Genomic DNA, 55,420 nt, shown 5'->3' on the forward strand with positions numbered 1-55,420 from the left:
GTCGACCGTGCGTACGGTGCGGGACTTGGCGTCGTAGTAGACGAAGTAGCCACCGCCGCCGATGCCCGCCGAGTACGGCTCGGTGACGCCGAGCGCCGCCGCCGTGGCGACCGCCGCGTCCACCGCGTTGCCGCCCCGCTTCAGGACCTCGATCCCGGCGGCGGAGGCGTCCGCGTCGACACTGGCGACCGCTCCCCCGTGCCCGACGGCGACCGGCGTCTTGGCGGGGGCGGGCGGTGATGCCGTGGGGGCGGCGGCGGGCGGCGCGGTCGCGCCCGCCGACACCACCGCCGCGGCGACGGCCCAGAATGACAGCACTCGTACCGTGGAACGGCGCATGCGTACCTCCAGTCAACACGTGTCCGCGCAGCGTAACTTCACCGTGCCCGCCCCGTCAGGACCCCTCGAACACCGGTGCGTCGAATCGTCGGCCTGCCGCCCCGTGACCGACGACGTACGCAGCACCGTGCCGGGCGTGATCGCGGCCGGGATCAGCGCTTCGATCGGCTGGCTCACCCGTACGCATCTGTGGCGGCGCAAGCTGCGTCACCGGCAGGCGTTCCTCGGGCTGCCGGGAACTCCGAGTCGCTGCCGTGGTGGACCGTGAGGCGGGCGGCGACGGCGCGGTGCACCGGTACGACGTCTTCGCGCTCCTGGAGTTCGCCGCCCGGATCAAGGGCTGCGGGGCGCACGCCCGGATCCTCTTCCACGACGTCGCGCGACAGGGCTTCGGCGAGCACACGGAATTCTGTCTCGGCGGCCCCGGATCGAACCGCCGGATGGCCGCCCACCTGCGTTCCCTGCTCCCAGGCGTCCGGATCGACACCGACGCCGAGCCGGGTCCGGACCGGGGCGCCTTCCGGATCGGCGGCGAGCACTGCCCCATGGATCCCGGGACGACCGGGTACGTCCTGCTGGCGCGCCTGACCGGTGGCCAGGAGGCGAGGCCGATGTTCCCCTTCCGCGGGCAGCGCGCGATCACCCACCAGGCCGCGACCCGCCGCCTCGCCCGCAACCACGAGAAGCCTGCCCGCGCCCACGGCAACAGCTCCTTCTGCCTGCTGCTGAAGGTGATCAATTCCCAGGCGTACGGGCCGGATGTGGTGGAAGTCATCGCCGATGTGACCCGCGCCGCCCGGACCCCGCTCCTGGACCAGGACCCGGCCCCGGCCCCGGTTCCACGCGCTTCTCGCGGAGCGGCTGGATGGCCGTCGCTCCTTCTGCGGCATTTGTCACAGGCGAATTGGGCGAAATTTTCACCATTCGCACGTCCACTCCCTGTTCAATCGGCTGTTCGGGACGACAGACATCGCACCGGAAGGTTTTCCGTTGAGCAGCTTGAGCCGCACGCACCGCCACGCCCGCACCCCCCACCGCAACCGCGATCTGCTGGTCGGCACGGCGGTGCTCACCGTCGCGCTCACCGCCTGCTCCGGCGGCGGGGCCGCTCAGGCAGAGGTGGCCGACCGGCCGGAAAGGCCCGCCGACGTCTCGGTGAACCTCCGGGGCGAGCACGCCAAGGCGGACGAGCCGGTGCGGGTGAAGGTCGCCGGTGACAGGCTGAAGGACGTCACGGTGAGTGACTCCAGGGGCGGGAAACTCGACGGAGAGGTGTCCTCGGACGGGAAGTCCTGGACGTCCGGCCACAAGACCGACCCCGGCACCGGCTACACCGTCGAGGCCGGGACGGAGAGCGGCGGCAGCGCGAAGTCCGGCTTCGCCACGGTCCCCTCCGGCAAGGTCAACACGCTCAACCTGGCCCCCGGCCACGACACCACGGTCGGCATCGCCCAGCCGCTGTCGGTCGTCTTCGACCACCCGGTCAAGAACAAGGCCGCCGTCGAGAAGCGCCTCCGGGTCAGCACCTCGAACAACACCGAGGGCTCCTGGGGCTGGATGCGGGACTACTCCGGCAAGGACCGCGTCGACTGGCGCCCCAAGGACTACTGGAAGCCGGGCACGAAGGTCTCCCTGAAGGCGAACCTGGGCGGTGTCGACTCGGGGGCCGGCCGCTGGTTCGTACGCGACTACGCCACGGACTTCACCGTCGGCAGGGACCAGGTCGTCAAGGTGGACCTCGACAACCACCGCCTCCGGCTGATGCGCGACGGGCAGCTGGTCAGGGACGTGCCGATGTCGGCCGGCACCCCCGGCGGCGACAGGGCGTCCTGGCGCGGGACGGCCGTGCTGATGGCCAAGGAGGGCACGATCAACATGCGCTCCGAGACCGTGGGCCTCGGCGACGCCTACGACAAGATGGTCGACTCCTCGATGCGCCTGACCTGGTCGGGGATGTACGCGCACGCCGCGCCCTGGAACACCGCCCACTTCGGCAAGACCAACAAGAGCTCGGGCTGCATCGGGATGAGCGACGACGACGCGTCGTGGGTCTACGACCAGGTCCAGGTCGGCGACCCGTTCGAGATGACGGGCAACGACGCCAAGGGCACGGTCGCGCTCAACAACGGCTACGGCGACTGGAACACCTCCTGGGCGGACTGGCAGGACCTGAGCGCCCTGCACTGACGCACCGGGCGGCCGCTCCGGACGGCCGCCGCCCACGCCGCAGGCGCTGTTGACACGCCGTACAACAATCGTTACCGCCACGTGACGCGCCGAGTGGTTACCAGCGGTAAGCACCGGACGTTACCGTCGGGTCACTTTTCCACTGACACACGTGAGGAAGTGACCCGTGAGACACCCCCACACGTCTCTGCGCGCCACTACGGCCGGTGCCGCCACCGCCGCCGTACTGCTGGCCGGAACCGCTGCCGGCCTGACGCCCGCCGCCCCGGCCGCTGCCGCCCCCGCACAGCCCGCGGCGGCGTCCTCGGCTCTCCCGGGCGTACGGTTCGTCGACATCCCCGGCGACGGCGGCACCGTGCTCAAAGCCAACGTCTTCACCCCGGCCGGCGCCGACGGCAGCCGCACCTACCCCGTGATCGTGCTGCCGACCAGCTGGGCCATGCCGCAGATCGAGTACGCCGCCCAGGCGAAGAAGCTCGCCGACTCCGGCTACGTGGTCGTCAGCTACAACTCGCGCGGCTTCTGGCAGTCCGGCGGCACCATCGAGGTCGCGGGGCCGCCGGACATCGCCGACGCCTCCAAGGTGATCGACTGGGCGCTCGCCCACACCCCGGCCGACCCCGGGAAGGTCGGCATGGCGGGTGTCTCGTACGGCGCCGGGATCAGCCTCCTCGCCGCCGGACACGACAAGCGGATCAAGGCGGTCGTCGCGCTGAGCGGTTGGGCCGACCTCATCGACTCGATCTACTCCGGCCGTACGCAGCACCTCCAGGCCGCCGCGCTGCTCACCGGCGCCGGTTCCCTCGCCGGCCGCCCGAGCGCCGAGCTCCAGCGGACGATGGAGGACTTCCTCGGCTCCAACCTGGCCAAGGAGCAGGACATGATCGCGTGGGGGAAGAAACGCTCCCCCGCCACCTACCTCGATCAGATCAACAGGAACGGCCCGGCGGTCATGCTGGGCAACGCCTGGGGCGACACCGTCTTCCCGCCCAACCAGTACGCCGGGTTCTACGAGAAGCTCACCGGCCCCAAGCGCCTGGAACTGCGCCCCGGCGATCACGCCACCGCCGAGGCCACCGGCCTGCTCGGGCTCCCGAACGACGTCTGGACCAATGCCCAGCGCTGGTTCGACCACCACCTGAACGGCGCGGCCAACGACATCGACCGCGAACAGCCGGTCCAGCTGAAACCCCGTTCCACCGGCGCGTACGAGGGCTACCCCGACTGGAAGTCGGTCGGCGCCGACCAGCGGAAGATCGCCATGGGGGGCAGCCGGACCATCCGTGCGAACGTCGACTCCGGCGCCAACGGCGGGATCGTTCTGCTGTCCAACGCCCTCGACCAGTTCCTGAAGCTGCCGCCGGTCGCGTCCATACCCCTGCTGCCGCGTACGTACGCCTCGGTCTGGGAGTCGGATCGGTACACCGACGCCCAGCGCGTCCGCGGCACCGCCAAAATCCACACGACGCTCTCCAGCACCAAGGAGAGCGGCACCCTCGTCGCCTACCTCTACGACGTGGGCCCGCTCGGCCTCGGCAAGCTGGTCAGCAACGCGCCGTACACCTTCCACGGCCGGACGCCCGGCACGCCGTTCACCGTCGACCTGGAGCTGTTCTCCACCGCCTACGACGTCCCGGCGGGCCACCGGCTGGCCCTGGTGATCGACACCGTCGACCCGCTCTACATCGAGCACAACCCGCCCGGCTCGCAGCTGACCTTCTCGTCGCCCGAGTCCGACCCGTCGTACGTGTCGGTCCCACTGCGCGACAAGTGATCTCCGGCTGCTGCCGGGCGGGCATGTGCCCCTTGCACTAACGAACGCCCGGCAGCAGCGCCCCCGGCTCGGCCGGGCCGACGTCCACCGCTTCGGTCTTGGGACTGCGTTTCTCCCGCTTGGCCACCCACTGGGCGAACCAGGAGAGCAGCATGCACATCCCGATGTAGATCGGCGAGATCACCATCACCACGGGGATGAACGGCAAATCGTAGTCGAGATTCGATGCGATGAGTTTGCCGGCGTGGAGGAACTCCTCATAGGTGATCAGGAAGCCGAGCGAGGTGTCCTTGAGAGCGACCACCAGCTGGCTGATGATGGTCGGCATCATCGCCCGGACCCCCTGCGGCACCAGGACGTACGTCATGACCTGCATCTTGCGCATGCCGAGTGAGTACGCCGCCTCCCGTTGCCCCCTTTCCACGGAGTTGACCCCCGTACGGAACACCTCGGCGAGCACCGAGCCGTTGTACAACGTCAGTCCGGCCACCAGAGCGGGCAGCGGCTGGACCTTCAGCGCCACGAAGATGAAGAAGATCATCACCAGTACGGGCATGGCGCGGAAGAACTCGACCAGCAGTGTCGCCAGCCAGCGCAGCGGACGGTGCTCGGAGAGCCTGCCGGTCGCGAGGAGCGCGCCGAGTGCGAGCGAGAGCACCGCGGCGTACGCGAAGGCCTTGAGGGTGTTGCCGAGTCCGCGCAGCAGCAGTTCCTGAATCCCCTCGTACACGAAGGGGTTCCACTTGGCGGCGGTGAACTGGTCGGTGTCGAACAGCAGATACACCACCCAGCCGGCCAGCGCGGCGATGAGCAGGGCCGACACCACGCCGTACAGGAAGTGCCGCTTGCGGGTGGCGGGGCCGGGGATGTCGTAGAGGGCGGTGGAAGCGGCGGTCATCGGGCGACTCCCCAGTACTTCTCCAGCGCGTTGAAGAGCGCGCTGACGGTCAGGGTGATGACCAGGTAGCCGACGGCGATCCAGATGAACGTCCAGATGATGCCGTAGCCCAGCTCGTTGAGGGTCTTGTACGTGCCGAGCAGTTCGGTGACGCTGAACGCGCCGGCGATCGCCGAGTTCTTCGCGAGCGCGATGAGGGTGGAGCCGATCGGCGGGATGACGGTGCGGAAGGCCTGCGGCAGCACGACGGCGCCGAGGGTCTGGCTGAACGTCATGCCGAGGCTGCGGGCCGCCTCGCCCTGCCCCAGCGGCACGGTGTTGATGCCGGAGCGCAGTGCCTCGCAGATGAACGCCGAGGTGTAGCAGCCGAGCGCGATCACCGCGAAGAGCTGGAACGGCAGGACGAGCCCGAAGCGCGGCAGGCCGAGCAGGACCGCGAAGAACAGCAGGGTCAGCGGGGTGTTGCGCAGCACCGTGACCCAGACGGTGCCCAGCGCCCGCAGCGAGCCGACGGGCGCGACGCGGAAGGAGGCCATGACGAAGCCGAGGGCGAGGGCGAGAAGGGAGGAGTAGACGGTGAGTTCGACGGTGCCGAGGAATCCCTTGCCGTAGAGGGAGAAGTTGTCGGTGAGTACGTCCATGGCTTACGGCTCCCTCAGCTCGCCGGGTAGCGGTCGATGGGCGGGGCCGGGGTGGCCTCTCTGCCGGAGAGGCCGAGGGTCGCGTCGTACGCCTTCTGCCAGTCGCCGTTCTTCTCGTGCGCGGCGAGGGCGTCGTTGATGGCGAAGCGCAGGACGTCGTCGCCGCGCGGGACGCCGATGCCGTAGGGCTCTTCCGAGAAGGGCCTGCCGACGACCTTGAACTCGTCGGGGGCCTTGGCGGCGTATCCCATCAGGATCGTGTCGTCGGTGGTGACGGCCTCGACCTGGAAGGTCAGCAGGTTGTCGACGCAGACGGAGTAGGTGTCGTACGCGACGAGAACGGCCTTCGGGTAGTCCGCCTCGATCCGCTGGAACGGGGTGGAGCCGGCGGCGGAGCACACGCGCTTGCCGTCGAGGTCCCGCGGCCCGTCGATGCCGTCCTCGTCGGCACGCACCAGCAGGGACTGGCCCGCCATGTAGTACGGGCCGGCGAAGCCGACGAGCTTCTTGCGGTTGTCGTTGATGGTGTAGGTGCCGACGTAGTAGTCGATCTGGCCGTTCTGCAGGGCGGTTTCGCGGTTGGCCGACGCGATCGTCCGGAACCGGATGGTCTTCGGGTCGAAGCCCAGCGACGCGGAGACCATCTTGGCGATCTCGATGTCGAAGCCCGAGTAGACGCCGGTGGCCGGGTCCTTCTCACCCATGTACGGCTGGTCCTCCTTGGCGCCGACGACGAGGGCGCCGCGTCGCTTCGCCTTCTGCCAGGTGCTGGAGCCGGGCAGCCGGAAGTCCTCCGCCACCCGGTACGCGGGCAGTTCGTCGGGTTGCGGGCCCTTCACCGGCGGGCTGCCCTCTTTGCCGCAGGCCCCGGTGGCGGCGAGCAGGAGCAGCGCGAGGGCGGCGACGGTGCGGGGGGCGCGGGAGGTGCGCTTCATGGAAAGTCGCCTCGCGAGGGCGGTCCGGATCTGCGGGCGGGCGGGCCTGTCCGACCGGGGGTCCGGGGGACACCCCCCGGGAGAGTGCAGCATCTGTCCGTACACCGCCCCGTCAGTGCTTGAGGATCTTGGAGAGGAAGTCCTTGGCGCGGTCGCTCTCCGGAGCGGTGAAGAATTCCTCGGGCGTGCGGTCCTCGATGACGCAGCCGTCGGACATGAAGACGACGCGGTTGGCCGCGGAGCGGGCGAAGCCCATCTCGTGGGTGACGACGACCATCGTCATGCCCTCGCGGGCGAGCTGCTGCATGACTTCGAGGACCTCGTTGATCATCTCCGGGTCGAGCGCGGAGGTCGGCTCGTCGAAGAGGAGGGCCTTGGGGTCCATCGCCAGGGCGCGGGCGATGGCCACGCGCTGCTGCTGGCCGCCGGAGAGCTGGGCGGGGTACTTGTCGGCCTGACTGGCGAGGCCCACGCGGTTCAGGAGTTCGCGGGAGCGCCTGTCGGCGTCCTCCCTCTTGCGCCCCCGGACCTTGATCTGGGCGAGGGAGACGTTCGCCAGCACGGTCTTGTGGGCGAAGAGGTTGAAGGACTGGAAGACCATCCCCACCTCGGCGCGCAGCTTGGCGAGCCCGCGGCCCTCCTCGGGGAGCGGCTGTCCGTCGATGAGGATCGTGCCCGACTCGACGGTCTCCAGCCGGTTCATCACACGGCAGAGCGTCGACTTGCCGGAGCCGGACGGGCCGATGACCACCACCACCTCCCCGCGGCCGACGGTGAGACTGACGTTCCACAGGACGTGCAACGTTCCGTAGTGCTTGTTGACGTCACGCAGCTCGATCAACGGATCGACGGCCATACGTGCCCTACCCACTCTCAGCTGTGTCGAGGTCAGCGCAAACTATCCATCCCGATAAGGGACTTCACACTCGACACGCCCAAATAGGACGTAAGGGGCACTAAAGAGTCGGGGCGGTCAGAACTCGGCGGCTTCCGCGTACACCTGGGAGAGCTCGGGCGCGCCGCCCACCGCCCAGTCCAGGCCGGCCTCCACCACATTGATCTCGCGGCCGGAGGCCAGCCGCACCACCGGCTGACCGCTCGGCCACAGGAGCCAGGCGGCGCCGGGGACCGTACGCACGATCACGGACCCGAGGTAGAGGCCCGCGTCGTTGCCCAGCCAGGGCAGCTCCTCGGGGTCGTCCCGCCAGAGCGGCGTCAGCTGGTCGAGGGCCTCCAACGAGGCCGGGGAGTCGTCGAGTTCGAGGCCGGCATCCCCTGCCCGGACACGCAACAGCTCGCACTCGGCGAGCAGTTCCGCCAGGCCTTCCAGGTCGCTGTCCGCGCCGGGGGCGAATACCGCCGCGCCTCGCGCCGCACCTCGGTGCTTGAGCCAGTTGTCCAGGAAAGGGATGCTCTTCATACCGCTCAGCCTCGCATTCGTCCCGGCATGTTCACCACAGGCGCGCCAAGATCCGTATCCGTCAGACGTCGAGGTCGACGACGACCGGGGCGTGGTCGGACGCTCCCTTGCCCTTGCGCTCCTCGCGGTCCACGTAGCTGTCCTTGACCGCGGCGGCGAACGGGACGTTGCCGTAGACCAGGTCGATGCGCATGCCCTTGTTCTTCGGGAAGCCCAGCTGGCGGTAGTCCCAGTAGGTGTAAGGGCGGTCGTACTTGAGCGGGCGCGGCACCACGTCCTGGAGCCCCGTGTCGCGCAGCGCGGCGAGCGCCGCCCGCTCGGCCGGGGTGACATGGGTGGATTCCGCGAAGAGCGCGGGGTCCCAGACGTCCTCGTCGGCCGGGGCGATGTTGTAGTCGCCGAGGACGGCGAACGGCCGCTCCCCGGCAGCGTCCTCGGCCACCGCCTTGTTGAGCGCCTCCAGCCAGCGCAGCTTGTACGCGTAGTGGTCGTGGCCGACCTCGCGGCCGTTCGGCACGTACACCGACCAGACGCGGACCGGGCCGCAGGTCGCGGAGACCGCCCGGGGCTCCTGGACGCCCTCGTACTCGGGCCCGCCGGGCAGGCCCGTGACGACGTCCTCCAGGCCGGCCCTGGAGATCACGGCCACGCCGTTCCACCGGCCCGTGGCGTTGACCGCGGACTCGTAGCCGAGCTCGCGCAGCTCGGCGGCGGGAAAGCCCTCGGCGGTGGTCTTGGTCTCCTGGATGCACAGCACATCGGTGCCGGTGCTCTCCAGCCAGGCCAGCAGCCGGGGCAGCCGGGCGGTGATCGAGTTGACGTTCCAGGTCGCGATACGCATGTACGACAGCCTATCCGCGGGGTCCGACACTCACAGTTCGGTCGAGTCCCCCGGCGCCAGCCGGCTGTGGCCGGCGCCGCCCAGGCCGCCGATCTGACGGTCGTAGATCGGCCGGGCGAGGTCGGTGAGCAACGCGTCGTGGATGTCGATGGCGCGCCGGGGCTTCACCTCACGCACGTAGTCGATCACCTCGGAGATCTTCGACCACGGGGCCATCACCGGGAGCATCAGCGTCTCGACGGGGTGCTCGGGGACGGTGAGCGCGTCGCCGGGATGGAACACCGAACCGTCCACCAGGTAGCCGACATTGGTGATCCGCGGGATGTCCGGGTGGATGACGGCGTGCAGCTCGCCGTGGACCTGGACGTCGAAGCCGGCGGCGGAGAAGGTGTCGCCGTGGCCGACGGTGTGCACGCGGCCGGGGAAGGCCGCCGAGAGCCGGTCCGCGACACTGCGCAGGGTCCAGAGCCCGGCGGCCGGGTTCGCCTCCAGACCGGCCCGCAGCCGGTGCTCGTCGAAGTGGTCGGGGTGCTCGTGCGTCACCAGGATGGCGTCGGCGCCGACCGCGGCGTCCTCCTCGCTGAAGCCGCCCGGGTCGATGACGAGCCTCCGCCCGTCCTTCTCCAAGCGGATGCAGGCGTGGGACTTCTTGGTCAGTTTCATACAGGGCATTCTCCTCGCGGGCAGCGGGCTACGCCTGCGGTGTCGTCTCCTCCTGGATGACCGCCTGGGCCACCCTGAAGGCCGAGTTCGCCGCCGGGACACCGCAGTAGACGGCCGTCTGGATCAGGACTTCCTTGATCTCGGCGGGCGTCAGGCCGTTGCGCAGGGCGGCGCGGGTGTGGAAGGCCAGCTCGTCCAGGTGGCCGCCGGCGACCAGCGCGGTGAGGGTGACGCAGCTGCGCGTACGCCGGTCGAGGCCCTCCCTGGTCCACACTTCACCCCAGGCGTAGCGGGTGATCAGCTCCTGGAACTCGTCGGTGAAGTCGTCGGCGGAGGCGAGGGCGCGGTCCACATGGGCGTCGCCCAGAACCTCCCTGCGGACCTTGAGCCCGGCTTCGTACGGGTCGGGGCGGCCGCCCTGCTCCGGTACGGCGGCGGGCTGCGCGGTCGGGCCGATCTCGGCGACCGGTCCGACGGACGCGGGGATCACCGGCATCACGGGCGGGGGCTGGATCGCCTGCATGCCCGTGGTCGAGGCGGGGGCGGCCTGCCAGGCGGTGGAGAAGTGGCGTACGAGCAGGTCCGTGACGGCGGCGGGCTGCTCGACGGGGGCCAGGTGGGACGCCCCGGGGACCAGCGCCAGCCGGGCGTCCGGGATGCCGGCGACCAGGGTGCGCGCCTCGGCGGGGCCGGTGACCTGGTCCTCGGAGCCGACCAGGACGAGGGTCGGGATGCCGATGCGGCCCAGTTCGGCGCGTACGTCGAAGGCGGCCAGCGCCTCGCAGGCGGCGATGTAGCAGCCGGGGTCGGTGGTGCGGACCATCTGGACGGCCCACTCCACGATCGCCGGCTGCGTGGCCGCGAAACCGTGCGTGAACCAGCGGGCGGGCGCGGTGGCCGCCATGGGCTCCAAGCCGTTCGTCCGTACGATCACACCGCGCTGGCGGAACTCGTCGGCGGTGCCGAACCTGGGCGATGCCGCGACGAGTCCCAGGGAGGCGACCCGGGCGGGGTGGCGCAGCGCCAGCTCCGCGCCGATCGCGCCGCCGATGGAGCAGCCCGCGTAACCGAAGTGCTGCACACCGAGACTGTCGAGGGTCGCCAGCAGGCGCTCCGCGAGCTCGGTGACGGAGCCGGCGGGGTGCGCGGGGGCGCCGCCGTGGCCCGGCAGGTCGAAGCGGAACACGCGCCAGTGGCGGGTCAGGTCCGGTATCTGCCGGTCCCACATGTGCCAGGTCGTGCCCAGCGAGGGGCCGAGGACCAGGACCGGGGCGTCCACCGGGCCGTCGAACCGGTACTGCAGGGGCTGCGGGGGATTCTTATCGGTCTCTGCGCTCACTCGCTCCAGGTTAGCGATCCGGTGGGGGTGCTCTCCCAGGGGGTCAGGGGGTGGCGGTGGAGACGACGCGGACGAAGGGGTGCGCGGGGTCGGTCTCGTCGACGGTGATGTCGACGGTGGGCTGCGGGTCCTTCTGGTCGATCGTGGTGCCGGCCCAGGAGCGGCCGGGGCCGAGGGTCCAGCCGACGACCCCGGCGTCACGCTCGCTGATCGTGATCCTGCCGTCCTCCAGGGCGGCCCGGTCGGTGCCCAGGCGGCCGAGGAACCAGTCGAGGCCCGCCGGTATGGTGCTGAACTGGACGTACAGTCTGCTGCTCTTCCAGTTGTTCGTCTCGTAGTAGGCGACGTCCAGGGCCCTGCCGGGGATCGGTACGTCGTAGATGCGGCGCGTCATGCGCGACGGGAAGCCCTCGGTGAGACCGGTGGCCGAGGCCACCTTCGCCTTGTCGCGGCCGCTGTCGCGGCTCTGTTCGGCGGAGATCAGCAGGTAGCCCGCGGGGATGCCGATGAGCAGCACGATGACGACCGCCGTCAGGCAGCGGCGGGCGATCGTGCGGCGGCGGCTCTCGGGAGGCTTTCCCGCGTCGTCCGCGGACGGGGGCTGCTGGGTCACGGGCGGGGTCATTACGGGGTTCCCTGAGTGGTGGAGCGGATGGCCTGGGCGTAGCGCTCGTAGCGTTCGTGGCGTTCCAGGCGGCGGCGGTTGGCGCGGCGGAAGCGGCGCGCGACCAGGCGCGCGAGGTCGGCGGCGCCGACCATGCCGGCCTCGGGGCCGAGCTGGGCCTTGGCGATGCGGGCCTCGGGGCGGTAGCCGCGGCCGGTGAGCTGGCGCTTGAAGGCGTCGCGGGCCGGTCCGATGAGCAGGTCGTCGGCGGCGCTGACGCCGCCGCCGATGACGAAGCAGGAGGGGTCGAGCGCGGCGGCGAGGTTGGCGATGCCGACGCCGAGCCACTGGCCGATGTCCTGGAGCAGCTCGACGCACATCGCGTCGCCCTCGCGGGCGAGCTCGGTGATGAGCGGTCCGGTGATCTCGGGAATGTTGCCGCCGACGCGTTCGATGAGGCCGTACGCGACCGGGGAGTCGGCGGCGGCGAGCTCCCGGGCCTCGCGCACCAGGGCGTTGCCGGAGCTGTACTGCTCCCAGCAGCCGCGGTTGCCGCACGGGCAGCGGTGGCCGCCGGGCACGACCTGCATGTGGCCGAACTCGCCGGCGACGCCGTACTTGCCACGCTTGACCTGGCCGTCCTCGAGGATCGCGCCGCCGATGCCGGTGCCGAGCGTGATCATGACGAGGTGGTCCTCGCCGCGTCCGGCGCCGAAGCGCCACTCCGCCCAGGCGGCGGTGTTGGCGTCGTTGTCGACCAGGACGGGGACCGCGAGGCGGGCCGCGATCGCGTCGCGCAGGGGCTCGTTGCGCCAGGCCAGGTGGGGGGCGAAGAGCACCGTGGCGCGGTCGGCGTCGACCCAGCCGGCCGCGCCGATGCCCACCGCGTGGACGTCGTGGCGGTCGGAGAGATCGAGGACCAGCTCGACGATGGTGTCCTCGACGACCTTGGGGCTCTTGGACTTGTCCGGTGTCTCGGTGCGGACCTTCTCGAGGATGACGCCGTCGGCGTCGACGACGCCGGCCATCACCTTCGTGCCGCCGATGTCGATCCCGACGGTGGGCACCCGGGGCGCGCTGAGGTGCGAGCGCCGCTCACGGGTCCCGACGGTCTTCAGGACGGTGGCGCGGGCGGAACCGCGGTGCGCGAAGTCTCGGTACGTGCTCATGTCCCCTGCGGGGTCTCGGGCCGGTGGCGGTCAGAGGCCGATTCTGCCATCCGGTGGGGCGGGGTGCGGGCCCCTCGGGCCCGGCCCCCGTCCCGGCCCTCCGGTCCGCGGACGCCGGGCGGGCCGGGAACCGGCGCACGCAGCGGCGTCAGGTCCGTCCCGCCTCCAGCTCGTGGCTGAGCTGGTCGAGCTCGCTGCCGCCCGCCATCTGGCGCGTCAGCTCGTCGAGGGTGATCTCGTCACGGGTGTGGCTGCCGGACATCGCGCCGCGCTTGAGGAGCACGAAACGGTCGCCGACGAGGTAGGCGTGATGCGGGTTGTGCGTGATGAGAACAACACCGAGACCCGCGTCGCGCGCCGCCGCGACGTACTTCAGCACGACACCGGACTGCTTGACGCCGAGTGCGGCGGTCGGCTCGTCGAGGACCAGGACCTTCGCCCCGAAGTGGACGGCGCGCGCGATGGCCACGCACTGGCGCTCGCCGCCCGAGAGCGTGCCGATGGGCTGGTCGACGTCGCGCAGGTCGATGCCCATGCGCAGCAGCGCGGAGCGGGTGGTCCCGCGCATGAGGCCGACGTCGAGCCGCCTGAAGGGGCCCGCGCCCTTCGTCGGCTCGGAGCCGAGGAAGAAGTTCCGCCAGACCGGCATCAGCGGTACGACGGCGAGGTCCTGGTAGACGGTCGCGATGCCCCGGTCCAGGGCGTCGCGGGGGTTCGCCAGCCGGGTCTCCTCGCCCCCGATCGAGAAGGTGCCCGCGTCGTGCTGGTGCAGACCCGCGATGATCTTGATGAGGGTGGACTTGCCGGCGCCGTTGTCGCCCAGTACGCAGCTGATCCGGCCCGCGTGGACTTCGAGGGAGACTCCCTCCAGGGCCTTGATGTTGCCGTAGAACTTGCTGACGTCGTGGAGCTCGACCAGGGGGGTCGTCGCGTGTTCGGTCACCGGGTCGCCTCCGCGCGCTTGCGTACCCATGCGTTGAGCAGGGTGGCCAGAAGGAGCATCGCTCCGAGGAAGAACTTGAACCAGTCGGGGTCCCACTCGGCGTACACGATGCCCTTGCTGGTCATGCCGAAGATGAAGGCACCGACCGCGGAGCCGATCGCCGAGCCGTAGCCGCCGGTGATCAGGCAGCCGCCGATGACGGCCGCGATGATGTAGATGAGCTCGTTGCCGACGCCTTCGCCGGACTGTACGACGTCGAAGGAGAAGAGCAGGTGCTGGCCGGAGATCCAGGCGCCGAGGGACACGCCCGTGTAGAGCCCGATCCTGGTCTTGTTGACCGGGACGCCGACAGCGCGGGCCGCTTCCGCCCCGCCGCCGACCGCGAAGATCCAGTTGCCGGCGCGGGTGCGCAGCAGGATCCAGGTCGCGACGGCCACCAGGACCAGCCACCACACCACGGTGACCTTGAGGTTCACGCCGCCGACGGTGACCTGCGACGCGAAGAGCGCCTTGGCGGAGTCGAAGCCCTCCATGTCGGCGATGCTCTTCGTCGACACCGTGCCGCTGATCAGCTTGGTCAGGCCCAGGTTCAGGCCGGTGAGCATCAGGAACGTACCGAGCGTGATGATGAAGCTCGGCAGTTTCGTGCGGGTGAGCATGACGCCGTTGAACACGCCGACGGCGAGCGTCACCAGGAGCGAGACGAGGACGCCGACCCAGATGTTGGCCGTCATCTGGTAGCTGAACATCGAGGAGACCAGCGCGGAGCTGGTCACCAGGACGCCGGCCGACAGGTCGAACTCGCCACCGATCATCAGCAGCGCGACCGGGACGGCCATGATGCCGATCACGGACGCGGCGTACAGGACGGTGCCGAAGCTGGACGGGCGCAGGAAGCTGTCCGCCACGACCGCGAAGAAGAGGAGGACGGCGACGGCGCCGACCACCGAGCCGAGCTCGGGGCGGCCGAGCAGTCTGCGCAGCAACGACGTCCTCAGCAGCCGTTCGTCGGCGGGCGCCTTCTGGCCGGGGACCGGCGCCTGGGCCGGTGCGGTCGCGGTCATCGGGTCCTCCGCTTCGTGTAGGCCTCCAGGTCGGCGGCGTCCTTCTTGGTGACGATCTGGGGCCCGGTGAGGACCGGCTTTCCGCCGCCGAGCACGTCGGCGTTGTACTTGTAGAGCCACAGCAGGTCGACCGCCTGGTAACCCTGGAGGTAGGGCTGCTGGTCGACGGCGAAGCCGAGCGCGTCGCTCCGGAGCCCGGCGACGACCTGGGAGTTGAGGTCGAAGGTGTCGACCTCGGCCTTGCTGCCCGCCTGCTCCTTCGCCTTGACGGCGGCGTCCGCGAAGGGCGCGCCGAGGGTCACGACGGCGTCGATGTCCCGGCCGGTCTGGAGCTTCGCCTCGATGGACGCCAGTACGTCGGGCATGTTCGTGCCGTCGACGTAGAGGTTCTGCATCTCACCGTCGAAGGTCTTCTTCGCGCCCGCGCAACGCTGCTCGTGGCCGACGTTGCCCTGCTCGTGCAGGACGCACAGCGCCTTCTTCCTCCCGCGCTTGCCGAGCTCCTCGCCGACGGCCTCACCGGCGATCGTCTCGTCCTGCCCGATGTGGGTGAGCGCGCCGAATTCCCTGGACTCGGCCGAGCCGGAGTTGACGGTGATCACCGGGATGCCGGCCTCGACGGCCTTGGCGACGACGGCCTTCATGGCGTCGGGCTTGGCGAGCGTGACGATCAGCCCGTCGACCTTCTTGTCGATGTACGAGTCGACCAGCTGGGCCTGCTGCTGGCCCTCGTCGCTGTGGGCGTACAGGAACTTGATGTTGTCCTTGGCGGCGGCCTGCTCGGCGCCGCTCCGCACGATGTCCCAGAACGTGTCGCCGTCGCCCGAGTGGGTGACCATGCCGACGGTCCATTCAGGTGTGCTCACCGCGGCCTTCCCCCGGGCGGCCGCCTGCTCGGCCCGCTCCTCGGCGCGCTTGCCGCCCGTACTGCTGCACCCGACCAGGGAAGCCCCGAGTACCGCCGCCAGCACCGCGCCCACCGCGCGTACCCCTGTCCGAACCCTTGCCACGACGCCGTGCCCTTCTCGTACTCCTCGGTGCGGCCGGGGATCATTCAGACCGTCCCCGGCCGACCAAGTATCGGTTACGGAGGTTCGCACCGTATTCACCGGGTTCCGCGGGCGGTGTACTTCTCCAGCGCCGGCACGTCCTTGTCCGTGACGAGGGCCGGTCCGGTGAGGACGGGCTTTCCGCCGCCGAGGACGTTTCCGTTGGTCTTGTGGAGCCACAGTCCGTCGACGGCGAGGTAGCCCTGGAGGTACGGCTGCTGGTCGACGGCGAAGCCGATCTCCTTGGCCTTGAGCCGCTCGACCACCTCGGCGTTGAGGTCGAACGTGTTGACCTCCGCCCCGCTCCCCGCGCCCGCCTTCGCCTTGACGGTGGCGGCCGCGAAGGGCGCGCCGAGGGTGACGACCGTGTCGATGTCCCGGCCGGTCTGGAGCTTCGCCTCGATGGAGGAGGTCGAGGCGGGCATGTTGGTGCCCTCGACATTGAGGTTCTCGACCGTTCCCCGGAACGCCTTCTTCACGCCCGCGCAGCGCGCTTCGAGGGAGACGTTCCCCTGTTCGTGAATGACACAGAGCGCCTTCTTCCTGCCGCGCTCGTTGAGCTCCTCGCCGACGGCCTCACCGGCGACGGACTCCTCCTGGCCGATGTGGCTGAGCGCGCCGACCGCCCCGGAGTGCTCGCCGCCCGCGTTGATGGTGACGACGGGTGTGCCGGCCGCCACGGCCTTCTCCACGGAGGCCCTGACCGCTTCCGGCTTCGCGAGGGTCACCACGATCCCGTCGACCTTCTTGGCGACGTAGGAGTCGATGAGCTGGGCCTGCCCCTTGCCCTCCTTGTCGGCGGCGTACAGGAACTCGACGTTGTCCTTGGCCGCGGCCTGTTCGGCGCCGTTCTTGACGATGTCCCAGAAGGTGTCGCCCTCCCCGGAGTGCGTCACCATGGCGATCTTCAGGCGCTCGGTGGCGACGGCCTTCCCCCCGCCGCCGTCGCCGTTCTTCTCCTCGGAGTCCTTGCCGCCCTCGGAGCTGCACCCGGCCGCGAGGACGAGCACGCATACGGCGAGGAGGGCTGCTGCCTTGCGGTGGGTACGCATCGTGGGTTCCGCCTTGTCTCCCGGCCGCCCGTTGCGGCTGGGGGAGTTCTAGCGGCGTACGCGATCCCCCGTCAATGCTTTGTCCGAACATTCTTACGCGGCAATGCTTTTCACGGCCTGACGAGCAGCTGGAACTCGAAGGCGTAGCGCGAGGCCCGGTAGATGTGCGAACCGAACTCGACCGCCCGCCCCGTGTCGTCGAACGTCGTCCGCTGCATCGTCAGCAGCGGCGCCCCCTCCGCCTCTCCCAGCTGCCGCGCCTCGTCGGCCCCGGCCGCGCGCGCCCCCACCGACTGGCGCGCGCTGTGCAGCGTGATGCCGACCGCGCGCATCATCCGGTAGAGGCCGGTCGCCTCGAGGTGCTCGGTGCCGAGGGCCAGCAGCCCGGTGGGCAGGTGGTTGCGCAGGAGGGCCACGGGCTCGTCGTGCGCGAGGCGCAGCCGCTCGACGAGGTGTACGTCGCTGCCCTCCGCCACACCGAGCGCCGCCGCGACCTCGGCGGTCGCCGGTTCGAGGGTGTTGCGCAGGACCGTGGTGGCGGGCAGCTGGCCCGCGGCTTCGAGGTCGTCGTAGAGGCTGCTGAGTTCGAGGGGGCGCTTGACCTGGCTGTGCACGACCTGGGTGCCGACACCGCGGCGGCGGACCAGCAGGCCCTTGTCGACGAGCGACTGGATGGCCTGGCGGACGGTGGGGCGGGACAGGCCGAGGCGTCCGGCCAGTTCGATCTCGTTGCCGAGGAGGCTCCCGGGGGCGAGCCGGCCCTTCTCGATCGCCGCCTCCAGCTGCTGCGACAGCTGGAAGTACAGCGGCACCGGGCTGTTCCGGTCCACGCCGAGTTGCAGGGAGATCGTGGGGTCAGCTGCGGGTTTCGACACGCAGTGAGCGTAACCCCAGGTAATGACCACAGGAAGTCCTGAGGTCCGGTCGTTCGGTTGTCCGGACAAACCCTTGACAGGGTGGCGGCAGGGCACCACTTTGGGGTCATGCGCATCGGACTCATCGGCACGGGACGTATCGGTTCATTCCATGCTGACGTGCTCAGCCGTCACCGGGAAGTGGGTGCTCTCCTCGTCACGGACACCGATACGGCGCGGGCCGCCGCGGTCGCCGGCCGGCTCGGCGCGACCGCCGCGTCCTCGGTCGACGAGATCTTCGCGCGGGGCGTGGACGCCGTGGTCATCGCCTCCGCCACCTCGGCGCACGCCGAGCTGATCGGCCGGGCCGCGCGGGCCGGGCTGCCGGCGTTCTGCGAGAAGCCGATCGCACTCGACCTGGCGGGGACGCTGGGCGCGCTGCGGGAGGTCGACGCGGCGGGGAGCGTGCTCCAGCTCGGCTTCATGCGCCGGTTCGACGCCGGGTACACCACGGCGCGCGAGCTCGTACGGTCCGGGAGCCTCGGCCGGCTGCACACCGTACGGGCGACGACCTCCGATCCGGCGCCGCCACCCGCCGCGTACCTGCCGCTGTCCGGCGGCCTCTACCGCGACTGCCTGGTGCACGACTTCGACATCCTGCGCTGGGTCACGGGGCGCGAGGTCGTCGAGGTGTACGCCACCGGGTCCGACGCGGGGCCCGCGATGTTCCGCGCGGCGGGCGACGTCGACACGGCCGCGGCGGTCCTCACCCTCGACGACGGCACGCTCGCCACCGCCACGGCCACCCGCTGCAACGGCGCCGGGTACGACGTACGGATGGAGCTGGCGGGCGAGCTCGACCAGGTGTCGGTCGGCCTCGACGGCCGGACGCCGATCACCTCGACCGAGCCGAAGGGGCCGCCGGCCTGCGAGCAGCCGTGGCCCGGCTTCCTGGAGCGGTTCGCCCCGGCGTACGAGGCGGAGCTGGACGCCTTCGTCCGGCTCGTACGGGGCGAGCGGGACAACCCCTGCGACGGCGGGGAGGCGCTGCACGCGCTGCGCATCGCGGAGGCGTGCGAGCGCTCGCGCCGGGAGCGGCGTCCGGTCCGGATGGAAGAGGTCCCCGCGTCATGACGCTGAAGGCGGACGACGGGACGAGGCTGTGGGTGGAGAGGACCGGCGAGGGCGACCCGGTGGTGCTGTGCCACGGCGGGCCCGGGCTGTGGGACACCCTCGAGGACGTGGCCGCACTGCTCGCGGACCGGGCGGCGGTGTACCGCTGGGACCAGCGCGGCTGCGGGCGCTCCGAGCGGCGCGGCCCCTGCTCGGTGGCCGGGTCGGTGGCCGATCTCGACGCCGTACGCCGCCACTTCGGGCTGGATTCCATGACGCTGCTCGGCCATTCCTGGGGGGCGAGGCTCGCCCTGCACTACGCGCTCGCGCACCCGGAGCGGGTGACGAGGCTGGTGTACGTCTCGGGCACCGGGATCGGACCGGACTCCGCCTGGCATCCGGAGTTCGTACGGAACCTGCGCTCCGCGATCGGCGAAGGGCTGCCCCGCTGGGAGGAGCTGAAGTCCAGGGAGCGGCTCACGGAGGCGGAGGAGCGCGAGATGTACGTGCTCCAGTGGGCGGCGGACTTCGCGGGGCCGGACCGGGAACGGGCGCGCGTGCTGGCCGAGCGGATGGCCACGCCCTGGCTCGGCGTCAACTCCGAGTGCCATGCGGAGATCGTCGCCGAGACGAGGACGATGAGCGAGCATCAGCTCCATGTGGCGTGCGGTGGGCTGAGGGTGCCGGCCGTCATCGTGGACGGCGCCCGGGACCTCCGGCCGCGGGGGGCGGTGGACTCGCTGGAGCAGGCCCTGCCGGACGTCAGGCGGGTGACGCTCGCGGGGCGGGGCACATGCCGTGGGCGGAGGATCCGGCGGGGTTCGTCGCGGCGGTCGCGCCTTAGCGGGGGCGGCGGGGCGGTCGCGCCCCGGCGGGGGCGGCGGGGCCGGAGGGGGCGGGCCTGCGGGGCGGGCCTGCGGGGCGGGCCTGCGGGGCGGGCCTGCGGGGCGGGCCTGCGGGGCGGGCCTGCGGGGCGGGCCTGCGGGGCGGGCCTGCGGGGCGTGCGGCCGGTGCTGCGCCCCGGGCCCCGCCCCTCAACCGCCGGACGGGCCGGAGGCCGCCGTGAGCACCGTGCCCTGCGCCACCGCGCACAGCGTCTCGGTGCCCACCCCGTCAGCCACGTACACGTCGCAGCGGCACACCGCCTGCCGGCGGCCGCCGTGGACGACGGCGGCGCGGGCGATCAGCGTCGCACCGGTCGCGGGGCGTACGTACTGGATGGAGAAGCCGCCGGTGAGGACGGCGGGGCCCAGTGCCGCGCCGCCAGCGAAGGTGAGGGCGTTGTCGGCGGCGTACGCCAGGACTCCCCCGTGCAGGAAGCCGTTCTGCTGGCACAGTTCGTCACGGATGTCCACTTCGAGTACGGCTTCGCCGTCCCCGAAACCCGTGATCCGCGCGCCGAGCAGCCTGCTGAACGGCTGGCTGTCCAGGACCTTCCGGGCCGAGGCCAGGTCGAAACCGGCGCTCACCACCGCACCTCCAGACGCCGTACGCCCCGCATGAGCAGCCCGGGCAGCCACTCCAGCGGGCCGCCGTCGGGGGCGAGCGCCAGGTCCGGGCAGCGTTCCAGGAGCGTGCGGACGGCGATGCGGCCCTCCATGCGGGCCAGCGGTGCGCCCAGGCAGAAGTGCAGGCCGTGCCCGAAGGCGAGATGGCCCGGGCCTCTCCCCTTCCCGGTGGCCGCTGGGCGCGTGATGTCGAAGCGGTCCGGGTCGGGGAAGCGGGCGGTGTCGCGGCCGGCGGCGGCGAGGGATACCAGCACCGGATCGCCGGCCGGTATGACGAGGCCGCCGATCTCGAAGGGCTCGCGGGCGAAGCGGTACGTGGCGTTCTCCACGGGGCCGTCGTAGCGCAGCATCTCTTCGACCGCGCTGTCGATGAGCCCGAAGTCGGCGCGCAAGGCCGCCAGTTGCTCCGGGTGGGCGAGGAGCGCCCGTATCCCGTTGGAGATCAGGTTGACGGTGGTCTCGTGGCCCGCGATGAGCAGCAGGAAGGCCATGCCGATGAGCTCGTCGGGGGTGAGCCGGTCACCGTCCTCGTCCCGCGTCCTGATCAGCGCGCTCATCAGGTCGTCGCCGGGCGACGAGCGCTTGTCCTCGACGAGTTCGGCGAGGTACTCCCCCATGGCCCGTACGGCCGCCTCCCCCGCTTCCGCGCCGGTCGGCGCGACGATCTCGTTGGACCAGCCGCGGAAGGAGGCCCGGTCCAGGTCGGGCACGCCGAGGAGTTCGCAGATGACGGTCATGGGCAGCGGGAAGGCGAGGGAGTCCACGAGGTCGGCCGTGCGGTTCTCGCCGGCCGTCATCGCGTCGAGGAGTTCGTCGGTGACGCGCTGGACCTGGGGCCGCAGCGCCTCGATCCTGCGGCCGGTGAACTCCCGGGCGACGAGCCCCCGCAGCCTCGTGTGGTGGGGCGGGTCGGACTCCAGCATGTTGGCGCCGATCGGGTTGTCGGCCGAGGTCCCGTCCCACAGGTTCGAGATCCGCCAGTCCTTGCCGAGCCGCGGGTCGGCGAGCGCCCGCCGCGCCTCGTCGTGGCCGACGATCAGCCGCACCTCCCCCGCGGACTCGGTCCGGACCCGGTGGACGGGGCCGGCCGCGCGCAGTTTCGCGTAGTACGGATACGGATCCGCCGCGAACTCCTCGGCGTGATCACTGAGATCGACGACTGTCATGCTCCCCACCTCTTCGGCGTCTGCCCGGTCAGCCTACGTCGCCGCCCTCGTCGAGGAGGCCCGCGTCGTGCACCAACAGCGCTACCTGGACACGGTTGTTGAAGCCGGGCTTGGCCAGGACGCGCGACACGTGGGCCTTGACGGTGGGCACGCTCATGTACAGCGACGCGGCGATCTGCGCGTTGGACTGTCCGCGCCCGACGGCGACCGCGACCTCCCGCTCGCGCTCGGCGAGTTCGCCGATCCGCCGCGTCGCCGTGTCCCTGCGGGGACCGGCGGACACCTCGGCGACATGGGTCATCAGCCGGCGGGTGACCGCCGGTGAGAGCACCGGGTCTCCTGCCGCCACCCGTCGTACCGACTCGACGATCTGCGCGGGCGCGGTGTCCTTGAGTACGAATCCGGCGGCCCCGGCCCGCAGCGCCCGCAGCACCTGCTCGTCGACGTGGAAGGTGGTGAGGACGACGACCTCGGGGGCGTCGGGGCGGCGGCGCAGTTCCTCGGTCGCCGTGAGGCCGTCCATGACCGGCATCCGGATGTCCATGAGGACCACGTCGGGGCGGTGCAGGCCGGCCATCGCCACGGCCTCGGCACCGTCGGCCGCCTCCCCCACGATCTCGATGTCGCCAGCCCCGCCGAGCATGAAGGTGAGCCCGGCCCGTACCAGCGGGTCGTCGTCGACGATGAGCAGTCCGATGGTCGTCATGCGGCCCACGGTAGCCAGGCGCCGACCCGGAATCCGCCGTCGGTGGTGGGTCCGTGGTCGAGACGGCCGCCGGCGAGCGCGGCCCGTTCGGTCAGGCCGATGAGCCCCTGGCCCGAGCCCGGGACCTCGGGAGGATCCCCCCGGGGGGCCGGGTTGCGCACCTCGACGGTGAGGCCGCCGCCCGGTGCTCCGGCCAGCGTCACGGTGACCTCGGCGCCGGGCGCGTGCTCGCGGGCGTTGGTCAGGCCCTCCTGGGCGATGCGGTAGGCGTTGCGGCCGGTGGCGGCGGGCACGTCCTGGGGGCGGGCGACGCGGTTGTCGAGGGTGACCTCCATGCCGGCCTCGCGGGACTCGGCGAGCAGGGCGTCGAGGGTGGCGAGGGTGGGCTGCGGCCGGTGCTCGTCACCGGCCGCCGGTCCACGCAGTACGCCGATGACGTCGCGCAGGTCGTTGAGCGCCTCGTGTGCGCTGTCGCGGATCACCCCGGCGGCGCGGGCGATCTCGGCGGACGGGGCGTCGGGGCGGAATTCGAGCGCGCCGGCGTGGACGCTGAGCAGGGTGAGCCGGTGGGCGAGCACGTCGTGCATCTCGCGTGCGACGGCCTCGCGGGCCAGGCGCTGCGCCTGTTCGGCGCGGAGCGCCGCCTCGGCCTCGGCGCGGCGGGCGCGGTCGCGCAGCGACACGACGAGCCGGCGGCGGGAGCGTACGAACATGCCCCACCCGATGACCAGCAGCACGATCACGACGGTCGCGACGGCGGAGACCAGGAAGGGCAGGGTGGGGTCGGGGCGCAGTACCGCCTGCACCAGACCGCCCACGACGGCGGCGGGGCCGACGGCGGCGACCACCTTGAACGGGCGGTGCACGGTGAGCGTGAACAGCGCGACGAGCTCGGCGCCGGACGCGACGGGCGCCACGGCGGAGACGGCGACGAGGGTGCCGGCCAGGCCCACGGGCCAGCGGCGCCGCGCCCACAGGGCGCAGCAGGCGGCAGCGCCGACGAGCTGGTCGAGGAAGACGACGTACGGGGGGTTGCCCATGCCGGCGGCGACATCGGCCGCGGCGATGCCCAGGAGCGCGGCGAACAGGAACATGAGGATGTCGACGAACCAGTCCCGCGGAGTACGGCGCGGTCGCCTGCCCCGGTCCCCCGGCAGATCGGGGTCGGCCATCGCCGAGGGCTGGAGCCAGCGGTACTCCTGATCGGCCATGTCGACAAAGCTACGGTCGCGGGGGCCGGTTCCGGGCGCCGGAGCCGCGGACGGCGACCAAAGTCACGAAGTCCCGGACTTTCGGCGCACCACCGGGTTCCGACGGCCGACGCGGCGGGCCGCCGGACGGCGCGACGATCGGCGCATGAAGAAGATTCTTGAGGTCGCCGGATTCGTGCTGTTCGTGGCCGGCGCGTCGGGTGTGGTGCACGAAGTCACCGGGTGGATGCCGAAGTTCTTCGGGTTCCTTCAACTGCTGCCGTTCCTGCGGGGCCACGAGATCTACACGAACATCGTGCTCGCGGTGGTGGGCGTGGCCCTGATGGCCGCCTCCGACCGCTTCCGGCGGGTGTAGGACCGGGCGGGGCGCCGGTTACGGCCGCGTCCCCGCCCGCCGGCCCCACGCCGTCCCGGCCAGCACCAGTACGCCGCCCAGGAGGCCGACCGCGCCGAGCCGTTCGCCGCCGATCGCGATGCCGGCCGCCGCCGCCCACAGGGGCTCCGTGCCGAGGAGGAGGCTGACGCGGGACGGGGAGGTGCGGCGTACCGCCCACATCTGCACGAAGAAGGCGAAGAGCGTGCAGAAGACGGAGAGGAAGACCAGTCCCGCCCATTCGCGCGGCCCGAAGCCCGCCGCGACCGTCCAGGGCGCCGGGCCCGTGCCGGGGGCGGCCGCCAGTACCGCGAAAACGGCCACCGCGCCGCCCAGTTGGACCGTCGTGAGCGACAGCGCGTCCGCGCCCTGGACGGACTTGATCCTGGCCATCGCGAGCACGTGCACGGTACGGGCGAGCGCCGCCAGCAGCATCAGCAGGTCGCCGGACGAAGGTGTGGTGAAGCCGCCGCCCTGGGTCAGCAGCACCACACCGGCCACCGAGAGGCCCGCCGCTCCCAGGAAGGCGCGGGACGGCCCGGTCCGCGTCACCACGGCCTCGGCGAGCGGGGTGAAGATCATGGTGAGGCTGATGATGAGCCCGGCGTTGGTCGCCGAGGTGTGCACGACGCCGTAGGTCTCCAGCAGGAAGATCACGCTGAGTACGAGCCCGAGCAGCCCCGCGCCGCGCCACTGGGCGGCGTTCAGCGCGCGCAGGTTCCGCCACCCGGCGGCGGCCAGGACGGGCAGCACGACGGCGAAGCGCAGGACCAGGACGGCCACCACGGTCTGCGCGGTGGTGATCTCCTTGGCCGCGAGGTAGCTCGCGCCCCAGACGACCGCGACCAGCAGTACGGGAAGGTCGGCGAGCCACGCCGCCCGGCCCGGCGGAGTGAGGCCGGGCGCGGGCACGGGTGCGGGTACGGCGGTCGGCGGTGGTGCGGCGGCCACGGGCGCGGTCTCCCCGGGAAGGGCGGTGTGGAGACTTCGGCGGCTCGCACGCGGAGCGATCACCGTATCCGGGCGTGGGTCACTGGTCGAGCCCGAATGTGCCGTACTCCGGCCGGCCCGCGGGCCGGTAGGTGTGGATGGCGGTCCCGGCCTCGGTGGTCCTGCTGCCGGCCGGCTCGAATGAGGTCGGCAGGCCGCCCTCCTCGAACAGCCGCTGTCCCGCGCCGAGGACGACGGGGTAGACCAGCAGGTTGTACTCGTCGATGAGGTCGTGGCGCATCAGGGACCCGGCGAGCTTGCCGCTGCCGTGGATCTGGAGCTCGCGGCCGGGCTGTTCCCTGAGCCGCGAGACCTCCTCCGCGACGTTGCCGGAGATGACGGTGGAGTTGTTCCAGTCCGCCTTGTCCATCGTCGTGGACGCGACGTACTTCGGGAGGTTGTTGAGGCGGCTCGCGATCGGGTCGTTCCCGTCGGTGACCTTCGGCCAGAAGGCCGCGAAGATCTCGTACGTACGCCGGCCGAGCAGGAAGGCGTCGGCGCGGCCGAAGACCTCGTCGACGAAGCGGCCCATGCCCTCGTCGGCGAAGGGCACGAGCCAGCCGCCGTGCTCGAAGCCGCCGCTGGTGTCCTCCTCACGGCCGCCCGGGGCCTGCATGACGCCGTCGAGCGTGAGGAACGTGGTGAGTGTGATCCTCATGGTCCGGTCCCCTTCCGCGCTTGCGTGTCACCAGCTCTGACTCCACGCTTCCACGGAATTCATCGGTCCGCCGGGGGAGGCCCGGGCACGGCGTCCGTTTGCCGCCAGCGCCCGCAACCCGCCCCCGGTTTCCTTGAATCCGTAACGACTTCGGGCGCGCACAGCGGCCACGGAACGGAAGAAGAGGCAGTCGACATGGCTTCACTGGACGGCAGGACGGCTCTGGTCACCGGCGGCAGCCGCGGCATCGGCGCGGCGATCGCGCTGCGGCTCGCGCGGGACGGCGCGGATGTGGCGATCACCTACGTACAGGACGGGGCGGGCGCCCACGAGGTCGTCCAGAAGATCGAATCGGCGGGGCGGCGCGGCGTCGCGCTGCGGGCCGACGCGGCGGACCCGGCGGCCGTCACCGGGGTGGTGGGGCAGGCGGTGGACGTGCTCGGCCGGCTCGACATCCTGGTCAACAACGCGGGGGTCGGCGTGCTCGGCCCGATCGACGCGCTGACGCTCGCCGACGTGGACCGGGTGCTGGCGGTGAACGTACGGGCGGTCTTCCTCGCCTCGCGGGCCGCCGCCGCCGTGATGGAACGCGGCGGCAGGATCGTTTCCGTCGGCAGTTGCATGGCCCAGCGGGTGCCGGGCCCCGGCGGAACGCTGTACTCCACGAGCAAGGCCGCGCTGATCGGGCTGAACAAGGCCCTGGCGCGGGAGCTGGGCGGCCGGGGCATCACGGCCAACCTCGTCCACCCGGGACCGATCGACACGGACATGAACCCGGCGGACGGCCCGTACGCCGCGCCGCAGACCGAGTTGACGGCCCTCGGCCGCTTCGGCACCGCCGACGAGGTCGCCGCGACGGTCGCGTTCCTGGCGAGCGAGGACGCCGCGTACATGACGGGGTCCGAGGTGGTGGTCGACGGCGGCCACGCGGCATAGGGCCGCCGGAGGAGGAGCGGAGCGCGCCGGGGCCGTCGCGACCCGGCGCACTCCGCGTTCAGGGGGGCGGCCCGGGCGTCAGCCGCCCAGTTCCCGGTGCCGGGCCGCCAGGCGCGCCGCGCCGGTCCCGGTCAGGGAGCCGAAGAGGCGCAGTCGGGAGACGCCGCCGTCCGGGAAGATGTCCATCCGTATCTCGGTGGCCGCCGGGACCGCGCCCAGGACGAACCGGTGGTTCGTGTCGGGCTGGAGCCGGGTGCGGGGCAGGATCTCGGTCCACGCGCCGTCGGCGCCGTCGCGCACCGAGAGCGCCGCCCAGCCGGCCGAGTTGCCCTTGAGGTACGCCGTGTCGATCTCGACGGCGCGGATCTCGGCCTGCTCCACCAGGTGGTAGTGGATCCAGTCGTTGCCCCTGTCGCGGCGGCGGCGGGTCTCCCAGCCGTCGTCCATCTTGTGCGAGCGGCCCGGCTGGATGGTGTTGGTGGCCGGGGAGTAGAAGCGGTCGGAGGCGTCCTCGACCCGGCCGCCGTTCTCCAGGGCCACGAGGTCGAACGTACCGAGGGTGGCGAGCCAGGCCGGGTCGGGCGCGACCTCGCCGTACACGCGCAGACGCGCGATGCCGCCGTCGGGGTGCTGGTTGACCCGCAGGTGGGTGAAGCGCTGCTCGACGTCGACGGCGAAACCGTTGGCCGCGTGGCCGCCGACCGCCGTACGGGGGACGAGGGTCACCCACTTCACGTCGCCGGCCAGGAGGTCCTCGGGCGAGGGCGAACCCGGCACCGAAACGGCCTCGACCGATACCGCCTGCGGGTAGTTGCCGCGGAAGTGGGCGGTGTCGACGACGATCCCGCGTACGACTCCGGGCGCTCCCAGCCGTACGAGGGCCCAGTCGTGGTCCTCGTCGGCGGGGTGGGGCTGCTGGGCGCTGACGCCACGGCGGCGACGGGTCTCCCAGCCGTCCATGATCTTGCCCTTGTGGCCGAAGTGCTCGGGGTCGAACTCCGCCGCCCCGGGCCGCAGCATGTTCTCGCGCTCGGCGAAGAACTCGTCGTTGGCGGCGATCACGCCCGCGCCGAGCCGCCGGTCGGCGAGGTCCGCGAAGCGGGTGAAGGGGAAGTCGGCGGTGCGGTAGTCGGCGTACGGGTCGCCGCCGCCGTACGGGTTCGCGTCACCGGTGAAGGACGGGGTCGACACGTCAGTTGTTCCTTTCGAGCAGCCGACCGGTCGGCTCGGCGAGGGTGCCGTTGTCGGCGATGCGTATGCCGCGCAGCCACGTCGACCTGACGACGCCGTGCAGGGTCTTGCCGGCGTACGCCGTCACCTGGTTGCGGTGGTGCAGCTCCGCCGGGTCGACGGTGAAGGTCTCGTCGGGGGCGAGGACCGCGAAGTCGGCGTCGCGGCCGGCCTCGATGGCGCCCTTCTGCGACAGCCCCGCCAGCTCGGCCGGCGCGGCGGACATCCAGCGGACGACGTCCTCCAGCGAGCGGCCGCGGCGCCGGGCCTCGGTCCAGATCGCGGGGAGGCCCAGCTGGAGCGAGGAGATCCCGCCCCACGCGGAGGCGAAGTCGGGGGTCTTGAGGTCGGTGGTGCAGGGCGAGTGGTCGGAGACGATGCAGTCGATCGTGCCGTCCGCGAGCCCCTCCCACAGCGCGTCCTGGTTCTCGGCCTCGCGGATCGGCGGGCAGCACTTGAACTCGGTGGCCCCGTCCGGGACTTCCTCGGCGGTGAGGGTGAGGAAGTGCGGGCAGGACTCGACCGTGACGCGTACGCCGTCGCGCTTGGCGGCGGCGATGAGCGGCAGCGCGTCCGAGGACGACAGGTGCAGTACGTGGACGCGGGCGCCGAGGCGCTTGGCGTGCGCGATCAGGCTCTCGATCGCGGTGTTCTCGGCGTCGCGCGGCCGGGAGGCGAGGAAGTCGGCGTACGCAGGACCGCTCTTCTGCGGGGCCGCCTCCAGGTGGTGCGGGTCCTCGGCGTGGACGATCAGCTGACCGCCGAAGCCGGAGATCTCGGCCATCGACCGGGCGAGCTGCTCCTGGTCGAGCTCCGGGAACTCCTCCACGCCCGAGGGCGAGAGGAAGCACTTGAAGCCGAAGACGCCGGCGTCGTGCAGCGGCCGCAGGTCCTTCATGTTGGAGGGGATCGCTCCGCCCCAGAAGCCGACGTCGATGTGCGCCTTGCTGCGGGCGACGTCCTGCTTGGTGCGCAGGTTCTCGACCGTGGTGGTGGGCGGGAGGGAGTTGAGCGGCATGTCGAGAAGCGTGGTGATGCCGCCGGCCGCCGCCGCGCGGGTGGCGGTCCAGAAGCCTTCCCACTCGGTGCGGCCCGGGTCGTTGACATGGACGTGGGTGTCGACGAGGCCGGGGAGCAGGACGTCGTCCCCGAAGTCCTCCAGCCGGGCTCCGGCCGGCACCTCGGCGTCGTGCGGCAGCACAGCCGCGATCTTCCCGCCGGCGACGGCCACCGATGCGGCGCGCGTCCCCTCGGGGGTGATGACGCGCGTCGAGCGCAGTACCAGGTCCACGTCGGACACCCTGCCCCTCACTTCCGTATGGTGAAATCCAGTTCCGAGGAATTCAACGAACTGTTGAAGGAGTCTTCACTTCGGGGTCGGGTCCGTCAAGACCCTCCCCAGCCCCTGAGACCCCCGTGACCTGCACGGAGATCACTCGGTGCACCACCCCGCCCGCGACCCGGCCCGCGCGCCCGCCTCGGCGGCGACCCGGAGGGGCGCGGCCGTCGACTCGATGACGCCGGGGATCGCGGCGACTCCGCACACGAGACCCCCCACGCTTAGATGTTTCCACAAAGTGGAAGTGGAATTTCGTGTGGCAGAACGTGGTTATCTACGGGCAGAACGTCAAGAGATCCTTCGAAGTGACGGCGGACACAGGGACAAACACCCTCTGACCGGCGAGGACGTCTTGACGAGGACCGTGTGCTCCGGGCAAGCGGCGGGTAGGCTGCTGCCTTGCCCATCCGCCTCGAAAGGACCGTTGACGTGCCGTCGTCCAACGCCACCACCGACGCTTCCAAGCCCGCTGCGCCCACCGGTGGTGTCCAGTCCCTTGAGCGCGCCTTCGACCTGCTGGAGCGGATGGCCGACGCGGGCGGCGAGGTCGGGCTCAGCGAGCTCTCCGCCAGCAGCGGCCTCCCGCTGCCGACCATCCACCGCCTGATGCGCACGCTCGTCGCCTGCGGTTACGTACGCCAGCAGACGAACCGCCGCTACTCGCTGGGCCCGCGCCTGATCCGTCTCGGCGAGAGCGCGTCCCGGCTGCTCGGCACCTGGGCCCGCCCGTACCTCGCGCGTCTGGTCGAGGAGACCGGCGAGACCGCGAACATGGCGCTGCTCGACGGCGACGAGATCGTGTACGTCGCCCAGGTGCCCTCGAAGCACTCGATGCGGATGTTCACCGAGGTCGGCCGCCGGGTCCTCCCGCACTCCACGGGCGTCGGCAAGGCGCTCCTCGCGCACACCCCGCCGGAGGAGGTGCGCGCGCTGCTCGCCCGTACGGGCATGCCGACCGCCACCGAGAAGACGATCACCACCCCGGACGGCTTCCTGGAGGCCCTGGAGCAGGTCCGCAGGGCCGGTTACGCCGTGGACGACGGCGAGCAGGAGATCGGGGTCCGCTGCCTGGCGGTACCGGTTCCCAACTCCCCCACCGCCGCGGCCATCTCCATCTCGGGCCCGGCGGGCCGGGTGACGGAGGCGGCGACCGAGAAGATCGTCCCGGTCCTCCAGGAAGTCGCCGAGGACCTGTCGGCCGCGCTCGCCAGCAACGGCGCCCAGGGCTGACCCCGCACGAGGCCGCCGGCCGGACCGCAGGCCCGGTCTCCGGCCGGGCCGAGAGGCGGGTCAGGCCGAGAGGCGGCCGTCCGTCATCGTCACCACGGCGTCCATCCGCTCCAGGTGCGCGCGGTCGTGCGTGACCAGCACCGTCGCCGTACCGCGCTCGCGCGTCAGTGCGGCCAGCAGGTCGAGTACGGCCGCGCCCCGCTCGTGGTCGAGGGCGCTGGTCGGCTCGTCGACCAGGAGGACCGCCGGTTCGTTCATCAGGGCGCGGGCGATGTTCACCCGCTGGCGCTGACCGCCGGAGAGCTGGTGCGGGCGGCGGTCAGCGCGGTCCGTGAGGCCCACCGCGTCCAACAGCTCCCGGGCCCGGTCGCGGGCCCTGCGCGGCGGGCGCCCCGACAGGTGGGCCATCACCTGGAGCTGTTCGGCCGAGGTGAGGGACGGCAGCAGGTTCGGCTGCTGGAAGACGATGCCGATGCGCGTGCGCCGCAGCTCCGCCTTCTCGGCCCGGCTCAGGGAACCCGTGTCCGTACCGTCGACGATCACCCTTCCGCGGTCCGGGGAGACCAGCGTCGCGGCGACCGCCAGCAGACTGGACTTTCCGGAGCCCGACGGGCCGACGACGGCCGTGAGCGAGCCCGCGGCGACGTCGAGGCCGACGTCGTCGAGCGCGGTCAGGCGGGATTCGCCGTCGGGGTAGGTGAGGGTCACTTCCGCGAGGGAGAGGGTCATCGGGTGCTCCCGAGGGCGACGAGGGGATCGACGGCGGTGATGCGCCGGACGGAGAGGGCGGCGCCGACCACGCCGAGAGCCGCTATGACGGCGGCGGGTACGAGCAGCGTCGCCGGTTCGAGCACGAACGGGACCTCGCCCCCGGCGACGGCGCCGCCGATCAGGGTGGCGAGCGCGGTGCCCAGGGCCGTACCGGCGCAGAGCAGCAGGACGGCCTGGCCGAGCGCGTCGCGCAGCAGGTAGGGCGTGGAGGCGCCGAGCGCCTTGAGGACCGCGATGTCGCCGCTGCGCTGGATCGTCCAGACCGTGAAGAACGCGCCGACGACGAGCGCCGAGATGACGAAGAGGAAGCCGCGCATCAGCTGGAGCGAGCCGTTCTCCGCCCGGTAGGAGGCGAGGGCGTTCAGCGAGCCGTCGAGGGTGCGGGTCTCGGTGCCCGCGGCCCTGTCGCCCGCCGCGAGGTCCGCGCCCTCGCCGGTGGTCAGGGCGACGACCGTGGCCTGCCGCCGGGTGGTGGCGCCGCTGTGGCCGAGCCGCTGCCAGTCGTCGAGCGAGATCCACATCACGGGCGTGTGGCTGTACGAGGCCTCGCCCCCGACCGCGGCGACGGTCACCTCCACGCCGGCGATCCGCACCGTGTCGCCGGGTCCGGCGGCCAGGTCCTCGGCCGCCGGGGCGGACAGCACGGCCCGGCCGGCCCCCGTGCCCCTCACCGGGGCGAGCCCCGAGTCCGGCTCGACGCCGAACGCCGACACGGCGGCCGTCCTGTCGCCCGCGCTCGCGTTGGCCGTACGGATGCCCAGGGGCCGCGCACCGGTGATGCCGGGCCGGCGGGCCCACTCCTGCCAGACCGCTTCCGTCACCGAGGAGTTGGTGAACGACACCTCCTGCCCCTCGGGCGGCCGGCCGAAGGCCAGCCGGTCGGCCGGCAGCGAGGTGATGGCCGAGGTGTTGTCCCTGGCCAGCCCGGCGGTGAGGCCGGACAGCAGCCCCACGAGCAGCGTGATCAGCACCACGACCGTGCCCATGAGCGCGAACCGGCCCTTGGCGAACCGGAGGTCTCTCCATGCAACGAACATGGTTCCAGCCTGGTCGTGGGGGCGGGCGAAAGCATCGCGCCACGGATCGCCACGACATCAATCTTTTGATCGACGAGGCGGCGGCGCCCGGGCCCTACGCTGGAAAAGCCATGGATTCCCGTTCCTCCTCCTCCCCGCCTCCCGCTCCCGTGCTGCGCGCGCTGCGCCTGTGCCTGCACGCGCTGCTCGCGGGGCTCCTCGCGCTCGCCGCCGTGAAGGCCGTCGCCGCCGATGCCCCGCACGCGACCGCGGTGGTCGTCGCGGCCGTCACGACGGCCGTCGTCTACGCCCTCGGGGCCCTGAGCCCCGCCGTCGGCCGCTCGCCCCGGGCCGCCGCCGCATGGCTCGGCACGCTGGGCGTCGCCTGGCTGATACTGCTGGCCCTGTCCCCCGACGGCCTGTGGACGGCGTTCCCCCTCTACTTCCTCCAGCTGCACCTGCTGCCGACGCGCTGGGGCCTGGCCGGCGTCGCCGCGACGGCCGCCGCCGCCATCGCCGGTTTCGTCCTGCACGGACAGGCGGTGACGCCGGGCACCTTCGTTGGGCCCCTGCTCGGCGCCGCCGTGGCCGTGGCGACGGTCCTCGGCCACCAGGCGCTGTACCGGGAGAGCGAGCGGCGCCGTGAACTCATCGAGGAGCTGACAGCGGCCCGCGAGGAGCTCGCCGCCGTCGAGCGGACGGCCGGGACGCTGGCCGAGCGCGAGCGGCTGGCCCGCGAGATCCACGACACGCTCGCCCAAGGCCTGTCCAGCATCCAGCTGCTGCTGCGCGCCGCCGAGCGCACGCTGCTCGCCGGCGATCCGGCCGCCGTCCATGTCCGGCGGGCGCGGGAGGCGGCACAGGACAATCTCGCCGAGGCGCGCCGTTTCGTACGGGCACTGGCCCCGCCCGGCCTGGAGCACGGTTCGCTGACCGCAGCCCTGGAGCGGCTGTGCGCGGCGACTGCGGGGCCCGCTGTGCGGTTCGGCGTGAGCGGTACGCCGGTGGAGCTGCCCACCCCGTACGAGGTGGCGCTGCTGCGCGTCGCCCAGTCCGCGCTCGCCAACACGGTCCGGCACGCGGACGCGGCCCGCGCCGGGGTCACGCTCAGTTTCATGGACACCTCGGTGGCGCTGGACATCGTGGACGACGGCTCCGGCTTCGACCCCGTGGCACCCCGCGCGCAGACGGGCGGCGGTTTCGGCCTGCCCGCGATGCGCTCGCGGGCCCGCTCGCTCGGCGGCACGCTGAGCGTCGAGTCGGCGCCGGGACAGGGCACGGCCGTCGCGATCACCCTCCCCCTCCCCGCCGGAGACACCGCATGACCGCTTCCGACGTCCCCGGCGCCCCCGGTGCCCCCGTGCGGCTGCTGCTCGCCGACGACCATCCCGTCGTACGGGCGGGCCTGCGCGCCGTACTCGACACCGAGGAGGACTTCGTGGTCGTCGCGGAGGCGGCGACCGCGGAGCGGGCGGTGGAGCTCGCCGCGGTGGAGGAGACCGACGTCGTACTGATGGACCTCCAGTTCGGGCCGGGCAGGATGCACGGCTGCGAGGCCACCGCCGCGATCACGGCGCGGCCCGGCGCGCCCCGGGTCCTCGTCCTGACGACGTACGACACGGACGCCGACATCCTGGCGGCGGTGGAGGCGGGCGCGAGCGGTTACCTGCTCAAGGACGCCCGGCCCCAGGAGCTGTCGGGCGCGGTCCGTACGGCGGCGGCCGGGCAGTCGGCGCTGGCGCCGGCCGTGGCGCACCGGCTGATGGACCGGATGCGGGCCCCCGCGCAGGCGCTGACGCGGCGCGAACTGGAGGTGCTCCAGCTGGTCGGGGACGGCCTGTCCAACTTGCAGATCAGCAAGGAGCTCTTCCTGAGCCAGGCAACCGTCAAGTCCCATCTGGTGCACGTCTACGCGAAGTTGGGCGTGGACTCGCGGACGTCCGCGGTGGCGGCGGCGACGGCCCGCCGGCTGATCCGGCGGTGACCGCGCTGCGGTCGCCGCACGGCTTCCACTCCGCTCCACGGCTTCCACTCCGCTCCACGGCTGGCACCCGCCGGGTCGGCGCACCCCCGCCCCGGCCCGCCCCGGCCCGGTGTGCGCCCGCACGGCGCCGCCGGCGTCGCGGAGGAGGCGCCGGCGTGAAGCGGTGGAGGGGCGGACCGGGAGTCCGGTCCGCCCCTCCACCTCCGCGCCTTCGCAGCCGTCAGTCGCGCCCGAAGAGCTCGACCGCGTCGCGCATCTGCGCCATCGCCCCGGCCAGCGCGCCGACCGAGCCGATCGACGCCGCGACCAGCAGCAGCGAACGCCGCAGCCGCATGGCCTCGGGTGCGCCGTCGAGCGCCATGGCGTGCAGCGACGCCAGTTCGTCTTCCGCGACACCCCGGTCGGGCAGTTCGGCGGGGTGGGCGGCGAGTTCGCGGCGGAGCCGCGAGACTGCGGCACGCAGCTCCGTCACCCGCGGATCCGTACCGTTGCCGGCCGCACGCCGGTGTTCCACACTTCTCAGCACAGTTCTCCCCCTCGCACAGTGATGTGCAGGTCTTGCCAGCGGTTCAGCCCGTACGCCGCTGGTCGGACGGCGTACACAAGAGCCGGGGGTCAGTTAACGACAATCGGAGGGCTGTCCGCCACTTGGCGGCCGGCCTCAGCTTTCCGGCGAGGAGACGGCGGCGTTGCGCCAGACGGTCAGGTCCAGGGTCATGTAGTCACTGGGCGATTCCTCGGCCGAGAACCCCTGGACCGTGACGAGGCCCATGTGCCCCGTGCCCGTGGTGACACAGACCTGCCGCCCTTCGAGAGCTTGTCCACGTAGATCGTCTCGGTGTACCGGGTGTCCGCGCGGCAGGCGGCGAGCGATCCCGCCTGTCCGGGATCGAGCAGCACCAGGGTTCCGCCCTCGCTCTCCGCGTCGAGGTACCCGCCCGTGTCGTAGGAGAGTTCGTACGACCCGTCCTCGCCCTTCTGCGGCCGGACGTCCTCCTCCCCGAGCGTCAGGTGGTAACCGGCGGTGAGGTTGATGCCCTTGTAGTCGGCCGGCTCGGGGTCCGGCTCGGGCTCGGGGTCGGGGGCGGCGGGGGCTGGACCGGGGCGGGGGCGGCCGCGCGTACCGTGATGTCGGCGGCGACCGGGCTCGGCAGCCAGTCCTCGGGGCGGCGCAGCACCGTCTCCGCGTTGGCGGACTGGCAGACCCCGATGACCTCGGTGATCGACGGCCTGGCCTCGGGGTCCTTGGCCAGGCAGCGGGTGACCAGTTCCCGCAGCCGTTCCGGGACGCCGGTGAGGTCGGGCTCCTCGTGGACGATCCGGTAGAGCACCCCGTGCGAGGTGCCCTCGCCGAAGGCGGGTGTCCCCGTCGCCGCGTACGCCGCGACCTGACCGAGCGCGAAGATGTCGGTGGCCGGGGTCACCCGGCGGCCGGCGGCCTGCTCCGGGGCCATGAACGACGGGGTGCCGATGGTGACACCGGAACCCGTGAGCGAGGTCGCGTCGGCGGCGTACGCGATGCCGAAGTCGATGACGCGGGGGCCGTCGGCGGCGAGCAGCACGTCGGACGGCTCGAGGTCGCGGTGCACGATGCCCGCGCCGTGGATGACGTGCAGGGCCTCCGCCATGCCGGCGATCAGCGGCAGCACCGCCTCGACGGGCAGCGCCCCGTGCGCGACGACGGTGTCGGCGGGCGAGGGGCCCGGCACGCAGGCGGTGGCCAGCCAGGGCTGCGCGCCGTCGGTGTCGGCGTCGATGACGGGCGCGGTGAACAGGCCCCGCACGCGCTGCGCGGACTACACCTCCTGGGCGAACCGGCGGCGGAACTCGGGGTCCTCGCCGAATTCGGAACGGATCACCTTGATGGCGACGGGCCGGCCGCCGGGCGTGTGCGAGAGGTACACCTTGCCCATGCCGCCCGCGCCGGGCTTGGCGGCCAGCCGGTAGCCGGCGATGGTCTTCGGGTCGTCCCCCGCGAGAGGCTGGAACACCTGCGAGGCGCTGCCCCGGTCCGGCTGCTGACCACTCATCAACTCGCGTCTCCCCCGCTGAACACCGATACGGAACGGCACCCTGTCCAAGGAGGAGCCGTCGGCACCCGTTCCGATGAGGTATGCAGAACCCATGGCACGTACACGAGATGACGGAGTCCCGGAGATCGCGGGGCTGCTGCTGGCGGCGGGCGGTGGACGGCGGCTCGGCGGACGGCCGAAAGCGCTGCTGGAGCACCGGGGGCGGCCACTGGTCGAGCACGCGGTACGGGTGCTCCGTGAGGGCGGCTGCGGTCCGGTGCACGTGGTGCTGGGCGCGGCGGCCGGGGAGGTGCGGGCCCGCGCCGACCTGAGCGGGTGCGTGCTGGTCGACAACCCCCGGTGGGACGAGGGGATGGGCTCGTCGCTGCGGGCCGGTCTGGCGTCCCTGGCCGGTACGGGGACTTCGGCCGCGCTCGTCTCGCTGGTCGACCAGCCGGGGATCGGCGCGGCGGCGGTGGGCCGGGTGGTGGCGGCGTACCGCTCCCCTTCGAGCCTCGTGGCGGCGGCGTACGACGGCAGGCGCGGGCATCCGGTGCTCTTCGGCGCCGAGCGCTGGGCGGACATCCGGACGACTGCGGTGGGCGACCGGGGGGCACGCGCCTATCTGAAGCAGCACGAGGACGCGGTCACGCTCGTCGAGTGCGGGGACGTGGCCGCGGCGTACGACATCGACACCGCGGAGGACCTGATCCACTTGGAGTGACCGGTGTGGCACTCAGCGACAGTTTCTGTCGACTCGGAGAATCTCGACGTCAACAGACCGTTGAACTTCCACCATGAGGAAACTACTATCCACACGTCAGAAGCGCCCTGTACCACCGACGGCGCCCGCGACCGTATCTCGGAGCCATGGCACGCTGTGCCGTTCGCAGGCGACCCGGCGGCCGTCAGGCGTCGCCCGCCTAAGGAGTGACAGCTCATGTCCGCACCAGCGCCGTCCCCGCTGGCCATCGTCGATGCCGAGCCCCTGCCCCGGCAGGACGAGGTCCTGACCGACGCGGCCCTCGCCTTCGTGGCCGAGCTGCACCGGCTGTTCACGCCGCGCCGTGACGAGCTTCTCGCCCGCCGCGCCGAGCGCCGTGCCGAGATCGCCCGTACCTCCACGCTGGACTTCCTCCCGGACACCGCACAGGTCCGCGAGGGCGACTGGAAGGTCGCGCCGGCCCCGGCCGCGCTCAACGACCGCCGCGTGGAGATCACCGGTCCGACCGACCGCAAGATGACCATCAACGCCCTGAACTCGGGCGCGAAGGTCTGGCTCGCCGACTTCGAGGACGCGTCCGCCCCCACGTGGGAGAACGTCGTCCTCGGCCAGCGCAACCTGATCGACGCGTACGCGCGCCGGATCGACTTCACCGACCCCAAGTCCGGCAAGTCGTACGCCCTGAAGGCGAACGAGGAGCTGGCGACCGTGGTGATGCGGCCCCGCGGCTGGCACCTCGACGAGCGCCACCTCCGGTTCGACGGCCGTCCGGTGCCGGGCGCCCTCGTCGACTTCGGCCTGTACTTCTTCCACAACGCCAAGAAGCTCATCGAGCTCGGCAAGGGCCCGTACTTCTACCTGCCGAAGACCGAGTCGCACCTCGAGGCGCGCCTGTGGAACGAGATCTTCGTCTTCGCGCAGGACTATGTCGGCATCCCGCAGGGCACCGTCCGCGCGACCGTCCTGATCGAGACGATCACGGCGGCGTACGAGATGGAGGAGATCCTCTACGAGCTGCGCGACCACGCGGCCGGGCTCAACGCGGGCCGCTGGGACTACCTCTTCTCCATCGTCAAGAACTTCCGTGACGGCGGGGCGAAGTTCGTCCTCCCGGACCGCAACGCCGTGACGATGACGGCCCCGTTCATGCGGGCGTACACCGAGCTGCTCGTCCGCACGTGCCACAAGCGCGGCGCGCACGCCATCGGCGGCATGGCGGCCTTCATCCCGTCCCGCAAGGACGCCGAAGTCAACAAGGTCGCCTTCGAGAAGGTCAAGGCCGACAAGGACCGCGAGGCCGCCGACGGTTTCGACGGCTCGTGGGTCGCGCACCCGGACCTGGTGCCGATCGCCATGGCGTCCTTCGACGCGGTCCTGGGCGACAGGCCCAACCAGAAGGAGCGGCTGCGCGAGGACGTGTCGGTGGCCCCCGGCGACCTGATCGCCATCGACTCGCTGGACGCGGTCCCGACGTACGACGGCCTGCGCAACGCCGTCCAGGTCGGCATCCGCTACATCGAGGCGTGGCTGCGCGGTCTGGGCGCCGTCGCCATCTTCAACCTGATGGAGGACGCGGCGACGGCCGAGATCTCCCGCTCCCAGATCTGGCAGTGGATCAACGCGGGTGTCGTCTTCGAGAACGGCCGGAAGGCCACCCCGGAGCTGGCCCGCGAGATCGCCGCCGAGGAGCTCGCCGCGATCCGCGCCGAACTCGGCGAGGAGGCGTTCGCGGCCGGCAAGTGGCAGCAGGCGCACGACCTGCTGCTGACGGTCTCGCTCGACGAGGACTACGCGGACTTCCTCACGCTGCCCGCGTACGAGCAGCTGCGCGGCTGACCCCTCCGCGCCCTCCGCCCCCGGTACCGCACAGCACCGGGGGCGGAGCGTGCCGCCCCCGGCGGCGCCGGTCAGCGCGTCACCACCGTCCGCTGCGCCGAGAAGTCGCCCCACTTGCCGTCCGGGAGCTTCGCGCGGAGCTTGATGCCGTACCGGGTGCCGGGCGGCTCGCCGACCGTGAAGCGGTACGTCGCCGTGCCCGCCGGCGGGGCCGCGCCCCAGACGATCGTCGTGGCGAGCCTGCCGTTGAGGAACAGCTGGTGCTCGCGCACCTCGCCGTCGCCGCCCGTGCGCGGCGGTGTCCAGCTGAGGTCGATGCCGCGTACGCCCGCCTTCGTACGGGTGGCCGTCGCCTTCAGGGCGGTGGGCGCGGTGGACGGGCCGTCCCCGCGTCCCGAAGCGGTCGTCAGGTCGAGGGCGTCGCTGTCCCCGGAGGAGTTCTCGGCGGCGTCCCGCGCCCGGACGGTGAAGGTGTAGACGGTTCCGGGCCGCAGGCCGGTGACCCGGGCCGTGGTGGCGCTCCCCCGCACGCTGTGGATGCGGGAGTCCTCCTGGTAGACGTCGTACGACGTGACGGCCGTGTCGTCGGCGGCCCGCTCCCAGGACAGGCGCACCGCGCCGGTCCCCTCGGCCCGTCCGCGCAGCTTCGCGGGCGCGGACGGCGCTTTCCGGTCGTCCGGCGTGGAGGCCGGGGTCGTGACGGGGACGGCCCCGCTGGGGGCGGACAGGTTGCCGGCGGCGTCGCGGGCGCGGACGGTGAAGGTGTAGGCGGTCGAGGGGGTCAGGCGGTCGACGTCGGTCATGCGGCGCGCCCCCGGCACGGTCTTGACCTTGGCCCCCTTCGCGTAGACCTCGTAACCGGTGACGGCCTCGTCGTCCGTCGACCGCTCCCACATCACGTGGACCGATGTCGCGCTGCCCGCGCGGGCCGTCACGCCGTCCGGTCTGGAGGGGCTCTCGGTGTCCCGGTCCGGTTCGGTCGCGGTACAGGCGGTCACCGACAGCAGGAGCAGGGCAGAACAGGCCAACACGGCGCATACGGTGGGGCGTTGCACGGTCGGACCCTTCGTTCGAGGGCAATGGTCCAGACCTGTATGCCATGGAGGACGCCGCCCGGCAAGAGTGCGCGCGCGGTCCGCCATTAGGCTGACGCCCCAGAACGGACCGGATCACGGAACAGGGGGCCGCCGCATGGCGATCACGTACAGAATGTCCGACCCCCGCAGCCAGACTGCGCGCGGCCGCGACACCTCGCCCGGCGCCAAGTCCGGCATCCCGGTCATGGTCGTCGCCGAGGACGGTACGTCGCAGGGGCCGCGCCCCGTGGCGTACCTGCTGCGCAACACCTCCGGCGGGCCGAACGCGTACCTCCCCGGCGCCCGGGAGATCCTCCTGTTCGGCGACGACCGGGGCAGCGAGATCCTCGCCTCGGTGACGACGGAACGCGGTACGGGCTTCGGGTTCGGCGGGCCGCGCTTCGCCTACCGGGTGCTGGACCCGGACGGCGCGCCGATCGGCCGCATCTGCCTGCGGCGCGGACGGCTCTTCCGGATCGGGCGGTCGCACTGGACCGTGGAGCAGGAGGGCGCGCCCCCGGTGCGCGGCTCGGCCGGCCGCCTGATGTGGTGGGCGCTGTGGTGGACGGTGCTCCTGCCCCTCAACCTCGTACTGGTCGTCGCCGCCTTCACCGGCATGGCGCAGGACCCGGTCGCGACCCCGCGCCGCATCGTCTGGCGTGACGGCGCGGGCCGGGCGGTGATGTCCTACCGGGGCCTGGCGGGCGACTACCGCGTCCTGCAGGACCACTGGGACCCCAGGCTCGTGGCCTCCCTGGTGGCGATCCATCAGACGTACGTCTCGATCGCCATCAGCGACAGCACGGACTGGTACCACCGGTAGGAGGAACCGAAGAATCGTTTCGCCCGGCGGCCGGCGCAGACGTCCGGGGGTCAGCTGGTCAGGAACTCGGTGACTTCCTGGGCGAACGCGCGGGGCTGCTCCTCGTGGACGCTGCGACCGGCCGGGATCGCGATCGTCCGGCAGTCGGGGATGAGCGCGGCCATGTCCGGCATCCGGTCCCGGGACACGGGGCTGTCGGGACCGCCCGTGATGATCAGGGTGGGCGCGACGATCTCGCCGAGGCCGTCGAGCCAGTCCGGGTCGGGGTCGGCAAGCTGACGCGTGATGGCCGGCACGACGGGCCAGTCGTAGTCCAGGGGCTCGTCGGGGCGCACGTCCCGCACCACCGCACCGCCGGGGAACGGCGGCGGAGCGTCCTCCAGGACGAGCCGCTCCACGCGGTCCGCCTGCTCCTGGGCCAGCAGGCGGGCGACGACACCGCCCATGCCGTGGCCGACCAGACCGACCCGGTCCAGCTCCAGCTCGTCGAGGAAACCCAGTACGTCGTCCCGCATCAGCTCGACCGCGTACTCGTCGGGCCAGTCGCTCTCGCCGTGCCCGCGCAGGTCGATCGCGTAGACCCGCCATTCCTCGCCGAGCACCTGCCCGGCCTCTTCCCAGCTCGCCGCCGAAGCGCCCAGCCCGTGCAGCAGCACGACCGGCGCTCCGTACGAATCGCCCCAGGTCCGATAGGCCAGGCGTACGTCGCCGACATCCACTACAGAGTGCTCACCCATGCCCCCGACGCTACAGGCCGGGACGGGGCGCGCCGACCACGCCCGCCCCCTACAGGTGGGCGGGCCCGCCCACAAGAGCGTGAGCGGCGCACTGGTCACCGGAGGCAGAGCTTCCACACGCCTGATGACGGTCCGTGCGGGCGAAGATACTTTTAGTGACGAGCGGACAGCGTGCGCGACCCCGGCCGCGTACGGGGAAAGGGGGAACCGTGACCACGACGTCATTTGCCGCACGCCTCGCCGGCGACGGCCTGCGGCAGTACGTGTCCGCCGCCCCCACCACGGTCGCCGGGGCCCGCACGGGGGCCGGCGGCGGCCGGTGCGGCTGGAGATTCGTCCGCGAGCAGGCGAGCGGGCGAGCAGGGCCGGGTCCACCCCCCACCCCTTCGCCCGCCCGTCCCTCGTTCGTCCCCTTGCTCGTCCCTTGCTCCACCGCTTGTCCCACCACTCGTCACTGTGCTCGGGGAGGGCCTTCTTGTTGCTGGTGAAAGCGGCGCGCGGCGCGCGCCGGTTCGTGGAATCCGTCAAGGGTGAGGACGGTTCGTACCGCCTCGACCACTGGCCGCGCGTGCACGGGACCCGCCGTCGGGGCCGCGGCCCCGGGCACCGGGACGCCTGTGCCGTCGTGACGCGGCTGCGGTTCGCACAGCGTCTGACGATGGGGTTCCTGGGCCCGGTGGACGACGCGCTCTACCTGGTGGCGGGGTTGCGGCGAATGGGCATTCCCGCCTCCTTCCACCTGGGTCGCGAGATGGTGCCGGTCACGCCGCCCGCGGGTTTCCACGCGTGGGTGCAGTGCGGGGAAGCGGTGGTGAGCACCTCGCTGCCGGTACGGGAGACCTGTGTCGAGCTCCACCGGTCGGGGCGGGACTGGTGACGGGGTCGAAGCCCGGAACGACGACGGAAACGGAACCGGGTCCGGCCGGCGTACCGGGGTGCGCGGAGGCGACCCGCGACGGGGTCCGCTGCACCGAGCCGAGTTCCTGGACGGAGCCCGGCGGCGTACGGGTCGAACGGCCGTCACCGGACGTCTTCCGGCTGAGCCGGAACAGTCCCGGAAGCCGGTCGGTGTACTACAGAATCGGTTACGGACGCGTCGAGTGGGGCGACGACCTGAGCGCGTTCCTCGCGGGCGGACCCCGCCGGCTGCCCGATCCGGGGCAGTTGCTCGCACTGGTCCACGGCACGGTGCCCTCCCCCGACGCCACTCTGCTGCCGGGTGTGCGGCGCCTGGCCGTGGGAACCGCCGTCCGGGTGAACGCGGCCGGGGTGACCGTCACGCGGCACCGGCCGGAGCTGCCCGAGCCGCGCACGGGGCTGGCCGAGGCGGTGGGCCACGCTCTGGACGGCCTGAAGGGTGACTACGCCATCGCGTACAGCGGAGGGCTCGCCTCGGCGTTCATCGCCGTCAGCGCGCTGGCGGCGGGACACCGGCCCGTACTGCTGCACGCGGACTTCGGAGGCGCCTGGGGAGAGAGGTCCCCGGTCGTGCCACCGCCGATTCCCGGCCTGGAGATCAGGTACGTCCGGGTCGATCCCGCCAAGTTGTTCACCCATGAACCGGTCAGCGGACGCGAACCCGTTCCCCCGCTGCCCGACAGGGAGGTGCCGCTGCGGCTGACGGCCCGGCTGAGCGACAGCTGCGGACTGCCGGTGGTGAGCGGCGGGCTGCTGAAGGACCTGGTGTCGGCCCGGCCGGCCGAGGCCGGCGCGGGGTACCGCGGGTGGCGGCTGCTGGGCTGCGAACCCTTCCACACCACCGGCACCCTGAGCGGTCTTGCCGAGGCCCGCGAACTCCTCAGCCGCACCGCGGCGTTCTCACCGGGGCCGGGCGGCCGGGAGGCCCCGGACGAACAGCCGGTGGGGAAGCCTGCGCCGCCCGGGCCGGCCGGTGCGGCGCCGCTGCCCGGACTCACCCGGGCGGGAGAGGAGGCGCTCTCCTCCTCCCGGCACGGAATGCTGACGCTGTGGAAGGACCACCTCGACTTCCTCGACCCGGTCTCGGGCCGGGTGGTCGCGGGTCTTGAGGAACACGGCACGGGCGGGGCCCTGCTGCCCGCCCTGGACCCGCGGGTGATCGCGGCGGTGGCCGCGCTGCCCCCCGCGGAGCTCGGACGGATCCACCGCGGGGCGTTCCGCAACCACCTGCCGCTCGACCGTGCCGTCGACGGCCGGCGGGTGTACGGCGCCTGCCGCGCGCCGTCCGGCCACTGGCTGCGGCTGGCCGCGGCCGGCCACCTGTACCGGGAGCGCAGGCGTATCCACGGCTGGCTGGAGCAGGAGGGCGTACTGGCCGATCTGGGCGTGCTGGACGTGGACCGGGTCCTGGCTGTCCTGCGCGACGGGCGCGAACTGGCGGATCACGCGCTTCCGTTGCTGCGCCTGGTGTGGGTGTGCAAGTGGCTGCGGGAGAACCGGTGAGCGCTCCCGGCGCCGTACCGGGCCCCTCGCCCGCACCTGCGCCCGTACCGGTACCGGTCGTGCTGCGACTGGCGCCGGACGTGACCCTCACCCGGCTGCCGTACGGCGGGTCCGTGCTGTTCAATGTGGTGACGCTGGCACTGGCCGAGTGCGGGGAACCGCAGTCATTCGCCGTCGACCGGCTGCTGGCCACCGGTCTTTCCGCGGCGGACCACGGATCACCGCCCGCGTACCTGGCCGCCCAGCTGGTCGGCAGCGGGTGGCTGACCGTGTCTCCAGTGGTTCCAGGGTCCCCAGCGCCCCCTGTGCCCTCTGTTACCTCTGTGATCCCCACGGTTCCCGTGCCCCCGCCGCAGAGCGAGAAGGAGGGACCCTGTTCGGTGCACGGCCCGAAGCCGTCCCTGCCGCTCCGGCCGGCCCGGCGCTGGTGGCGGGCGTGACGAAGACCCCCACCCCCGCGGAGCGTACGAACTGACCGTCCGGGCCGGGGCCGGTCAGGGCGACGGCGTGCGGCGCGCACGGCACCGGGAAGTGCCGTGCGCGCCGCACGCCGTCGCCATCAGTGGCCGGTGGTCAGTGGGCGGCCGCCGGGATCTGGTCCGGGATCTCCGGCTGGGTGACGTTCTCGTCCTCGCCGCCCTTCTTGCCGAAGTGGTTGAAGGCCAGGTTGAGGACGATGGCCACCACGCACCCGGTGCTGATGCCCGAGTCGAGCACCACCAGCAGGTCCTCGGGGAAAGCGTGGTAGAACGTCGGCGCCGCGATCGGGATCAGGCCGATGCCGAGGGCGGCGGCGACGATCAGGGCGTTCTCGCCCTTCTCCAGCGCGGCCGTGGCGAGGGTCTGGACGCCGCTGGCCGCGACCGTACCGAAGAGGACGATGCCCGCGCCGCCGAGTACCGGCAGCGGTACGAGCGCGATCACGGAGGCCAGGACCGGGCACAGGCCGAGCAGGATCAGGATGCCGCCGCCGGCGGCGACGACGAAGCGGCTGCGGACCTTCGTCATGGCGACCAGGCCGATGTTCTGTGCGAAGGCGCTGCACATGAAGCCGTTGAACAGCGGGCTGATCGCGCTGCCCAGGGTGTCGGCGCGCAGGCCGCCCTCGACGGTCTTCTCGTCGGCCGGGCGGCCGACGATCTTGCCGAGGGCGAGCATGTCGGCGGTCGACTCGGTCATGCACACCAGCATCACGATGCACATGGAGATGATCGCGGCGATCTCGAACTGCGGGGCGCCGAAGTAGAACGGGGTCGGGAAGCCGACGAGGCCGGCGCTCCTGATGGCGCCGAAGTCGGTGATGCCGACCGGGATGGCGATGAGGGTGCCGATGACGAGGCCGAGCAGGATCGCGATCTGCTGGAGGAAACCGCGCAGGAGCTTGCGCAGGGCCAGGACGATCACGAAGGTCAGGGCGGCCATGCCGATGTTGGTCATCGAGCCGTAGTCGTCGGCCCGGGAGTTGCCGCCCTGCGACCAGTTGAAGGCCACGGGCAGCAGTGAGACACCGATCAGGGTGATGACGGTGCCGGTGACCACGGGCGGGAAGAAGCGCAGCAGTTTGCAGAAGTACGGGGCGAGTACGAAGCCGAGGATGCCGGCCACGATGATCGCGCCGAAGATGACGGCGATGCCGTCGTGGCCCCGGTCCTTGCCGATGGCGACCATGGGGGTCACACCGGCGAAGGACACGCCGTTGACGAAGGGGAGCTTCGCGCCGATCTTCCAGAACCCGAGGGTCTGGAGGAGGGTGGCTATGCCCGCGGTGAAGAGGCTGGCCCCCATGAGGAAGGCCGTCTCCTTGACGTCGAGGCCCACCGCGGGGCCGACGATCATGGGCGGGGCCACCACACCGGCGTACATCGCGGCCACGTGCTGGAGGCCGCTGGTGAACATCTTGACGGGCGGGAGCTTCTCGTCGACCGGATGGGTCAGGTCGGGGCCGGACGGGGATCCGGACTGGGGATCGGATGCGGCGACTGCGTCTTTGCGAAACCTGGGCTTGGCGGCCACGGCGGTTCCTCCGGTCGGTTACACGTCGGCGGGGACGTGGGTGTCTTGGAGGTGGTGCGGAGCGGAGCGTTGAAGCAGGTGGTGCAGACGTGCATGACGCATGGGGGGTTGGGGGTGGAGCTGTGGGATCTTGGAGGTGGTGCGGGAGGAGACGGTCGCGGTGGCGGTTCGTCACCGCCCCCGGAGGCGCGGGCGCTTGGGCGCGCGCCCCCGGGCACAGCTGCCGTGGACCCCGCTCGGGTCCGCGGCCGCCGGCTGAGGGCCGTCCCCCTCAGCCGGACTTCCGGGGGGACTCTCAGCCCTGCGCGACGATCCGCGCGAGCCGCTGGGACTCGGCCCGCGCGGTGCGGGCGACGGCGTCCTCGTCCACCGTGATCAGGTGGTTGTCCTCGACGACGGGCTTGCCGTCGACGAGCGACAGGGTGACCGGGGCCGCGGCACCGAAGACGATCGCGGTGACCGGGTCGGGGATGGTGGAGTGGCCGAGTCCGTCGATCTTCCACATCACCAGGTCGGCGAGCTTGCCGGCCTCCAGCGAACCGATCTGGTCGCCGCGGCCGAGCACCTGGGCTCCGCCGTACGTGCCCAGACGCAGCGCCTGGCGGGCGTTCAGCGCCGCCTCGCGGTGCGCGCCGAGGCGGTTGATCAGCAGGGCGTTGCGCAGCTCGGTGTGCAGCTCGCCCGACTCGTTGGACGCCGTGCCGTCGACGCCGAGACCGACCGGGACGCCGGCCTTCAGCATGTCGGGGACGCGGGCGATGCCGGCCGCGAGGCGGGCGTTGGAGGACGGGCAGTGGGCCACACCCGTGCCCGTACGGGCGAAGGCGGCGATGTCGGAGTCGTTCATGTGGACGCAGTGGGCCATCCACACGTCGCTGCCGAGCCAGCCGGTCGACTCGAAGTACTCGGTCGGTCCCATGCCGAACAGTTCCTTGCAGAACTGCTCCTCCTCGACCGTCTCGCTGCCGTGCGTGTGCAGCCGTACGCCCAGGCGGCGGGCCAGTTCGGCGCCCTGCCCCATCAGTTCGGTGGAGACCGAGAACGGCGAGCACGGGGCGACCGCCACCTGCGTCATCGCGTCGAAGGAAGCGTCGTGGTGCTTCTTGACGGTCTCCTCGGTCGCGGCCAGCGCGCCCTCGAGAGTCTCGACGGCGAAGTCCGGCGGCAGGCCGCCGTCCTTCTCACTGCGGTCCATGGACCCGCGGGCGAGGGTGAGGCGTACGCCCATCTCGGAGGCGGCCCCGATGATGGCGCCGGACAGGTCGCCCGAGCCCTTGGGGTAGACGTAGTGGTGGTCCATCGCGGTGGTGACGCCGCCGCGGGCCATCATCGCCAGCGAGCCCTGCGCACCGGCCCTCGCCATGGGCTCGTCGATGCGCGCCCAGGTCGGGTACAGCGCGACGAGCCAGTTGAAGAGGTTGTGGTCGGTGGCCAGGCCACGGGTCAGCCACTGGTAGAAGTGGTGGTGCGTGTTGACCAGGCCGGGGGTGACCAGGTGACCGGTGCCGTCGATGCGGCGTACGACGTTCTCCAGGCCCTCCGGGGCCTTGCCCGCGCCGACCGACTCGATGCGGTTGCCGGCGACGACGACGTGGCCCGAGGCGTACTCGGTGTCGTGTGCGTCTACGGTGGCGATGGCACAGTTCTCGATGATGGTGCGCGCGGCTGCCGGTGATGCTGCCATGGTGCGTCCTTCTTCGCTCGGTGTTGTGGGCACGGCAGGACCCTAGGAGGATTTGAGTGCCGCAGCCGCGTGGCTCCGGGTGCCGAGATGGTGAAAGAAGAGGTTGAGCAGGACCGCGACCAGGGCGCCGGCGCTGATTCCGGAGCCGAGCACGGTCTGTGCCCAGGCGGGGAAGTCCACGTAGAAGGTGGGCGCGGCGAGCGGGATGATGCCCGCGCCGAGCGAGACCGCCACGAGGATGATGTTGGAGCTGTCGTCGAGTCCGGCCTCGGAGAGGGTGCGGATGCCGCTGACCGCGATCGAGCCGAAGAGGACGATGCCCGCGCCGCCGAGTACCGGCATCGGGACGGTGGAGACGACCGCGCCGAGCACCGGGAAGGCACCGAGGACCAGGAGCGCTCCGCCGGCGACGGCGACGACGTACCGGCTGCGCACCCTGGTGAGGGTGACGACTCCGACGTTCTGGGCGAAGGCGCTGGTGGGGAAGCCTCCGAAGACCGGGCCGACGAGCGTGGCGATGCCGTCGGTGCGCAGACCGCGGGTGATGGTCCCGCCGTTGGTCCTGCGTTCGCAGATCTCGCCGAGGGCGAGCATGCCGGCCGACGACTCGGTCATCAGCACCAGCATCACGATGCACAGCGAGAGGATCGCGGCGGGCTGGAACTCGGGGGCGCCGAAGGCGAAGGGCGTGGGCAGTGCCGCGACCGGCGCGGACTTCAGCGCGCTGAAGTCGGCCATACCGAACGGGATCGCGGCGAGCGTGCCCACCAGCATGCCCAGGAGGAGCGCGACCTGCTTGACGAAGCCCTTGCCGAAGCGCTGGATCAGCAGGATGACCATGAGCGTGAAGGCGGCGAGCGCGAGGTACTTCATGGCGCCGAAGTCGGCGGCGGTCTTGTCGCCGCCCTGCGCCCAGGTGACGGGCACGGGCATCAGCGTGACGCCGATGAGGGTGATGACGACGCCGGTGACCAGGGGCGGGAAGAAGCGGAGCAGCCGGCCGAAGAAGGGGCCGACGGTGAGGCAGAAGACTCCGGCGACCATCACGGCGCCGTAGATCGCGGGGAGCTGGCGCCCGGGGGCGGTGGTCTCCGCGATGGCGAGCATCGGGGCGATGCCGGCCGAGGACGCGGCGTTCACGAAGGGCAGCCGGTTTCCGGCGAAACCGGCGATGCCGATGGTCTGCAGGATGGTGGCGAGGCCGGCGATGAGCAGGCTCGCGGCGATCAGCCGGGTCATTCCCGCGGCGTCCAGGCCGACGGCCTGGCCGATGATGAGCGGAGGGGTGACCACGCCCGCGTACATGGCGGCGATGTGCTGGAGAGCGGCGGGGACGAGCCGCGAAGTGGAGAGCTTTTCATCCACCGGGTGGACCGTCGGTCCTGCCAGTGGGGCGGAACACGGGCCTTCTGCTGCTTCTGCCGGCTCCGTTGCAGGCTGTGCCATGGGATGTTCCCTCCGGTCCGGGGCGCCCCCGCCCGACTACGGGCGGGCGGGGGCGTACCGGTCCCGCGTCAGAGGTTGGTCATGTCGACCGGGATCTTCGGCTCGACGCCGTCCCGCAGGATGGTGGCCTCGATGAGGCCGTAGGGACGGTCGGCGGCGAAGTAGACCTCGTTGTCGTTCTTCAGCCCGAAGGGCTCGAGGTCGACCAGGAAGTGGTGGTTGTTCGGCAGCGAGAAGCGGATCTCGTCGACCTCGCTGCGGCTGTTGATGACCCGCGAACCCATCTGGTACAGGGTCTGCTGGAGCGAGAGGGAGTACGTCTCGGCGAAGGCCTGGAGGATGTGCTTCTTGGCCTGCTCGTACGACTTCTCCCAGTTGGGCATCCGCTCTTCGTCGCTGGTCCAGTTGTAGCGCCAGGCGGCGGAGACGTCGGTGCACAGGATGCGGTCGTACGCCTCCTTGAGCGTCGTGTACTTGTCCTTGACGTAGCCCCAGAACTCCGAGTTGGTGGAGTTCATGACCGTGAGGTCCTTGAGGCCGGAGATGATCTCCCACTTCTCACCGTCGAAGGTGATCTGCGTGGTGCGCAGCTCCTGGCCCTTGCGGACGAAGGAGTGGTTGACCTCGTCCGACCCGATGAACTTCGAGTTGTTGTCCGAGGTCGCGATGCGGTCCCAGGAGTACTCCTCGATCCGGATCCGGGCGACCTTGATCGGCTCCTGCGACGTCACGAAGTGCCGGGCGAGGTGGATGCCGAACTGTTCGGCGGACTCTATGCCGTACTCCTTGGCGAACGCGTACACCGTGTTCTTGGTGGTGTCCGTGGGCAGGACGTTCGCGTTGGACCCGGAGTAGTGGACGTCTTCCATGTCGCCGGAGAGGGCGACGGAGACGTTCAGGTCCTTGATGTGGTGGGTGTCGCCGTCCCGCGTGATCCTGACGACGCGGTTCTCTGCTTTGCCGTACTGGTTCTGGCCGAGAATCGTGGGCATGTCGGTGCTAGCTCCCTCGGTATACGGAGTAGCCGAACGGGTTGAGCAGCAGCGGTACGTGGAAATGTTCGCCCGGTACGACGGCGAACGTGATCGCCACCTCCGGGAAGAACGCGCCGCTGTCCCTTACGCGGGGGGCGTCCTGCTGTGCCTCGGCTTGCTTCTTCGTGCTGGACTTGTTCGAGAAGTACGCCTCGGTCTCGAAGTCGAGACGTACGTGGGTCGTGCCTTCCGGCAGGGCCGGCAGGTCCTTGCAGCGCCCGTCCGCGTCGGTCGCGGACCCGCCGAGCGCCACCCACTCGGCGTCACTGCCGCTGCGGGCGGTGAGCGAGACGGCGACGCCCTCGGCGGGGCGTCCGATGCTGGTGTCCAGGATGTGCGTGGACACCGAAGCAGTGGTCGCGGTGCTCATCAGTCCTTGTCCTCTTCTACGAGACGGGTCAGCCGGATCCGGTTGATCTTCCCGAGTTCGGTGCGCACGATCTCGCGCTCCGCCTCGGCGGTGTTGCCGATCCGGTCCCGCATCGCGTCACGCATCTGCTCACCGGTCGCACCGGTGGCGCAGATCAGAAAGACATGTCCGAACTTCTCCTGGTAGGCCAGGTTCAGTTCGAGCATCTCGGCCTTGAGTTCCTCGGACGCTCCGGCCATCCCCCGCTGCTCGCGGGAGGAGGTCGGGTCTCCGGGCTTGGGCCGGCCGATCGGCGGGTGGCCCGCCATCGCTTCGGCCAGATCTTCGGTGGTCAGTTCGGCCGTGGCGGCGTCACTGGCGAGGAAGAGGGCTTCCGCGGTGGCGTACGGGCGCTGGGCGAGCAGTTTGCTTCCCCACGCCGAGCTGGCGCACACCTCGTGGAGCGTGGCCAGGGCCTCGCTGTCCGCCGAGGTGTTGAACCGGGCGAGGCCCGGCGTCGAACCTGAAGTCACGGGAGCCTCCGTGGCCTTGTGCTGGACGGGCTGGGCATAGCTAACGCCCTCAAGAACAGCGCGTCAACACTTTGTTGAAATCTTGCGAACGCAAAAACCGCCGTCCTGGTGTGCGGACGGCGGCTCTTGGAAATGATCGATCAAATATGCCCGGTTGCTGGACAGCGCGCTACTCACCCTTGGAGCTGTTCTCCCTGTTCAAGTAGTTGTAGACGGTGAAGCGGCTGACCCCCAGGGCGCTCGCCACCGTCTCCACACCGTGCCGCACCGAGAAGGCGCCGCGCGCCTCCAGGGCCCGTACGACCGACTGCTTCTCCTTGCGGTCGAGCTCGGCCAGCGGCATGCCGTACCGGCGCTCCAGAGCGGCCAGGATGTGGTCGAGCGAGTCCGAGAGCTGCGGAAGCCGCACGGCGACGACGTCCCGGCCCTCCCAGGCCAGCACCACGTCGTCTGCCGCCGCCTGCTCCGGGATCATCATCTCGCCGCCCATGGCGTCGACCAGCGGCTTGACCGCGATGACGAGGGGGTGGTCGTCCGGTGCACCGAGATCCGTCACTTCTCGCCCTCCCCGATCACGTTGACCTGCAACGAGACCCGGGTGGCGCCCGCGGCCAGCGACGTGCGCAGCAGCGCGTCGACCGCGGTCAGCACCGCGTCCGCACCCCCCTCGGCGGTGTTTCCGAACGGGCCGACGTCCACGGCGTCCAGCTCGGCCACCTGGATGACCTCGCGGGCCGCCAGCGCGTGCGCCGGCGCCTCGTCGAGGTCGAAGGGTTCGGTCGTGAACTCCACTCTCAATCGCACCATGCCCCCACGGTACTGGCGGGGTTCCGGGGCCCGTCAGCCGGTCACGGGGGCCGCCGTCGGCGGGGCGCGCACCCCCCGACCTGGCCACACCCCCTTGACAGCCCTCCACGCCACCATGCAACATTCCATCAAGCAGAAAATAACTTCCGCAATACGGAAGGAGCGCCGAAACCCTCATGGGCTACACGGACCAGCGCTTCGATGTGAACCTCTCGATCCTCTTCACGGAACTCCCGCTCCTGGAGCGTCCCGCGGCCGCCGCCGCGGCGGGCTTCAAGGCGGTCGAGCTGTGGTGGCCCTGGATCGAGACCCCCACCCCCGACCAGGCCGAGCTCGACGCCCTCAAGAAGGCGCTCGACGAGGCCGGCACCCAGCTGGTCGGCCTGAACTTCTACGCCGGGCAGCTGCCCGGCCCGGACCGCGGCGCGCTCTCCGTGCCCGGCGAGGAGTCGGACCGCTTCCGCGCCAACATCGACGTCGCGGCGGACTTCGCCGCCTCGGTGGGCTGCAAGGCGCTCAACGCGCTCTACGGCAACCGCGTGGAAGGGGTCGACCCGGACGTCCAGGACAAGCTCGCCCTGGAGAACCTGGTGACGGCCGCCCGCGCCGCCGACCGGGTGGGCGCGATCCTCCTGATCGAGACCCTCAACAAGCCGGAGTCGCCGCTCTACCCACTGGTGAGCGCACCGGCCGGCATCGCGGTCGTCGACAAGGTCAACGAGGCCACCGGACTCGGCAACGCCAAGTTCCTCCTGGACATCTACCACCTGTCGATGAACGGCGAGAACCTCCCCGAGGTGATCGCGGCGTACGCCGGGAAGACCGGTCACGTGCAGATCGCCGACAACCCGGGCCGCGGCGCGCCCGGTACGGGCTCGCTGCCGCTGGAAGAGCTGCTCGACCAGCTCCAGAAGGCCGGTTACGACGGCTGGGTGGGCCTGGAGTACAAGCCCGGCGACCGCCCGAGCGCCGAAGCCTTCGGCTGGCTCTCCCCCTGACCGTTTCTACGCGTGTGCTGAACCGCGTGTGTTGAAAGAGGCACCCCTCATGAGCACTCTCCCCAAGATCGGCTTCATCGGACTCGGCATCATGGGCTCCCCCATGTCCGAGAACCTGCTGAAGGCGGGTTACGACGTCACCGGCTACACCCTGGAGCAGGCCAAGATCGACCGCCTCGTCGCCGCCGGCGGCAAGGGCGCGTCCTCGATCGCCGAGGCCGTCAGGGACGCCGACGTCATCATCACGATGGTGCCCGCCTCCCCGCAGGTCGAGGCGATCGCGTACGGCGAGGACGGCATCCTGGAGAACGCCCGGAAGGGCGCCCTCCTGATCGACATGTCCTCGATCACCCCGCAGACCTCCGTCGACCTGGGCAAGGCCGGCGCCGAGAAGGGCCTGCGCGTCCTGGACGCCCCGGTCTCCGGCGGCGAGGCCGGCGCGATCGAGGCCGTACTGTCCATCATGGTCGGCGGTTCGCAGGAGGACTTCGACGCCGCCAAGCCGGTCCTCGAAGCGCTCGGCAAGACCATCGTCCTGTGCGGTCCGCACGGCTCCGGCCAGACGGTGAAGGCCGCCAACCAGCTGATCGTCGCGGTCAACATCCAGGCGTGCGCCGAGGCCGTGGTCTTCCTGGAGAAGTCCGGCGTCGACCTCGAAGCTGCCCTCGACGTCCTCAACGGCGGACTGGCCGGCTCGACCGTGCTGACCCGCAAGAAGGCCAACTTCCTCAACCGGGACTTCGCCCCCGGCTTCCGGATCGACCTGCACCACAAGGACATGGGCATCGTCACCGACGCCGCCCGCAATGTCGGTGCGGCGCTCCCCGTCGGCGCGGTCGTCGCCCAGCTGGTCGCCTCGCTGCGCGCCCAGGGCGACGGCGGTCTGGACCACTCCGCCCTGCTGCGCTCGGTCGAGCGCCTCTCCGGTCAGCCCGTCCAGGACTGACCGCCCCCGAACTCCGGGCTGCGGCAGCGCTGACACCTGTCCTGTCGCGCCCAGGCGCTGCCGCCGCCCGGATCCCTCTTCGCGCCGGCCTCCGGCCGACCATCCTCTTCAACTTCAACTTCAACAAACTGTTGACGTCACGATCGGTGCGTACTTACGCTCCTCACGCCGCCAGCAGATCCCGCAGGAAGGTCCCCATGTCGAAGCGTGTGCTCACGACCGAGTCAGGCGCCCCGGTCGCCGACAACCAGAATTCCGCCTCCGCCGGTGTCGGTGGCCCGCTCCTCCTCCAGGACCAGCACCTGCTGGAGAAGCTGGCCCGGTTCAACCGTGAGCGCATCCCGGAGCGCGTCGTCCACGCCCGCGGTTCGGGTGCGTACGGCTACTTCGAGGTGACGGACGACGTCACCGGCTTCACCCGCGCCGACTTCCTCGGCGAGGTGGGCAAGCGGACCGAGACGTTCGTCCGCTTCTCCACCGTCGCCGACAACCTCGGTGGCGCGGACGCGGTCCGCGACCCGCGCGGCTTCGCGGTGAAGTTCTACACCGAAGAGGGCAACTACGACCTCGTCGGCAACAACACCCCGGTGTTCTTCCTCAACGACCCGGTGAAGTTCCCCGACTTCATCCACTCCCAGAAGCGCGACCCCTTCACGGGCAAGCAGGAGCCGGACAACGTCTGGGACTTCTGGGCGCACTCCCCGCAGTCCACCCACCAGATCACCTGGCTGATGGGCGACCGCGGCATCCCCGCGTCGTACCGCCACATGAACGGCTTCGGCTCGCACACCTACCAGTGGACGAACGCCGAGGGCGGGGCCTTCTTCGTCAAGTACCACTTCAAGACGAACCAGGGCATCCGCTGCCTGTCGTCCGAGCAGGCCGCCGAGATCGCCGGCAAGGACCCCAACTCGCACCAGACGGACCTGCTCCAGGCCATCGAGCGGGGCGTCAACCCGTCCTGGACGCTGTACGTCCAGATCATGCCGGCGGCGGAGGCGGCCGACTACCGCTTCAACCCGTTCGACGTGACGAAGGTCTGGCCCCACGCGGACTACCCGCTCCAGCGGGTCGGCCGTCTGGTCCTCGACCGGAACCCGGACAACGTCTTCGCCGAGGTCGAGCAGGCCGCGTTCTCCCCGAACAACTTCGTTCCGGGCATCGGCCCCTCGCCCGACAAGATGCTCCAGGGCCGGCTGTTCGCCTACGCGGACGCCCACCGCTACCGCCTCGGCGTCAACCACACCCAGCTGCCGGTCAACGCCCCGAAGGCGACCAAGGCCGACAACTACGGCCGGGACGGCGTCATGGCGACGCGCTACGGCTCGCGCCACGACAAGAACTACGAGCCGAACTCCTACGACGGCCCGGCCCAGACGAACGAGGCGCTCTCCGCCCCGCTCGCGGTGTCCGGCTGGACCGGCACGCACGCCAACGCCCAGCACGTCAAGGACGACGACTTCTTCCAGGCCGGTGAGCTCTACCGTCTGATGTCGGACGAGGAGAAGTCCCGCCTGATCGCGAACATCGCCGGTGGCCTCTCGCAGGTCAGCCGCGACGACGTGATCGAGAAGAACCTCGCGCACTTCCACGCCGCCGACGCGGAGTACGGCAAGCGCGTGGAGGAAGCGGTCCGCGCTCTGCGCGACGAGTAACACCGAGACCGCGCGGAGGGCCTGACGGGAGGTCCGGCCCGCCGCGCAGTCCGTACCACCGGCCCTTATGAGGGGTGGCCGGTGTCACGGACGGAACGGGTGCCGCGGCGGCGAGCGAGCCAGTGCGGTGGTCAAGGTTCACGGAGTGTCCTCCTCGACCTGAGGGGAGGACATCCCGCGGCTCATCGCCACCCGTCGCGGGCCCCTTCTTCCCTCCTCATTCCTCTCCCCTCCCCGAACTCCGCCCGGCGGCGCGAACGTCCTGTCGCGCCAGTCCCGTGCCGCCGGGCGGCATCAACACCCTGCCAGGGCGGGGGTGGGTA

General features: G+C 71.5%; 55 protein-coding genes and 3 pseudogenes (1 of these 58 running past the window's edge). 19 read left to right on the forward strand and 39 right to left on the reverse strand.

Features of this window, described 5'->3' with window-relative positions:
- Positions 1–339, reverse strand: partial view of a gamma-glutamyltransferase gene (ggt, locus tag BN1555_RS05345; RefSeq protein WP_093798309.1) — the start only. Its footprint begins 1,482 nt before the window's first position; only the first 339 of its 1,821 coding nucleotides appear in the window; it begins with the start codon at positions 337–339; its stop codon lies off the left edge, out of view.
- A 103-nt stretch (positions 340–442) separates the two neighbouring features.
- Between ggt and BN1555_RS40125 the strand changes: the two are divergent.
- The 3 genes and pseudogenes from BN1555_RS40125 to BN1555_RS05360 all read left to right on the forward strand — a co-directional run.
- Positions 443–1,148 (forward strand): annotated as a pseudogene (locus tag BN1555_RS40125) (hypothetical protein); the annotation flags it as partial.
- A 238-nt stretch (positions 1,149–1,386) separates the two neighbouring features.
- On the forward strand, positions 1,387–2,526 hold the full coding sequence (locus tag BN1555_RS05355) for a L,D-transpeptidase (protein ID WP_255306359.1): 1,140 nt from the start codon (positions 1,387–1,389) through the stop codon (positions 2,524–2,526).
- A gap of 166 nt (positions 2,527–2,692) precedes the next feature.
- Complete coding sequence (locus tag BN1555_RS05360; RefSeq protein WP_093798311.1) at positions 2,693–4,300, forward strand: CocE/NonD family hydrolase; 1,608 nt, start codon at positions 2,693–2,695, stop codon at positions 4,298–4,300.
- Between the two features lie 37 nt (positions 4,301–4,337).
- Here BN1555_RS05360 and BN1555_RS05365 read toward each other — a convergent pair whose 3' ends face one another.
- From BN1555_RS05365 to BN1555_RS05435, 15 genes are all read right to left on the reverse strand, one after another.
- Complete coding sequence (locus BN1555_RS05365; protein ID WP_093798312.1) at positions 4,338–5,198, reverse strand: amino acid ABC transporter permease; 861 nt, start codon at positions 5,196–5,198, stop codon at positions 4,338–4,340.
- Positions 5,195–5,839: an amino acid ABC transporter permease gene (locus BN1555_RS05370; RefSeq protein ID WP_093798313.1), complete on the reverse strand. Its 645-nt coding sequence runs from the start codon at positions 5,837–5,839 to the stop codon at positions 5,195–5,197. The genes BN1555_RS05365 and BN1555_RS05370 overlap by 4 nt, the downstream gene beginning before the upstream one ends.
- A 14-nt stretch (positions 5,840–5,853) precedes the next feature.
- A complete protein-coding gene (locus BN1555_RS05375; protein WP_176709959.1) occupies positions 5,854–6,774 on the reverse strand; it encodes a glutamate ABC transporter substrate-binding protein in 921 nt (306 codons plus the stop codon).
- A gap of 112 nt (positions 6,775–6,886) precedes the next feature.
- Complete coding sequence (locus tag BN1555_RS05380) at positions 6,887–7,630, reverse strand: amino acid ABC transporter ATP-binding protein (protein WP_093798314.1); 744 nt, start codon at positions 7,628–7,630, stop codon at positions 6,887–6,889.
- Between the two features lie 117 nt (positions 7,631–7,747).
- On the reverse strand, positions 7,748–8,194 hold the full coding sequence (locus BN1555_RS05385; protein WP_093798315.1) for a DUF6278 family protein: 447 nt from the start codon (positions 8,192–8,194) through the stop codon (positions 7,748–7,750).
- 61 nt (positions 8,195–8,255) lie between these two features.
- A complete protein-coding gene (locus tag BN1555_RS05390) occupies positions 8,256–9,035 on the reverse strand; it encodes an exodeoxyribonuclease III (RefSeq protein ID WP_093798316.1) in 780 nt (259 codons plus the stop codon).
- Positions 9,036–9,065: 30 nt separating this feature from the next.
- Positions 9,066–9,698, reverse strand: coding sequence for an MBL fold metallo-hydrolase (locus BN1555_RS05395; protein ID WP_093798317.1), 633 nt, complete (start codon positions 9,696–9,698; stop codon positions 9,066–9,068).
- A gap of 28 nt (positions 9,699–9,726) precedes the next feature.
- On the reverse strand, positions 9,727–11,046 hold the full coding sequence (pcaC, locus tag BN1555_RS05400) for a bifunctional 3-oxoadipate enol-lactonase/4-carboxymuconolactone decarboxylase PcaDC (RefSeq protein ID WP_093803202.1): 1,320 nt from the start codon (positions 11,044–11,046) through the stop codon (positions 9,727–9,729).
- A 34-nt stretch (positions 11,047–11,080) separates the two neighbouring features.
- On the reverse strand, positions 11,081–11,662 hold the full coding sequence (locus tag BN1555_RS05405; protein WP_093798318.1) for a hypothetical protein: 582 nt from the start codon (positions 11,660–11,662) through the stop codon (positions 11,081–11,083).
- Positions 11,662–12,810 carry an ROK family glucokinase gene (locus tag BN1555_RS05410; protein WP_093798319.1) on the reverse strand — a complete coding sequence of 383 codons (1,149 nt, stop codon included), beginning with the start codon at positions 12,808–12,810 and terminating at the stop codon, positions 11,662–11,664. The genes BN1555_RS05405 and BN1555_RS05410 overlap by 1 nt, the downstream gene beginning before the upstream one ends.
- A gap of 148 nt (positions 12,811–12,958) precedes the next feature.
- Positions 12,959–13,783 carry an ATP-binding cassette domain-containing protein gene (locus BN1555_RS05415; RefSeq protein ID WP_093798320.1) on the reverse strand — a complete coding sequence of 275 codons (825 nt, stop codon included), beginning with the start codon at positions 13,781–13,783 and terminating at the stop codon, positions 12,959–12,961.
- A complete protein-coding gene (locus tag BN1555_RS05420) occupies positions 13,750–14,817 on the reverse strand; it encodes an ABC transporter permease (protein WP_093798321.1) in 1,068 nt (355 codons plus the stop codon). Before BN1555_RS05420 ends, BN1555_RS05415 begins: the two co-directional genes overlap by 34 nt.
- A complete protein-coding gene (locus BN1555_RS05425; RefSeq protein ID WP_093798322.1) occupies positions 14,814–15,827 on the reverse strand; it encodes a sugar ABC transporter substrate-binding protein in 1,014 nt (337 codons plus the stop codon). The genes BN1555_RS05420 and BN1555_RS05425 overlap by 4 nt, the downstream gene beginning before the upstream one ends.
- A gap of 95 nt (positions 15,828–15,922) precedes the next feature.
- On the reverse strand, positions 15,923–16,918 hold the full coding sequence (locus BN1555_RS05430) for a sugar ABC transporter substrate-binding protein (RefSeq protein ID WP_093798323.1): 996 nt from the start codon (positions 16,916–16,918) through the stop codon (positions 15,923–15,925).
- A 110-nt stretch (positions 16,919–17,028) separates the two neighbouring features.
- Positions 17,029–17,793, reverse strand: coding sequence for a GntR family transcriptional regulator (locus tag BN1555_RS05435; RefSeq protein ID WP_093803203.1), 765 nt, complete (start codon positions 17,791–17,793; stop codon positions 17,029–17,031).
- Positions 17,794–17,901: 108 nt separating this feature from the next.
- Here BN1555_RS05435 and BN1555_RS05440 point away from each other — a divergent pair, with 108 nt between their 5' ends.
- A complete protein-coding gene (locus BN1555_RS05440) occupies positions 17,902–18,906 on the forward strand; it encodes a Gfo/Idh/MocA family protein (RefSeq protein ID WP_093798324.1) in 1,005 nt (334 codons plus the stop codon).
- Positions 18,903–19,475 (forward strand): annotated as a pseudogene (locus tag BN1555_RS40130) (alpha/beta fold hydrolase); the annotation flags it as partial. The gene BN1555_RS05440 and the pseudogene BN1555_RS40130, both read left to right, overlap by 4 nt.
- A gap of 444 nt (positions 19,476–19,919) precedes the next feature.
- Here BN1555_RS40130 and BN1555_RS05450 read toward each other — a convergent pair.
- The 4 genes from BN1555_RS05450 to BN1555_RS05465 are packed head-to-tail and all read right to left on the reverse strand — an operon-like array spanning position 19,920 to position 23,476.
- Positions 19,920–20,354 carry a PaaI family thioesterase gene (locus BN1555_RS05450; RefSeq protein WP_093803205.1) on the reverse strand — a complete coding sequence of 145 codons (435 nt, stop codon included), beginning with the start codon at positions 20,352–20,354 and terminating at the stop codon, positions 19,920–19,922.
- Entirely contained in the window at positions 20,351–21,559 is a 1,209-nt protein-coding gene (locus BN1555_RS05455; protein ID WP_093798325.1) for a cytochrome P450 family protein, read from the reverse strand. Before BN1555_RS05455 ends, BN1555_RS05450 begins: the two co-directional genes overlap by 4 nt.
- A gap of 28 nt (positions 21,560–21,587) precedes the next feature.
- Positions 21,588–22,265: a response regulator gene (locus BN1555_RS05460; RefSeq protein ID WP_093803207.1), complete on the reverse strand. Its 678-nt coding sequence runs from the start codon at positions 22,263–22,265 to the stop codon at positions 21,588–21,590.
- Positions 22,262–23,476 (reverse strand): sensor histidine kinase, encoded by a 1,215-nt coding sequence (locus BN1555_RS05465; RefSeq protein WP_093798326.1) that lies wholly within the window; start codon positions 23,474–23,476, stop codon positions 22,262–22,264. The genes BN1555_RS05460 and BN1555_RS05465 overlap by 4 nt, the downstream gene beginning before the upstream one ends.
- Before the next feature lie 145 nt (positions 23,477–23,621).
- On the opposite strand from BN1555_RS05465, the gene BN1555_RS05470 reads away from it, so the two are divergent.
- Positions 23,622–23,831 carry a hypothetical protein gene (locus tag BN1555_RS05470; RefSeq protein WP_093798327.1) on the forward strand — a complete coding sequence of 70 codons (210 nt, stop codon included), beginning with the start codon at positions 23,622–23,624 and terminating at the stop codon, positions 23,829–23,831.
- An 18-nt stretch (positions 23,832–23,849) separates the two neighbouring features.
- Here BN1555_RS05470 and BN1555_RS05475 read toward each other — a convergent pair whose 3' ends face one another.
- Positions 23,850–24,761 carry a DMT family transporter gene (locus BN1555_RS05475; protein ID WP_176710250.1) on the reverse strand — a complete coding sequence of 304 codons (912 nt, stop codon included), beginning with the start codon at positions 24,759–24,761 and terminating at the stop codon, positions 23,850–23,852.
- A 118-nt stretch (positions 24,762–24,879) separates the two neighbouring features.
- Complete coding sequence (locus BN1555_RS05480) at positions 24,880–25,497, reverse strand: dihydrofolate reductase family protein (RefSeq protein ID WP_093798329.1); 618 nt, start codon at positions 25,495–25,497, stop codon at positions 24,880–24,882.
- 195 nt (positions 25,498–25,692) lie between these two features.
- Between BN1555_RS05480 and BN1555_RS05485 the strand changes: the two genes are divergently transcribed.
- The gene (locus BN1555_RS05485) at positions 25,693–26,433 is read left to right on the forward strand and encodes an SDR family NAD(P)-dependent oxidoreductase (protein WP_093798330.1); all 741 of its coding nucleotides are present in this window, start codon (positions 25,693–25,695) and stop codon (positions 26,431–26,433) included.
- A 78-nt stretch (positions 26,434–26,511) separates the two neighbouring features.
- Here BN1555_RS05485 and alc read toward each other — a convergent pair whose 3' ends face one another.
- The 3 genes from alc to BN1555_RS40135 form a co-directional block, all read right to left on the reverse strand.
- Complete coding sequence (gene alc, locus BN1555_RS05490; RefSeq protein ID WP_093798331.1) at positions 26,512–27,624, reverse strand: allantoicase; 1,113 nt, start codon at positions 27,622–27,624, stop codon at positions 26,512–26,514.
- 1 nt (position 27,625) lies between these two features.
- Positions 27,626–28,963, reverse strand: coding sequence for an allantoinase AllB (gene allB, locus BN1555_RS05495; RefSeq protein WP_093798332.1), 1,338 nt, complete (start codon positions 28,961–28,963; stop codon positions 27,626–27,628).
- Between the two features lie 132 nt (positions 28,964–29,095).
- Complete coding sequence (locus tag BN1555_RS40135) at positions 29,096–29,221, reverse strand: hypothetical protein (protein WP_255305890.1); 126 nt, start codon at positions 29,219–29,221, stop codon at positions 29,096–29,098.
- A gap of 210 nt (positions 29,222–29,431) precedes the next feature.
- On the opposite strand from BN1555_RS40135, the gene BN1555_RS05500 reads away from it, so the two are divergent.
- The gene (locus tag BN1555_RS05500) at positions 29,432–30,232 is read left to right on the forward strand and encodes an IclR family transcriptional regulator (RefSeq protein ID WP_093798333.1); all 801 of its coding nucleotides are present in this window, start codon (positions 29,432–29,434) and stop codon (positions 30,230–30,232) included.
- 60 nt (positions 30,233–30,292) lie between these two features.
- Here the strand turns inward: BN1555_RS05500 and BN1555_RS05505 are convergent, their stop codons facing one another.
- Together BN1555_RS05505 and BN1555_RS05510 are read right to left on the reverse strand one after the other, a co-directional pair.
- A complete protein-coding gene (locus tag BN1555_RS05505) occupies positions 30,293–30,961 on the reverse strand; it encodes an ABC transporter ATP-binding protein (RefSeq protein WP_093798334.1) in 669 nt (222 codons plus the stop codon).
- Positions 30,958–32,040 (reverse strand): ABC transporter permease, encoded by a 1,083-nt coding sequence (locus BN1555_RS05510; RefSeq protein WP_093798335.1) that lies wholly within the window; start codon positions 32,038–32,040, stop codon positions 30,958–30,960. Before BN1555_RS05510 ends, BN1555_RS05505 begins: the two co-directional genes overlap by 4 nt.
- Before the next feature lie 110 nt (positions 32,041–32,150).
- Between BN1555_RS05510 and BN1555_RS05515 the strand changes: the two genes are divergently transcribed.
- On the forward strand, positions 32,151–33,344 hold the full coding sequence (locus BN1555_RS05515) for a sensor histidine kinase (protein ID WP_093798336.1): 1,194 nt from the start codon (positions 32,151–32,153) through the stop codon (positions 33,342–33,344).
- Positions 33,341–34,003 (forward strand): response regulator, encoded by a 663-nt coding sequence (locus tag BN1555_RS05520; RefSeq protein ID WP_093798337.1) that lies wholly within the window; start codon positions 33,341–33,343, stop codon positions 34,001–34,003. The genes BN1555_RS05515 and BN1555_RS05520 overlap by 4 nt, the downstream gene beginning before the upstream one ends.
- A gap of 220 nt (positions 34,004–34,223) precedes the next feature.
- Here the strand turns inward: BN1555_RS05520 and BN1555_RS05525 are convergent, their stop codons facing one another.
- Together BN1555_RS05525 and BN1555_RS05530 are read right to left on the reverse strand one after the other, a co-directional pair.
- Positions 34,224–34,529, reverse strand: a complete 306-nt coding sequence (locus BN1555_RS05525) for a DUF5955 family protein (RefSeq protein ID WP_093798338.1) — start codon at positions 34,527–34,529, stop codon at positions 34,224–34,226.
- 135 nt (positions 34,530–34,664) lie between these two features.
- Positions 34,665–36,033, reverse strand: a pseudogene (locus BN1555_RS05530) (serine/threonine-protein kinase).
- Positions 36,034–36,127: 94 nt separating this feature from the next.
- Between BN1555_RS05530 and BN1555_RS05535 the strand changes: the two are divergent.
- Positions 36,128–36,739 carry a nucleotidyltransferase family protein gene (locus tag BN1555_RS05535; protein WP_093798339.1) on the forward strand — a complete coding sequence of 204 codons (612 nt, stop codon included), beginning with the start codon at positions 36,128–36,130 and terminating at the stop codon, positions 36,737–36,739.
- A 216-nt stretch (positions 36,740–36,955) separates the two neighbouring features.
- Positions 36,956–38,575 carry a malate synthase A gene (gene aceB, locus BN1555_RS05540; RefSeq protein WP_093798340.1) on the forward strand — a complete coding sequence of 540 codons (1,620 nt, stop codon included), beginning with the start codon at positions 36,956–36,958 and terminating at the stop codon, positions 38,573–38,575.
- A 71-nt stretch (positions 38,576–38,646) separates the two neighbouring features.
- On the opposite strand, the gene BN1555_RS05545 is transcribed toward aceB, so the two are convergent.
- Positions 38,647–39,630, reverse strand: a complete 984-nt coding sequence (locus BN1555_RS05545; protein WP_093798341.1) for a fibronectin type III domain-containing protein — start codon at positions 39,628–39,630, stop codon at positions 38,647–38,649.
- Between the two features lie 136 nt (positions 39,631–39,766).
- On the opposite strand from BN1555_RS05545, the gene BN1555_RS05550 reads away from it, so the two are divergent.
- Positions 39,767–40,474, forward strand: coding sequence for a hypothetical protein (locus tag BN1555_RS05550; RefSeq protein ID WP_093798342.1), 708 nt, complete (start codon positions 39,767–39,769; stop codon positions 40,472–40,474).
- 50 nt (positions 40,475–40,524) lie between these two features.
- Here BN1555_RS05550 and BN1555_RS05555 read toward each other — a convergent pair whose 3' ends face one another.
- Positions 40,525–41,211 carry an alpha/beta fold hydrolase gene (locus BN1555_RS05555; protein WP_093798343.1) on the reverse strand — a complete coding sequence of 229 codons (687 nt, stop codon included), beginning with the start codon at positions 41,209–41,211 and terminating at the stop codon, positions 40,525–40,527.
- A gap of 484 nt (positions 41,212–41,695) precedes the next feature.
- Between BN1555_RS05555 and BN1555_RS05560 the strand changes: the two genes are divergently transcribed.
- The 3 genes from BN1555_RS05560 (at position 41,696) to adfB (ending at position 44,072) form a co-directional block, all read left to right on the forward strand.
- The gene (locus BN1555_RS05560; RefSeq protein WP_255306360.1) at positions 41,696–42,088 is read left to right on the forward strand and encodes a lasso peptide biosynthesis protein; all 393 of its coding nucleotides are present in this window, start codon (positions 41,696–41,698) and stop codon (positions 42,086–42,088) included.
- A gap of 191 nt (positions 42,089–42,279) precedes the next feature.
- Positions 42,280–43,632: an asparagine synthetase B family protein gene (locus BN1555_RS05565; RefSeq protein ID WP_141662810.1), complete on the forward strand. Its 1,353-nt coding sequence runs from the start codon at positions 42,280–42,282 to the stop codon at positions 43,630–43,632.
- Positions 43,629–44,072 carry an actinodefensin-associated protein B gene (gene adfB, locus BN1555_RS05570; protein WP_141662811.1) on the forward strand — a complete coding sequence of 148 codons (444 nt, stop codon included), beginning with the start codon at positions 43,629–43,631 and terminating at the stop codon, positions 44,070–44,072. The genes BN1555_RS05565 and adfB overlap by 4 nt, the downstream gene beginning before the upstream one ends.
- A gap of 133 nt (positions 44,073–44,205) precedes the next feature.
- Here adfB and BN1555_RS05575 read toward each other — a convergent pair whose 3' ends face one another.
- From BN1555_RS05575 to BN1555_RS05610, 8 genes are all read right to left on the reverse strand, one after another.
- Positions 44,206–45,645: a nucleobase:cation symporter-2 family protein gene (locus tag BN1555_RS05575; protein WP_255305891.1), complete on the reverse strand. Its 1,440-nt coding sequence runs from the start codon at positions 45,643–45,645 to the stop codon at positions 44,206–44,208.
- 295 nt (positions 45,646–45,940) lie between these two features.
- Entirely contained in the window at positions 45,941–47,329 is a 1,389-nt protein-coding gene (locus tag BN1555_RS05580; RefSeq protein WP_093798347.1) for an 8-oxoguanine deaminase, read from the reverse strand.
- A gap of 42 nt (positions 47,330–47,371) precedes the next feature.
- On the reverse strand, positions 47,372–48,775 hold the full coding sequence (locus tag BN1555_RS05585) for a nucleobase:cation symporter-2 family protein (protein ID WP_093798348.1): 1,404 nt from the start codon (positions 48,773–48,775) through the stop codon (positions 47,372–47,374).
- Positions 48,776–48,843: 68 nt separating this feature from the next.
- Complete coding sequence (gene pucL / locus BN1555_RS05590; protein ID WP_093798349.1) at positions 48,844–49,767, reverse strand: factor-independent urate hydroxylase; 924 nt, start codon at positions 49,765–49,767, stop codon at positions 48,844–48,846.
- 7 nt (positions 49,768–49,774) lie between these two features.
- Positions 49,775–50,179: a hydroxyisourate hydrolase gene (gene uraH / locus BN1555_RS05595; protein WP_093798350.1), complete on the reverse strand. Its 405-nt coding sequence runs from the start codon at positions 50,177–50,179 to the stop codon at positions 49,775–49,777.
- The gene (gene uraD, locus BN1555_RS05600; RefSeq protein WP_093798351.1) at positions 50,179–50,691 is read right to left on the reverse strand and encodes a 2-oxo-4-hydroxy-4-carboxy-5-ureidoimidazoline decarboxylase; all 513 of its coding nucleotides are present in this window, start codon (positions 50,689–50,691) and stop codon (positions 50,179–50,181) included. The genes uraH and uraD overlap by 1 nt, the downstream gene beginning before the upstream one ends.
- 169 nt (positions 50,692–50,860) lie before the next feature.
- Positions 50,861–51,181, reverse strand: coding sequence for a helix-turn-helix domain-containing protein (locus BN1555_RS05605; protein WP_093803208.1), 321 nt, complete (start codon positions 51,179–51,181; stop codon positions 50,861–50,863).
- A 62-nt stretch (positions 51,182–51,243) separates the two neighbouring features.
- Positions 51,244–51,495, reverse strand: a complete 252-nt coding sequence (locus tag BN1555_RS05610) for a hypothetical protein (protein WP_093803209.1) — start codon at positions 51,493–51,495, stop codon at positions 51,244–51,246.
- 179 nt (positions 51,496–51,674) lie between these two features.
- On the opposite strand from BN1555_RS05610, the gene BN1555_RS05615 reads away from it, so the two are divergent.
- The 3 genes from BN1555_RS05615 to BN1555_RS05625 all read left to right on the forward strand — a co-directional run bounded on the left by BN1555_RS05615 (position 51,675) and on the right by BN1555_RS05625 (position 55,097).
- The gene (locus BN1555_RS05615; protein ID WP_093798352.1) at positions 51,675–52,496 is read left to right on the forward strand and encodes a TIM barrel protein; all 822 of its coding nucleotides are present in this window, start codon (positions 51,675–51,677) and stop codon (positions 52,494–52,496) included.
- Between the two features lie 49 nt (positions 52,497–52,545).
- Complete coding sequence (locus BN1555_RS05620; RefSeq protein WP_093798353.1) at positions 52,546–53,442, forward strand: 2-hydroxy-3-oxopropionate reductase; 897 nt, start codon at positions 52,546–52,548, stop codon at positions 53,440–53,442.
- Positions 53,443–53,639: 197 nt separating this feature from the next.
- On the forward strand, positions 53,640–55,097 hold the full coding sequence (locus tag BN1555_RS05625) for a catalase (protein WP_093798354.1): 1,458 nt from the start codon (positions 53,640–53,642) through the stop codon (positions 55,095–55,097).
- Positions 55,098–55,420 lie beyond the last annotated feature (323 nt).

It is taken from the genome of Streptomyces sp. Wb2n-11, from assembly GCF_001049855.1.
Taxonomy (GTDB): Bacteria; Actinomycetota; Actinomycetes; order Streptomycetales; family Streptomycetaceae; genus Streptomyces; species Streptomyces altiplanensis.

Excerpts from the sequence above, each read along its gene's own strand:
- BN1555_RS05365 (WP_093798312.1), bottom strand. The coding sequence starts at position 5,198 with ATGACCGCCGCTTCCACCGCCCTCTACGACATCCCCGGCCCCGCCACC.
- BN1555_RS05370 (WP_093798313.1), bottom strand. The coding sequence starts at position 5,839 with ATGGACGTACTCACCGACAACTTCTCCCTCTACGGCAAGGGATTCCTC.
- BN1555_RS05375 (WP_176709959.1), bottom strand. The coding sequence starts at position 6,774 with ATGAAGCGCACCTCCCGCGCCCCCCGCACCGTCGCCGCCCTCGCGCTG.
- BN1555_RS05380 (WP_093798314.1), bottom strand. The coding sequence starts at position 7,630 with ATGGCCGTCGATCCGTTGATCGAGCTGCGTGACGTCAACAAGCACTAC.
- BN1555_RS05385 (WP_093798315.1), bottom strand. The coding sequence starts at position 8,194 with ATGAAGAGCATCCCTTTCCTGGACAACTGGCTCAAGCACCGAGGTGCG.
- BN1555_RS05390 (WP_093798316.1), bottom strand. The coding sequence starts at position 9,035 with ATGCGTATCGCGACCTGGAACGTCAACTCGATCACCGCCCGGCTGCCC.
- BN1555_RS05395 (WP_093798317.1), bottom strand. The coding sequence starts at position 9,698 with ATGAAACTGACCAAGAAGTCCCACGCCTGCATCCGCTTGGAGAAGGAC.
- BN1555_RS05405 (WP_093798318.1), bottom strand. The coding sequence starts at position 11,662 with ATGACCCCGCCCGTGACCCAGCAGCCCCCGTCCGCGGACGACGCGGGA.
- BN1555_RS05410 (WP_093798319.1), bottom strand. The coding sequence starts at position 12,810 with ATGAGCACGTACCGAGACTTCGCGCACCGCGGTTCCGCCCGCGCCACC.
- BN1555_RS05415 (WP_093798320.1), bottom strand. The coding sequence starts at position 13,783 with ATGGGTACGCAAGCGCGCGGAGGCGACCCGGTGACCGAACACGCGACG.
- BN1555_RS05420 (WP_093798321.1), bottom strand. The coding sequence starts at position 14,817 with ATGACCGCGACCGCACCGGCCCAGGCGCCGGTCCCCGGCCAGAAGGCG.
- BN1555_RS05430 (WP_093798323.1), bottom strand. The coding sequence starts at position 16,918 with ATGCGTACCCACCGCAAGGCAGCAGCCCTCCTCGCCGTATGCGTGCTC.
- BN1555_RS05440 (WP_093798324.1), top strand. The coding sequence starts at position 17,902 with ATGCGCATCGGACTCATCGGCACGGGACGTATCGGTTCATTCCATGCT.
- BN1555_RS05455 (WP_093798325.1), bottom strand. The coding sequence starts at position 21,559 with ATGACAGTCGTCGATCTCAGTGATCACGCCGAGGAGTTCGCGGCGGAT.
- BN1555_RS05460 (WP_093803207.1), bottom strand. The coding sequence starts at position 22,265 with ATGACGACCATCGGACTGCTCATCGTCGACGACGACCCGCTGGTACGG.
- BN1555_RS05465 (WP_093798326.1), bottom strand. The coding sequence starts at position 23,476 with ATGGCCGATCAGGAGTACCGCTGGCTCCAGCCCTCGGCGATGGCCGAC.
- BN1555_RS05470 (WP_093798327.1), top strand. The coding sequence starts at position 23,622 with ATGAAGAAGATTCTTGAGGTCGCCGGATTCGTGCTGTTCGTGGCCGGC.
- BN1555_RS05480 (WP_093798329.1), bottom strand. The coding sequence starts at position 25,497 with ATGAGGATCACACTCACCACGTTCCTCACGCTCGACGGCGTCATGCAG.
- BN1555_RS05485 (WP_093798330.1), top strand. The coding sequence starts at position 25,693 with ATGGCTTCACTGGACGGCAGGACGGCTCTGGTCACCGGCGGCAGCCGC.
- BN1555_RS05505 (WP_093798334.1), bottom strand. The coding sequence starts at position 30,961 with ATGACCCTCTCCCTCGCGGAAGTGACCCTCACCTACCCCGACGGCGAA.
- BN1555_RS05510 (WP_093798335.1), bottom strand. The coding sequence starts at position 32,040 with ATGTTCGTTGCATGGAGAGACCTCCGGTTCGCCAAGGGCCGGTTCGCG.
- BN1555_RS05515 (WP_093798336.1), top strand. The coding sequence starts at position 32,151 with ATGGATTCCCGTTCCTCCTCCTCCCCGCCTCCCGCTCCCGTGCTGCGC.
- BN1555_RS05520 (WP_093798337.1), top strand. The coding sequence starts at position 33,341 with ATGACCGCTTCCGACGTCCCCGGCGCCCCCGGTGCCCCCGTGCGGCTG.
- BN1555_RS05535 (WP_093798339.1), top strand. The coding sequence starts at position 36,128 with ATGGCACGTACACGAGATGACGGAGTCCCGGAGATCGCGGGGCTGCTG.
- aceB (WP_093798340.1), top strand. The coding sequence starts at position 36,956 with ATGTCCGCACCAGCGCCGTCCCCGCTGGCCATCGTCGATGCCGAGCCC.
- BN1555_RS05550 (WP_093798342.1), top strand. The coding sequence starts at position 39,767 with ATGGCGATCACGTACAGAATGTCCGACCCCCGCAGCCAGACTGCGCGC.
- BN1555_RS05555 (WP_093798343.1), bottom strand. The coding sequence starts at position 41,211 with ATGGGTGAGCACTCTGTAGTGGATGTCGGCGACGTACGCCTGGCCTAT.
- BN1555_RS05580 (WP_093798347.1), bottom strand. The coding sequence starts at position 47,329 with ATGGCAGCATCACCGGCAGCCGCGCGCACCATCATCGAGAACTGTGCC.
- BN1555_RS05585 (WP_093798348.1), bottom strand. The coding sequence starts at position 48,775 with ATGGCACAGCCTGCAACGGAGCCGGCAGAAGCAGCAGAAGGCCCGTGT.
- pucL (WP_093798349.1), bottom strand. The coding sequence starts at position 49,767 with ATGCCCACGATTCTCGGCCAGAACCAGTACGGCAAAGCAGAGAACCGC.
- uraH (WP_093798350.1), bottom strand. The coding sequence starts at position 50,179 with ATGAGCACCGCGACCACTGCTTCGGTGTCCACGCACATCCTGGACACC.
- BN1555_RS05605 (WP_093803208.1), bottom strand. The coding sequence starts at position 51,181 with ATGGGCGGCGAGATGATGATCCCGGAGCAGGCGGCGGCAGACGACGTG.
- BN1555_RS05615 (WP_093798352.1), top strand. The coding sequence starts at position 51,675 with ATGGGCTACACGGACCAGCGCTTCGATGTGAACCTCTCGATCCTCTTC.
- BN1555_RS05620 (WP_093798353.1), top strand. The coding sequence starts at position 52,546 with ATGAGCACTCTCCCCAAGATCGGCTTCATCGGACTCGGCATCATGGGC.
- BN1555_RS05625 (WP_093798354.1), top strand. The coding sequence starts at position 53,640 with ATGTCGAAGCGTGTGCTCACGACCGAGTCAGGCGCCCCGGTCGCCGAC.